Raw genomic sequence first — 56637 nt, 5'->3', positions numbered from 1 at the left:
GCGGGCCTCGCTGGCGACGATCGCCGCGACGTCCCCTCAACCGTCCGAGACCACCCCCGGGTTTTCGCCACCCTCACCGCGCCCTCGTTCGGGCCCGTGCACAACCGGCCCGACCACGGCGTCTGCCGCTGCGGTGTCCGTCACCGCGCCGATGACCCAAACCTGGGTACGGCACTGGACCCGGAGACGTACGACTACACGGGCGCCGTGCTGTTCAACAACCACGCCGGTCAGCTCTGGCAGCGCTTCACCAACCGGCTCCGCCGCGAGATCGCCGCCCGCGCCGGCATCACTCAGCGGGAGCTGAAGGAGTGCGCCCGCCTGTCCTACGGCAAGGTCGCCGAGTTCCAGAAGCGCGGCGCCGTGCACTTCCACGCGGTGATCCGCATCGATGGCCCCGACGGACCCGAGACCGCCCCGCCCTCCTGGGCCACGATTGATGTCCTCGCCGACTCCATCCGTGCAGCTGCCGCGCACTCCTACACCTCGGCTTCCGTCCCGGCCTCCGAGGACCAGCCCGCCCGTACCTTCCGCTGGGGCACCCAGCTCGACGTACGCCCCGTCAAGGCCTTCGGCGACTGCTCCCAGCTCACCGAACAGGCCGTGGCCTCCTACGTGGCCAAGTACGCCACCAAAGCCGCTGAGAACACCGGCACCCTGGACCGCCGCATCGGCGAACTCTCCGAGCTCGACCGCCACCACGTCCCGGACCACACCCGCCGCCTCATCAAGGCCTGCAAGGAACTCGACCCGCTCTACCCCGACCGGCGCCTGTGGGCCTGGGCTCACATGCTCGGCTTCCGCGGCCACTTCTCCTCCAAGTCGCGCCGCTATTCCACCACCCTCGGCGCCCTCCGCCAGGCCCGCGCCGACTACCGCGCCGCCCAGGAACACGCCGCCCTCGGTCTGGAGGAACGGGAGCCGGAAACCGTCCTGGTCCTGGCCGACTGGCAGTACGCCGGACACGGCCATACCCCAGGCGAATCCGCACTCGCCGCCACCATCGCCCGCGACCTCCAGCTCAACCGCGAAACCGCCCGCGAAGCCCTACGCGACCAACTCACCGAAGGGGAGTACTGACCATGGCCTCAGAGCTGCCAACCCGGTTCCTGACGCCTGAGGACCTGGTCGAGATGTTCGAGCTGCCCAGCGTCGAGACGGTCTACCAGTGGCGCCGCAAGCGCACCGGTCCCCGCGGCTTCCGAGTCGGCCGACATCTCCGCTTCGACCCGGACGACGTACGGGCCTGGGTGGACTCCCAGCTTGGGGAGGCTGCCTGATGGCGGGGCACATCCAAGACCGCTGGTATCGGAACGAGGTCGGCCCGGACGGCAAGACACGCAAGGTCAAGACCGACCGCCACGGCACAGGCATGCGTTACCGCGCCCGCTACATCGGCCCGGACGGCACGGAGAAGTCGAAGAGCTTCCCGGACAAACAGAAGCGCTTGGCTGATGCCTGGCTGACCAACGTAGAGGCCGATATGGCCCGTGGGCAGTACATCGACCCAAGAGCCGCCCGCATCACCTTCCGTGAGTACACCGACCGTTGGCTGGCAGCCCTCACGACCGATCTCACCAGCCGGGCCGCCGTCGAAGGCAGGCTCCGCTTTCATGCCCTGCCCTACCTCGGAACGCGCCCCATCGGCTCCTTCCAGCCCGAGCACATCCGCGACTGGAACCGCCAGCTCGAAGACGCCGTGGCATCCGCCCAGTATCGACGCCTCATTTTCGACGCGGTCTCCTCGGTGCTCAACGCGGCCGTGGATGACCGTCTCCTGGCCTCGAACCCCTGCCGGGCCCGATCGGTCAAGGCACCTCGCCCCGTGCCGTCACGCGTGCATCCGTGGTCCGCTGATCAGGTCTTCGGCGTACGCGCCGGACTGCCCGAGCGCTACCGGGCCATGGTCGACCTCGGCGCCGGGTGCGGTCTGCGACAGGGTGAGATCTTCGGCTTGGCCGTCGACAACATCGGAGATCTCGGCTGGCTCTACGTTCGCCAGCAGGTCAAGAAGGTTCGCGGCACGCTGGTCTTCGCTCCGCCCAAGCGCGGCAAGTTACGAGACGTCCCGCTCGACCCGGAGGTGTCGGTCGCGCTCCGCGAGCACATGGAGTGCTTCCCGCCCGTCGACGTGACGTTGCCCTGGCTGACCCCGACCGGCCCCAAGGTCACGCACCGGCTCGTCTTCACGAGCGGCATCGGCGCAGCCATCTGGAGCCAGGCCTTCAACGACCAGGCGTGGAAACCCGCCCTCGCATCCGCCGGTATTATCCCGGCCCCCGAAAAGGGTGAGCGCTACGCACCGGCCCGCGAGCACGGCATGCACGCGCTCCGGCACTTCTACGCCTCGGTCCTCCTGGACGCCGGGGAGAGCATCAAGGCCCTGAGTCTCTACCTCGGTCACAGCGACCCGGGCTTCACACTCCGCGTCTACACCCACCTCATGCCGTCCAGCGAGACCCGCACCCGGAAAGCCATCTCCGCGATGTACCGGGCAGCCGGTCACGCTCATGACGGCCCAGAGACGCCCGACGGCCCAGAAACGGCCCAGGCTGCCTGACACGGCCCCCATCGGCGAGAAAACCGCTGGTGAGGGGCCTTTTCGTGCCCTCTCGCGGTAAGTAACACCCCATCTTGCCGTACCGCCAGGGCTGGGCGGAAACGCGTATGGGTGGGGGGCTGTGACCTGGGGGTTCATGATTGGCGCCGGATGGGTGGCTGTCTGGAACCGCTCCCCGGCGTTCCGGGGACGCCAAGCCCACGACGCGGCGCCTGCAGCGCGCCGGGCCGTGGTGCCACCGTGACCAGCAACCTCCCCCTGCTGCCTTCGGAGGCTTCACGCTGGCCCTGCTCGCCGGCCCAAGAGGACAGCAAGGCCGCCAGGCTCCCTCGCGTGGACGGACGCCGCCCCGGGGTCACATCCAGAGCCGCGCGTGCCCGCCCCCTGGAGCCAGGGGACGGGACAGCGATGCCAGGGAAGGACCGGTTACCCGGAAGCGCCTCGCGAAGCCCGGTCAGTCCCCGGCGGTCGTCTCCCTGCGCCGCAGCACGACCAGGGTCGCCCCGCCGATCAGGACCAGGCCGATGGCGGTGCCCGCGATCAGTGGCGTCAGGCCCGAGCTGCCCGTTTCGGCCAGGTTGGTGCCCGAGGCGGAGCCCAGTACGGCCGGGCTCGGCTCGACCAGGGTCTGCGTGCTGGTGGCCGGCTCGGCGCCCTGCGTCCGGCAGTCCAGCATGCCGGTGAAGCGCTGGGTGAGGCCGCCGGGACCGTGGACGGTGAAGTCGTAGGCCTGGTCCTCCTGGAGGGGGACCGTGATCGTCCTGGTCTCGCCGGGGGCGATCGTGTGCTCCAGACCGACCAGGTCGAACGTGAACGGCTCGTCACCCTTGTTCGCCGCGATGACGTCGACGCCGCCCTCGGCGCAGTTCTTCGCCGCCGACAGGGCCGGGGCGGGGCCTTCTTCGGCCCAGGTGACCCCGGCCGTCGCCGACACGGTCGACTCGCTGGAACCGGCCAGGATCTGCGTCTGGCTGCGACTCTCGGAGGCGAACGCCCGGCCGACCGGCACGGTCGTCGAGGCCTGCACGGTCAGCTCCGCCGAACCGGCCGCAGCGTCCTCGGGCACCTCGAAGAACACCTGCCCGCCGTCGGACGCCGAGGTGACCTCCTTGCCGCGCCGGTCGACGATGCGCACCCCGGTCGTGGTGGCGTCCGCGGGCGGTGTGAGCGTCGCGCCACCGGCGTTGGTGCGCACCGTCACCGGGCCGATCCGCTCACCCGGCCGACCGGAGACGGCCGGCGGGTCGAGGGTCAGCGAGGCCTGGGGCTCGGGCAGGGCGCGGGCGCTCTTCTGCAGGTAGTCCGCGAGCTGCTCGGCCTGCGGGTCGAGCGCGTCCACGGCCACGTCGTCCGAGTAGCGCCAGATCGCCACCTGAGTGCCGGCCGCGGCGTCCTGCTCGGTCAGCGCACCGCGGACCCCCGCCTTCCGGGCGAGCGCCGCGAGGTCGTTGACCTGCGGATAGGAGTTCTGCAGGATCCAGCGGATCTTGCCGGCGTCCTTGTTCACGCCCAGGGACGTACCGCTCCAGGGCGTCTCGTGGTACTTGGCGTCCCGCTGTGTGGGGTTGTGGAGGTCGACGCAGTACGTCTGCAGGGTGCCGCCACCCTCGACGGACATCTCGAACAGGCCCGCCGACACCTGCTGCTCGCCGGTGGCGCCGCGTATGACGGCGGTGCCGTAGGTCTTGAGCCCGGCTATCGTCGCGGTCGCTCCGCCCTGGCTCCGTGTCGTCTCGGCGGCGGCCGCCCGGTCGGCACCGGTCAGCGCGCCCGCGGAGACGAGCCCGGTCACCAGCGTCGTGGCGGCGAAGCGGGCCGCCCCTCGCCTGCGTGCGAACACCGCCGACAACGAAGCAAACACCACATCTCCTTCGAGCAGGACCCGTGTCGTGGGGGGACGGTCCCACCAGCAGAATCAGAAGCCTCCCTGGCCCCAAGAGCCTCGAGAGCCATGTCCGGCATCCTAGGGAGACGGCGGAGCCCGCCCGCCGGTCAGACGGTCGGATGAGTATTCCGACTCGGAATCGTTATCGCCGGGACCCCTTGTGAGCAGGGCTTATCGACAAGTCCGCCTTGGTCGTTCCGATGCACACCCGCCGATAAGCCGCAGTCCGGACAGGAAAACGGTGATTGACGTCACGTCAAGACAACGCGGTCCGGAGCCTGTTGAGAAACGACCTCCCGCCGTTCGGCCGAACCCTCCGGCGGTGTCTCCCAGTTGGGTTCGGGTTGCGTCGGCGCCCCCGCCGTGTCCTGCCTGCTCCCCCGCCGGAAGGCGGACGTGCCCCAGGCCAGGTCGTGACCGATCGCGATCGCGTCGATGTCCGCCGAGGTCCAGCTCTGTCCCTCGCGCACATCGGTGCGCACCTTGAGCCTGCCCTGCACGATCACGGGCTCGCCCACCGTCAGGGACGCCGCCGTGTTCGTGGCGAGCTGGCGGTTGGCCCACACCGTGAAGAAGTTCGTGTGCCCGTCCGTCCACGTGTTCTTCTCACGGTCCCAGTAGCGCGCGGTGACCGCGAGCCGGAACCTCGCCGACGGCCCGGACGCCATCTCCCGGTACACCGGCTGCGTCGCCACCCTGCCGACCGCGCACACCATCGTCTCGTTCATCGCGTAGCCCTCCCTCGCCCGGACTCGGCACCCGGGCCGACACGCGTACGGGCCCGCCCCGTACGGCTGTGTCTGCCAGACTGCCGCCGCCGGGCCGGACCCGCTGAGCGCTGTGGACCACCCTCCGCCTGTGGAGAACTCCGTCACCCGTGCCGGTGACGAGTTGTTCCCAAGCTCTCCTCCGGCAAGGGAAGGCAGGGACGGGCACGTCCGCCTAAGCCCCCACCACCCGCCCGTACTGCTCCCGGACCTCCCGGTACCGCAGCAGTTCCGCCGCCACCGGATCCAGCACCCGCGCCCTGCCGCATCCGGCCGCCGCCTCGCGCAGGCGCCGCTCCGCCTCCAGGCCGTAGCGCCGGCCGGGGCCGCGGGCCGCCATCCGGCAGCTCCACTCGATGAGCGGGCCGCCGACGATGCCGATCACCATCAGCAGCACCGGCACGCCCAGGTTCGGCGCCATGAACCCGATGATCTGGCCCAGCAGCCACAGCCCGCCGAGGAACTGCAGGATCGTCATCGACGCCTGGGCCAGCACAGCCACCGGCCACCACCCCGGCCGGGGCGGCCGTCCGGCCGGCACCCCCGCGCGCACGGACAGTTCGTCCAGCGCCTCGGGCAGCCCCTGCGCGCCGCGGACGGCCGCCTCGCGCACCGCCTGGGCCCACGGCGCGGGCAGTCCGGCCGAGGCCCGGTCGGCCACCGTGCGCACCGCCTGTTCGACCCGCTGCCGCGCGGTGGCCTCCTCGTCGGCCTGGGCACGGGAGGGGATCCGGCCGGTGGTGGGCTCGCCCCGGTCCTGGTACCAGCGCCACAGCCGCAGCCAGGGCGTGCCGCAGGCGCGGTTGGCGTTGCGCAGCCAGGCGCGTTCGGCCGCCTCGCCCGCCGCCGTGGCCCCGACCGCGTCCGCGAGCCGGTCGGCGAACTCCTCCCGGGCCTGTTCGCTGAGCCCGGTCCGCCGCCGGGTGGCGTAGACGGGCCTGAGCCGGGCCGCGGCGATGTCGACGTCGGCCGAGATGCGCCGGGCCGGCGCGCCGCGCTCGGAGACGAACTGACCGAGTGCCTCGCGCAGTTCCCCGACGCCGTCGCCGGTGAGGGCGGACAGCGCCAGGACGGTCGTACCGGGCTCGCCGTACTCCCCGAGGGCGATGCCGTCCTCGTCGAGGAGTCGCCGCAGGTCGTCGAGGACCTGCTCGGCGGCCTCCCCGGGCAGCCGGTCGATCTGGTTGAGGACGACGAACATGACCTCGGCGTGGGCCGCCATCGGCCGCAGATAGCGTTCGTGGAGGAGGGCGTCGGCGTACTTCTCGGGGTCGACCACCCAGATGACCGCGTCGACGAGCGCCAGGATGCGGTCGACGTGCTCGCGGTGCTGTACGGCCGCGGAGTCGTGGTCGGGCAGGTCGACCAGGACGAGTCCGCGCAGCGGCGACTCGCCGTCCGCGCTGGGCAGCGGCCGGCGGCGCAGCCGGGGCGGGATGCCGAGCCGTTCGATGAGGCTCGCGGCCCCGTCGCTCCAACTGCAGGCGATGGGCGCGGCGGTGGTGGGGCGGCGCACCCCCGTCTCCGAGATGGTCACGCCGGCGAGCGCGTTGAACAGCTGCGACTTGCCGCTGCCGGTGGCGCCCGCGATGGCGACGACGGTGTGCCGGCCGGAGAGCCTGCGCCGTGCTGACGCCTCGTCGAGCACCCGGCCGGCCTCGGACAGGGTGCGGCTGTCGAGCCGGGTGCGGGAAAGGCCGACGAGTTCGCGCAGGGCTTCGAGCCGCGAGCGCAGCGGCCCGTCGTAGACGAGCGGGGTCACCGTCGCCGGGGCGGCGGAGCGACTGTCGAGCGCGGGGAACGCCCCAGCGGTGCCGCCGGTGGTCTCGGTGACCCGGCGCGCGATGAGTCCGTCGTCCCAGGACTCCGGGGCGTCACTACGGGCCGCGCGCCCGCTCTGCGAAGCGCCGGCCGAAGCACCCGGCGAAACACCTGCGGAAGCATTCGACGAGACACCTGCGGAAGCACCCGACGACGGGCTTCCGGCGGCGCGTGACCGGTTCGCCCCGTCGTCCGGCTGATCGGCGTGCTCGGTGGGGTCCTGGTCAGTGACGGCGGTCACCGGTCACCTCTCCTTCTGCAGTACGGACAGCGCGGCGATGAGTTCGGCCTGCGGCTCGGGGTGGACGCCCAGGGCGTCGAGGGGCGCGAGCCTGCGCTCGCGTTCGGCGTGCAGGACCCGGCCGACGTGCTCGGTGAGCAGCCGTCCGGCCCGGTCGCGCAGCCGCAGCGCGCCGTGGGCACCGATCCGCTCGGCGAGCCCCTCCCCGGCCATCCGGCCCCGGCGCCCGCCGAGCAGGGAGGTGGCGACCAGGGCGGCGACCAGCTCGGGGTCCGGCGCGACGGCGCGGTCCAGCTCGCGCACCTCGTCCTCGGCGTGTTCCTCCAGCTCGCGCCGCCAGCGCCGGACGGCGAGACCGATCCGGTGTTCGGCACTGTCCGCCACGGGTTCGCGCGGGACGAGTTCGGGAGCGGCGGAGGCCGGTTCGCGCCGCCAGGCGTCGTCCACGCGCTCGTCGGCGGCGGTGACGGCGCACAGCAGCAGCGCGCACAGGCTTTCCACGAGCGCGTCGAGGAGTTCGGCGGCGGTGCAGTCCAGGGGGAAGGCGCGCCACCGCTTGAGCGCGTCCCCGGCGAGCACGGCCCCGGACTGCAACCGGCCCCGCACGCGCGCGTGCTCGTTGTCGTACGCCCCCTCGACGGCCGAGGTGAGGCGCAGGGCGGCGGCGTACTGCGCGGCGGCGGCACCGGCCAGCTCGGGCATCCGGGACTTGAGGGAGTCGAGCACGCCGTAGGCCGTACGGGCCAGCACCTGCTGCCGGGCGGCGGGGTCCTGCGCGTGGTGGACGAGCCAGTTGCGCAACTGGGCGACGGCGGTGGCCGGCAGCAGTCCGCCGCCCCAGGCGGACTCGGGCAGTTCGGGCACGGTGAAGCGCGGCACCTCGCCGAGCCCCGCCTTGGTGAGCAGCGCCCCGTACTGCCGCGACACCTCGTTGACCACCTGGTGGGGCACCCGGTCGAGCACGGTCACGAGGGTGACGTCGTACTCCTTGGCCGTGCGCAGCATGTGCCAGGGGACGGCGTCGGCGTAACGGGCGGCCGTGGTGACCATCACCCAGATGTCGGCGGCGCAGATGAGCTCGGCGGCCAGCACGCGGTTGTCGGCGACCAGGGAGTCGATGTCGGGCGCGTCGAGCAGGGCGAGGCCGGGGGGCAGGGTCTCGGCGGTCTCGACACGGAGTACCCGCGCGGGGTTCTCGCCGGGCAGCAGCAGGTCGTCCGTGGCGTCCTGCTGGGGCACCCACACGCGGGTGAGGTCGGGCAGCACCCGCATCCCGCTGAACCAGTGGTGGTCCTCCGGATGGCAGACCAGCACGGGGGTCCGGGTCGTCGGCCGCAGCACGCCCGCCTCGCTGACGCGACGCCCCACGAGGGAGTTCACGAGGGTGGACTTCCCGGCGCCGGTGGAGCCGCCGACGACGGCCAGAAGTGGCGCTTCGGGGTCCCTGAGCCGGGGCACCAAGTAGTCGTCGAGCTGCGCGAGCAGTTCGTCGCGGTTGGCACGCGCGCGTGCGGCCCCCGCCAGGGGCAGCGGGAAGCGTGCGGCGGCGACACGGTCGCGCAGGGCGGAGAGTGCGTCGAGCAGCTGAGGCCGTACGTCCAAGGTCACCACATGTGAAGAATGCCCAATATTAGGGGAATTCTGAAGCATATGAGCATGTCTGCGCGCCGACGGAACAGAAGGGGCAGAAGGGGCGACTGGGACACGGGCACAGCCGAGGGATAACGAGTGCACAACACCCGATGCGCCAGACGCCAAAAGCGGTGCACGATTCGTACCTGCCTGCGATTATCAGGACCGCTTCACCGAACCTCCACATTGAGCCACGGAGGCGAAGCAACAGGGACAAGGATGCGGGAGCCCTATCCTTGTCCCCGGCAACGTCACGGACAGGCCCACACCCGGGCACCCAGACAGAGGCCACCACACCCGGCCCCCGTAGCTCAGTGGATAGAGCAGGCGCCTTCTAAGCGCTTGGCCGCAGGTTCGAGTCCTGCCGGGGGCGCAAGTCTCCGCCCTCCCTTCTGGGAGGGCTTTTTGCTGGTCAGTGCGGCTGCCAGTCGAACCCGTACGACGAAGCCCCGGAGTCCGCCCCCGATGATCGAAGGGTGGACCCCGGGGCTGTACGGCTGCCACCGTTGTCTCGCGGGTGCCCATCGAGCAACTCACGAGGCCCGGGCGCCGGACTGCGCGCGCCGGGCTCCGGGCGGCGCGGCGTCAGGGGGTCAGCCGCAGTCGCCCCAGTCGGAGACGTCCCCCGGTGGTGCCGACCTGCCCGCCGCAGCGCACACACGACTTGTCGGCGTACACGGTCACGGGGCCGGCGTACTGGGTGCAGTAACCGGAGTCCGAGACCTTGGTCCCCCCGTTCACCGCGACCCAGGCCTTCATCAGCAGCTTGACTCCGGGAGTGCGCGAGGTGGTGATGGCGCAGTTTCAGCCGTTGCCGCAATAGAGGTCCAGCCCGCAATGGCCCGACCGGCCTTGCGACATCGAAAAACCCACTGGTGCTGGGTCAGGTTCGATTCACCTCACCCCGGAATTCCGGCGCTCGGGAGTGATCTTGGCCTCCGCACGGCTCGTGGCGGCGCTGAGCGGTCCAGGGTGGCTCTCCCGCGTGGTGCGCGGCCGCCCGCGCTCAGCCCGCAGCAGCGGTCGGCACGTGATTCTCCAAGTGGCCTCGCTTTGCCCTTCGTTTTTCTCTCCCCAACGCATTCACAAGCGCAGAGACAAAGCAGACAGGATGTTTCAGTCGCCGCACCCGCAAGCGATACGCCGGTCGAAGGGAGGCTTCCCGCGGTCGGGTCCGGGCGCGATCATGGGAGCTCTGATCACGGCCCAGGGAAGGGGCATGCCGTGCGGTTGCGCTGTGCTGTCCTGGACGACTTCCAGAAGGTGGCGACCGAGGTCGCCGACTGGTCGGTCGTCGCGGACGACGTGGAGGTCGTCTCCTTCGACCGGCATCTCGACGGCGAGGACGCCCTGGCCGCCGCCCTGGCCGGGTTCGACATCGTCGTGACCCTGCGCGAACGCGTGCCGTTCCCCGGCTCGCTGCTGGCCCGGCTGCCCCGGCTGAAACTGCTCGTCGCGTCCGGCATGCGCAACTCCGTCATCGACTACGCGGCCGCCGAGGCGCACGGCGTCACGGTGTGCGGCACGGCCAGTTCCTCCACCCCGCCGGTCGAGCTGACCTGGGCGCTGCTGCTCAGCCTCGCCCGCGGCATCCCCGAGGAGAGCAACGCCCTGCGATTTGGCGGCCCCTGGCAGAGCACCGTCGGCGCGGACCTGCACGGCCGCCGGCTCGGGCTCCTCGGCCTGGGGAAGATCGGCAGCCGGGTCGCCCGGGTGGGTCTCGCCTTCGGCATGCGGGTCGGTGCCTGGAGCCAGAACCTCACCCGGGAGCGGGCCGAGGAGGTGGGCGTGGAACTCGCTCCCTCCAAGGAGCGGCTGCTCGCCGAGAGCGACTTCGTGTCGGTCCACCTGGCGCTGAGCGACCGCACTCGCGGCCTGCTCGGCCCCGCCGAACTCGCCCTGCTCAAGCCGACCGCCTACCTGGTCAACACCTCCCGCGCGGCGATCGTCGACCAGGAGGCGCTCCTCGACGCGCTGCGCGCCGGGCGGATCGCGGGCGCCGGCGTCGACGTGTTCGACGTCGAGCCGCTGCCCACCGACCACCCGATGCGCACGGCACCACGCCTGCTCGCCACCCCGCATTTGGGGTATGTCTCCCGCGCCAACTACGCCACGTACTACGGCCACGCCGTAGAGAACATCCGCGCCTTTCTCGACGGCGCCCCGGTGCGGCGACTTCCGTGAGCTGCCATGAACACAGCACCTTTCCACGACCTTCTCCGCCTTCAGGACGGGTGGTCCGGCCGCGATCACCGTGAATCCCGACAGCGGGCGCGTTGCTCGGTGAGACGGCGGCGCCCCTGCCGCCGTCTCACCGAGCAAGAGGAGAACGTGATGTCTCGCATCGCTCAGGCAGCCGGCGTCGCAGCTACGGCTACGGCTACGGCTACTGATGCGCTGGACAATCCTGCGCACACCCTGTGCACAGCGAGGAGGCGGGCACTTGCCGCGCCGGGCTCCTCTCGTCCCACCCGGCCGCGTCACGCGTACCGGTAGATCCGCCCGTGGTCCTCCAGCTGGTCCGGTGTCACGTCCCACGGCGGCAGCCTCTCGTGCCGCGCCACGACCCGCCGGTACTGCGCACTGCCGCGCCCGGGCGGCTTCGCCGGAAGATAGCGGTGCTCGCGGTGCCGTTGCTGCCAGCGGGACCACACCAGGTCGACGAAGGCGTGGTGCATCCAGAAGACCGGGTCGTTGACGGAGGCCCCGCCGACCATGGCTCCGCCGACCCAGCGGTGCACCCTGTTGTGGTTGAGCCAGGAGGCGCTGCCCCGCCCGCTGCCCCACCCCTCCAGCTTGTTGCGGAAGCCCTCGCGAACCGTGGAGTCCCAGGGCGAGACGTCGTAGACCGGGTCCTTGAGGGCCTGCTCCAGTTCGCTCTTCGTGGGCAGCTGGATCGGGTCGCGGGTACGGCCGAGGTCCCGGGTGAGGAACTCCTCGTCCGTCACGCCCTCCGTGATGGTCCAGTTGCCCTCCGCATAGGCGAACGGCCCGGTCATCACCTGGCGGTCGGAGCGCCGTCCGGTGCCGCCGAGGAGGTCGTCGGTCCAGGGCGTGGAGGTGGCCGACCGATCGCGCGTCCAGTCCCAGTACGGCACCGACACCGACGCGTCGACCCGCCGCAGAGCCGTCTCCAGCTCCAGCAGGAAATGCCGGTGCCAGGGCAGGAAGGAGGGCGCCATGTGGGCCGTGCGCAGTCCGTCCTCGCCGTCGGAGGCGAAGTGCTGGATGTGCGTCCGCACGAACTCGTCGTACTCACCGCGCCGCTTCACCTCCAGCAGCGCCTTCACGAACCGGCGCTTCTCGCTGGTGGTGAGCGTGCTGACGTCCTTACGCGTGTACGCCATGCGTTCCCCCCTCCGGCTGTGCCGGGCCGTGGCCGGGCAGCTCACGCAGGTGCTGCCTCGGGCCGAGTTCATCGACGGCCGCCCGGGTCGCCGCCAGGGGCGTGGGGTAGGAGCGGTAGTGATCGACCATGCTCAGCCAGGTGCCGTCGGCGCGGCGCATCAGGTGCAGCGGCCGGCCGTCCACGGTGACGTGCCACTGCTCGTCACCGAGTGCCTGCTCGGGCGCGGGGACCGGCACGCCCTGGATGCGGCGGCCCCGGTAGGTCTCCTCGAACCCGCCGTCGCCCGCCCATGTGTCCGAGTTCCTGCCGCTCGTGGAGTCGGGCTCCCCGAACCGGGTGGCCGCGACGACGGGCACGGCGGCGGCGCCCAGCGCCACGGCCATCAGCCCGCGCACGAGGCCGCGCCGCGTCCGCACAGCGGTTTCGCCTCCCGCCGCCTCACGCTCGGTTCCCACCGGTACTCCGCCGGTCCCTACGACCATCCCGTACTCCTCGTGGCTCGTTCTCGGTCTCCGTGGCGCTAACAGCCCGAAGGCCCCTGCGGTCACCACTGCAGGGGCCACACGAGCACTCCCGTCACGGGCGCAGACTTCAGGCCGGGGCCAGCTCCGGCCCGTGGACGGCTCCGGTCGGGCAGGAGCCGGCCCTCGACGTGGCAAGGGCCGTCGGGCCGGCCCGGCACGGGCACGGGGGCTGCCCAGTGACCTCGGGCAGCTCTGTCGAGCGCCTCTCGGCACCGCCCAGCGGCAGGAGGACGAGGACGCGCCGACCGCGGCGCGGGGTCGCGGCGGAGCCGCCGGCCTCGACCGCCACACAGGTCATCCCTGCGGCGAGGGTTCCTCGGCGATCGTCCGCATCCGGGGTGCCGTCCCTCTCACGGAACGGTGATCCAGGTTGCGATGCGGCTGCTGGGCGGGACGCTGGCGGGGTCGTGGGCAGCATGCGCGGGTGCGGCGGCGGCGAGGGAACCGGCAAGGACGGCGGCGGCCTTCAGTCACTTCATCGGGGCCCTTCCTGAGCGATTGTTGTCACCGTGTGGGGTGAAGGTCCGGCGCCGTGCCCAACGGGGGCCGTCCGGCGCGGACAGCCCCCGTGACCAGAACCTCGTAAGAGTGGCTGGAGCAGCAGGGAGTCGTGCCGGCCGGAGGCGGCCGGCACGATGGTCTGGAGGTCGCAGTCGGGCCTTCAGGGGGCCTTCGGCAGGGAGGTCAGGCCCGCCAGGTCGGGAGCGGGGAGCTCGCTGCCGACCAGGGTGGCGGCGACGGTGTTGACGAGCCCGGTGACGACCCGGTCGACGGCCGGGGGGACCTTGGCGGTGTCGCCGGAGGTCACGGCCGTGACCAGACCATCGGTGGCCTTCTCCAGCGCAGCCAGTGCCTCGGCCGCCAGGCCCTCCGGCAGATCGGTCCGCTCCTCAACCGGAGCGGGCAGGGTGCTGGCCTGGGGCAGGGGGATGCCCGGGGTCGCGTTGCCCGTCGCACCGGCGGCCTGCCCGGACCCGGCCGTCGCCCGGGCGATGGCGTCCTTCACTCGGGTGCTCAGCTCGGCGGCCCGCGAGGGCGGCAGTTGCCCGCCTTCCGCCTGGAGCACGGCGGTCAGCAGATCGGCGACCGGGGTGAGCACACCGCCCAGGTCGCCGAGTGTCTCGACCTGGCCCAGCAGTGCGTCCGGGTCGGGGGCGCGGGTCGCCGTGTGGGTGTACTCCCGGTCCGGGACGGTATCGGCGGCCGCGGGCCCGACGACTCCGAACAGCAGCGTGGCGCAGAGCGCAGGGGCAGCGATTCGCCGTGCGGGCAGACGCATGGGGGTTCCTTTCGGTGGTGCGTCGGATCTTGTGCCCACCCACCGTGCGAGCGGAGGCAACACTCCGCAACCGAGCGAACGCGCCAGGTCAGCGGCGCGCGGGCGAGTCGGCGGTTGTCCCGCCTGGTGAGGCGGCGTGCACCCGATCCGCCCACCGGACGCCCGGCCCGCCCCCGTTCGGGGCAACGCGCACCGGCCGCCCTCCCGAGAGGGTCCACCGGAGGGGCGCTGGCCGGAGATTTGAGGGCCGGCAGCGGTCCCCGGCAGGACTCGATCCCGCGTGGGACGCGGGCAAGGCGTGAAGGGCCGGCCTGATGAACTGATCTGGCCGCTGCCCCGAGCCGCTGAGTGCCGCTGCCGTCCGGCTGCCGGGACTCGGACCGGACATCACGAGTTTCCTTGCCAGCCGAACGGCCCCAAGGCGCACTTCGTAAGAGTGAGGTATGCACCTTTTGCTCATTATTGCCCCTTCTTCAGGGCTAGCATCGCCGCGCAAGGCCTGTCCCATTCATGGGACGACGACGCACATCCCGGAGGAAATATGATCAGGAAGTTTCTGACGTGCGCGGCTATCACTGCTGCGGCCGTCGCACTGGGAGCCGGCACCGCCGCCGCGGACGAGAGGGAGGACTACGACCGTCTCGTCGCCGCCGAGAAGATGGGGGGAAGCTTCGACATTCTCAGGACCTCCTGCGGCGCCGGCATCTACAGCGGGTCCCTGGAGCGCGGCGCGTTTGTGAGCGTCACGGACTAACAGACGGAAAAGCTCAAGTCGGGTGACACAGAAAAGCCTGAGACTCCTTGATCAAAAGACCAGGAGTCTCAGGCTTTTCAGCGTATGCGCCCGGAATTCGCCCAGGAAGTCGAACGCATTACGCCGGGACCGTCCCCGAGACGACGGCCCCGACGTCACAGCGCAGTGAGTCTCGCCTACTGCATTCAGTCGATGACAGCCCCGAGGATGGGGAGGGCCGGCGCAGCGGAGTCGTCATAGACCTTCGAGCCCTGACGGATCTCGTTGCACTGGAACGTCCGAGCCTGGTCCAGGACCTCGACGGTCAGGACGTCAATGTCCTGGATGGTGGGGCAGATGTCACGGATGATCTCGATGTTCTGCGAGTAGTGGCCGTGCACCTCTTCGTCGGCCGCGGCCGGCGAGACCGCCACGCCGGTGGCAGCCAGCGTCAGCATCGAACCGGCGAGGACCTTCTTGGCGTTCATTCGTGTTGCCTTCCTTGAGCGGGATAGCCACGGCACGTAATGGTGAGTGCCGACAGCCTACTAACCGACCCCATACCCTTTGAGTTACGTACCGCGACTTGATTCATCCAGTTGCAGCAACGCCGTCGATAGCCGGAGAGAAACCCAAAAAAACGCCCCGGACCGTGCGGTGAGCCACACGGTCCGGGGCGCGTTCCCTCGACGCGGGTATTTTCCGAAGCCCCGGACGACGAGAGAAAGTTTGCGACAGGACACCGATCGAACGGCGTCCCGAGATTTAGTTGAGAACCTGACCGAGGATCGGCAGGGCGGGGGCGGACGAGCTGTCGTGCACCTTGGACTTCTGGCGGATCTCGTTGCACTGGAACGTCCGCGCCTCGTCCAGGACCTCGACGGTCAGGACGTCAATGTCCTGGATGGTGGGGCAGATGTCACGGATGATCTCGATGTTCTGCGAGTAGTGGCCGTGCACCTCTTCGTCGGCCATGGCCGGCGAGACCGCCACGCCGGTAGCAGCCAGCGTCAGCATCGAACCGGCGAGGACCTTCTTGGCGTTCATTCGTGTTGCCTTCCTTGTGCTTGATACCGCGACACCTAGTGGTAAGTGCCGACAGCCCACTAACCGGATACGTACCTTCGGGGTTCCGTGCTCCCGCCGCCATTCATCCACTTGCAGCAATAACCGTGTCGGAAGCGCACCAATACTCCGGACCGGTGCCGCGATGCTGCCGGCCCGCCGACCACAAGGGGAGGCCCCGGTGCCGCGCGGCTGTCCGCGCGGCACCGGGGCCGGAGTCTTCTCTACGAGCGGCTGCGCCCACGGCACCGGATGAACGGCGCCCGGGGCTCAGTCAACGACACGTCCGAGGATGGGGAGGGCGGGGGCGGCCGAGTCGTCGGTGACCTTGGAGCCCTGGCGGATGTGGTTGCACTGGAACGTCCGAGCCTGGTCCAGGACCTCGACGGTCAGGACGTCGATGTCCTGGATGGTGGGGCAGATGTCACGGATGATCTGGATGCTCTGCGAGTAGTGGCCGTGCACCTCTTCGTCGGCCATGGCCGGCGTGGCGGCGAGTCCGGTGGCGGTCAAGGTCAGCATCGACCCCGCGACAATCTTCTTCACATCCATGATGTTTACCTTCCTCACGTATGGCGACGTCTTCCGACGAAGACCGCAGCACCACCGCTAACCGTGGTTCCGGAACGGACGTTTCTCTAGGATTCCGTCCATCACCCGAACACCGGATTCATGCGATTTGGCGAAGAACGGTGGCGAGTGAGGCGGCCCGTCGGTCGGGTACGGACGGAGATCTCCGGTTCAACGACGGGCGGGCCGCCCGCGCCGGTGTCATCGTGAGCACCGGCGAGGGCAGCCCGTCCGAGCACGGTCGGTCAGAGCAGCCGCGCCAGCTTTCCCGCTTCCGGGAGTACAGTCCGGGCTCCTTCACCACCGGCGTCCGCCACCAGGCCCGCCGGTTGCCTGGCCGTTCCGTCGACAGCGTCGCTCAGGCCGTCGGGAGAAACGGCCGGCACGCTTCGCAGGGTGGAGGCGTCGGCCACGTCCACCGCTTGGGCGGTTCCCGTTCCTCCCCACGCCAGAGCCGCCATCGCCATCACGCCCACCTTCAGGGATCGCCCCATGAGAATTCCTTAGAGAAGTACCTTCACGGCCGGTCGCGCCCCGGGGCGCAGACCACGCATTCACGCCCTGGGGAAACGCTGTTTCAGCGCCGCAGACGGGTGACGGGGACGAGGCAGTAGGCACTGGAGGACCGGAGTTCTTCATCGGTGAGAAAACTCCGCAACTGTTCGGGACTCACATCTTGCCCCGGAGCGGCATGCGGCCACGGGCGAGTCAGGCAGATGAGACGGACGTTCCGGTTCCTGTGCGCGGCTTCCTGCCACGACGACGGCACGGGGCATTGCACACGAAGAAACGGCATGGTCAATACGGCCTGTTCCGCTTCTACCAGCAGAGAAATGGCGGTCCTGGCCTCGCCGGTCAGTTCGACCAACTGGCCGGAGACCGGCAGGCCGATTTCCTCCAGGTGCGCGCGAATGGCCGCCTCACCGGCCTCCGGGCCCTCGATCCCGTCACCGAGCGAGTACACCGTGAGAAACGGCAGTCGGGGAGTGTCGGTGGAAGGCTCGCCGGACCAGGGCACGACCGTAAGAGTCCCCAGACGAGAGCCGCTCGCCTTTGCGGGAGCGGTAGTCGAGAAAGTCATGGTGTCGGATGCTAGTGACCCGTCCCGGGTCCTTCCGGCACCATTCCACCCATTTGGCCCGCAAGCGCGCTTGTCATTCACCTCTCCGTGTCAGACGCAGCCCGCCTGGCTCGCACGCACGGTCGAGCCCGCGCATCGTCGTCCCGGCCCCGGCCGTACGTCACGCCGTACCGATAGGCCGGGCTGCGATCCTCCAGTTCGTCCGGTGTCACGTCGTCCTGCGTGGCGGTCCGTCCGTGCCGGGCAGCGCTGCCTCGGCTGCCAGCGGGACCATCGCAGAGCTGAGGACGGCGTGCGCCAGCCGGGCACCGGACGCCGACGGACGCGCCGCCCTCCATGACGCCGTCGCCCCAGCGGCGCACCTGGTTGTGGTTGCGTCAGGAGACGCTGCCGTGCTCGGGCCCACCAACGGGTCCCCCGGCGCAGCGTACGCGGCGCCGCTCGGCGCGGGTGAGGGTGCGGGCGATCGCGCGCGCGTACGCCATGACGTCCCCCGGGTGCCCGCGCCCGCCGGGGTCGTGTTCGCCATCAGTACTGGTCGCGGCCGGTTCACCGACGAGCGGGCCGACCGCTTCGAGCGGGCGGGGATACGACCGGTAGTGCGCGGCCGCACTCAGCCAGGTGCCGTCGGCGCAGCGCGTCAGGTGCAGCGGTAGGCCGTCGGCAGTGACGCGCCGGCCTTTCGAAGGGGGCCGCGGCTCCCGTACGCGGTGCCCGCGGTAGCGCTCGCTCCCGGCGGAGACGCGGCGGCCCGGGCGGGGACAAGCAGTACGCGCATCGCGTCCCGCCGGATGGCGAGGTGGTCCCCGTGGCCGTCACCGCCCGGGACTGCGGCACCTGCCGCGGTGGTTCGGGGCAGGACAGTCCACCACCGGCTCGCCGAGGCCGCGGACGTCAGCCCTGCAGGGGGAGGCCGCCGAGCAGCCCGTTGCCCGACTTCGACTGAGTGGCGGCGCCCGTCACGGTGTCCAGCACGGAGTCCTTGCTGCCCGGCTTCACGGCACCGAGGACGTTGGGCTGGTGGTGGAGCGGCACCACGTGGACCGGGCCCTTGGAGAACGTGTCGACGGCGTCGGCCAAACCGGGGGACGTGCGGGCGCCGGTGGGGTACTGGGCGGCGAACGCGGGCGCGGCTGCGCCGGCGAGGACTACAGACCCGGCGATGAGGACGGCGGCCTTCTTGTTCATCGTGTCTCCTTTCTCGGCGACTAATGTCGCGAGGGACATCTGTTGCCGTGCCTAACGACATCGGTGCCAAGCGGAAACTCCGCGTCCGGGAAAATCTCGCCCTTTTCCTCCTTACAGGAGATGGCAGCAAGGGGGCGTGAAATCGGGCCGTCGCGCCTGCCGGGGCAGGGCGCGACGGCCACGGGAGACGGGACCGGTGTCAGGAGTCACCGCGCGCCGGGGCATACGGTGCGCCCACGCCCAGGATGGCGGCGACAGCATCGCCGAGGCTGTCCACCACGTCGGCGATGGCCGAGCCCAACTGCCCCACCGGGTTCGAGGCGCCGGTCTTCCCCAGAGCATCCATCTTCGCCTGCAACTCGGCTGTCGCGGCGGTCGCCTGGGCCTGCGCCGGAGACAACCACGCGGGCAAGGCGGTGACGGGCGTTGTGGCGTTCGGCGCCGTGACGGCCGGGGGCTGTGACCAGACGCCCGCGTTCGCCCAGTCCCAGTCGTCGATCGCGTCCTCCGCGTCCTCCGCGTCCTCCGCGTCCTCCGCGTCCTCCGCGTCCTCCCTGTCCTCGTCGTCTTCGTCGTCCGGGTCGGTGGCGACGTACCCCCCGGACGCCCCGGCCTTGGCGAGCGCTTGCTCGATGGCCACGGTGAGCTGGTCCGTCTCCCGGGGCGTGAGCCGCCCGCCGTCCGTCTCCAGCAGGGTGCCGAGCAGCTCGGTCACGGGCTTCACGAAGCCGCCCACCCCCGCAGCCTGCGCCTGGGCGTCGAGTTCGTCGAGATCGGATGCGAGCCCGTGCGCCGCCGTGTGGGCGCGCTCGTCGGCCGGGGCACCGTCGGCCGCCGTCGCCACCGGTCCGGTGACCCCGAGCAGGAAGGTGGCACAGAGTGCGGAAGCGGCGGTTCGCCGTGCGGACAGAAGCATGGGGAGGTCCTTTCGGTGGCGCGGGGGCTCCTGCGTTCACCGTGGGACCCGCCTTCGCTCCCTGCAACCGTTCCGTCACGCCGTGTGGCGGGGACTCCCCGCGCGGCCATCACATCGCCGCAGGTGGGAGCGGTGTGTCAGGGGTTGCTCGTCGGATCGTCGCCCACACCCCTTCGGGGGGCGCAGGGCCGCAGCGCGCCGGCCGCCCCGCGGGAACCGCGAGGCGGCCGGCCGGGTCGGCGTCGTGGCCGGGGTCAGCCGGCCTTGCACTTGTTGCCGAACGCCGGGTTCAGCAGACCGACGACGTTGATGGTGTTGCCACAGACCTGGACCGGGACGCTGACCGGGGCCTGCAGGATGTTGCCCGACAGCGTGCCGCCGGAGTCGGCGGTGACCGCCTGAGTGTTGGCGCCGCCGCCGTGGGCAACGGCGGCGCCGGCGGAGCCCGTCACCGCGGCGGCGGCGACGGAGGTCAGGACGAGGCCCTTGGCGATACGCGACATGAAGAGGTGCTCCTCGGGGGTTGACACGAACACCCGGGCGGAATGCCCGGCGCAGTGTGAACGCGAGCGAAGCACAGGGGTTGTGCGCCAATGGAGTGATCGGCCGGATCCATCGCCTTGACCCATCCGACACACTTATCCGGATTCACGCCATTGGTCACGTTTGTGATTAGAGTTCAGGCCGATCGACGCACCCCTGGTGCCACCGCAGTGAGGCGCGTTCCCGCCTGTTTCCAGCGCCGACCGTGAGCGAGGAAGTCGCGCGATGCATGTGCCAGCAACCGCCCCTCCCCCACGCATCCTGCACATCACCCAACCGGTCGACGGCGGAGTCGCCCGGGTGGTGACCGACTTGACGCGAGCGCAGCTCGCCGCCGGACTGGACGTCGCCGTCGCCTGCCCGGACAGCGCACTGGCGGTCGCGCTTCGTGCGCTCGGCGCCGACGTACGGCTGTGGCCGGCCACGCGCTCACCGGGGCCGTCGCTCGCCGTGGAGGTGGTGCGGCTCGCGCGCGTCGTCGCCGCGGTACAGCCCGATCTGGTGCACGCGCACAGCGCCAAGGCCGGGCTCGTCGGGCGCCTGACGGTCCGGGGGCGCATCCCCACGGTGTTCCAGCCGCACGCCTGGTCGTTCGAGGCGGTGGGCGGCACCACCGCGGCGTTCGTGCGGGCCTGGGAGCGGTGGGGCGCCCGGTGGGCGGCACGGGTGGTGTGCGTGAGCGAGGCGGAGCGTCGCACCGGCGTACGGGCCGGAATCCGCGGCCGGTGGACGGTGATCCCGAACGGCATCGACCCCGACCGCTTCCGTCCCCCCGCGTCTCCCGCAACCTCGGCCGGCCTTCGGACACCGCTCGTGGTCTGCGTCGGACGACTGTGCCGGCAGAAGGGCCAGGACGTCCTGCTGGCGGCCTGGGAACGGGTCCTCGGGCGAGTGCCCGGGGCGCGGCTGGTGCTGGTCGGCGACGGGCCGGACCATGCCCGGCTGCGGTCCCTCGCGCCCCGGTCCGTACGGTTCGCTGGAGCCGTCGCGGACCCCGCTCCCTGGTACCGGGCCGCCGACCTGGTCGTCCTGCCCTCGCGCTGGGAGGGCATGGCCCTGGCCCCGCTGGAGGCGATGGCCTGCGGCCGGCCGGTGGTGGTGACGGACGTGGCCGGGGCCCGTGAGGCCCTGCCGACGACACTCGTGGCGCACTGTGTGGTGCCGGCGCAGGATCCGGCGGCGCTGGCCGAAGCCGTCACCGCTCTGCTGCTCGACCCGCCGCTGCGGTCGTCGCTGGGCCGTCAGGGGCTGGCACACGTCCGGGCCGCACGGGACGTGCGGCTGACGGCCGGGGCCGTCGCGGCGGTGTACAGGGACCTCCTCGGCGGCGGATCCGACGCCTCGGGGCACTCCGCCACGCCCATCGAGTACAGGGAGGCCATCCACTCGTGACCGCGGAAAGCACCGTCTCCAGCACCACCGGGCAGGCACGCGACCTCGGGCACCCCCCGGTCTCGGTCCTGCCGCCGCGCGCCGCGTCCGGGCCGGCGTTCCCCGCCGGACGTCCGGCCGCCCATTCCGCCTCCGCGGTGCCGCTGCTCGTCGTGGACGCCGCTGCCGCCCTGCCGGCCGCCCTGGTGGTGCCCGGCGTGCCCCACCCGCCGCTGTTCGCGGCTGTTCTGGTGGCCGCCACGCTGTTGTTGTCGCCGCACCGGACGGGGTGGGTGCCCGGTGTGCTGGAGGAACTGCCCGTGGTGTGCGGCCGGATCGCGGTGGTCTGGCTGGCGCTGGCCGCGCTGGCGGCGGCCTGTGGTACGCGGTACGCGCTTCCGGCGACGGCCCTGGTGACCGGCTTCGCGGCGCAGGCCGCGATGGCCTGCACGGGCCGCGGTGCCGTGCACCGGCGACGCCGTACGGCCCTGCTGAACCGTCCGCACGCCGCCCTCGTCGTCGGACCGGCCGCGACCGCGCGGCGCGTGGCCGCCGCCCTGCTGCGCCACCCGCAGTGCGGGGTGCGGCCGGTGGGGATCGTCGCCGGCGACGCGGACGGCACCCAGCCGTTGCCCGTACTGGTCACGGACCAGGAGGTGCAGCGGGCCGTCGTGCAGAACGGGGTCCGCCACGTGCTGGCCGTGCACCCTTCGGCGCGGGTGCACAGGGCGCCGCTGCTGCGGGCGCTGGCCGAGTCGGGGTGCGCGGTCTGGGAGGTGGACGGCGACTTCCCGTCGGGTGCGAACCAGGAACGGCTGGCCGGCTTCCCCTGCCGGCGGCTGGCACCGGCAGGGCCAGTGCCGGGCCGGGGCAAGCGCATGCTGGACCTGGTGGTGTCGGGTCTGTTGCTGCTGCTGGTCAGCCCGCTGCTGCTGGCCTGCGCAGTGGTACTGCGGGTCAGCGACGGCCCCGGGGTGGTCTTCCGCCAGGAGCGGATCGGGCAGGGCGGGAAACCGTTCACACTGCTGAAGTTCCGCACCCACCGCCCGGCCGACGCCCACGAGTCGGCGACCCGGTGGAGCGTGGCGGACGAGCACCACATGTCCTGGTTCTGCCGTTTCCTGCGCCGCACCTCGCTGGACGAGCTGCTCCAGCTGTGGAACGTCTTCCGGGGGGACATGAGTCTGGTCGGACCGCGCCCCGAACGTCCTTACTTCGTGGACAAGTTCAACCAGAGCCACCCCGGTTACGCCGCCCGCCACCGGATGCCGGCCGGGATCACCGGGCTGGCGCAGATCCACGGACTGCGCGGGGACACCTCCATCGAGGACCGGGCCCGGTTCGACAACGCCTACATCGACACCTGGTCGCTGTGGCAGGACGTGTGCATCCTGCTGCGGACGGCCGCCACGCTCGTGCACCCCACGGGGAGCTGACCGTGGCGGGCCACGCCTTGATCCTGTCGCCGCCGCGCGCCCCGGCGCTGTCGGCCGTCGTGCCGGTGATCGGTGTGGTGATCGTGCTCGCCCTGCCAAGTACGCCGGGCGAGGGTGGCGGCGCGCACCCGGCGGACGCGGTGTCGGCGGTGCTGGTGCTGTGGTGTGCGGTGCGTCTGGTGCGGGAGCGGCGGCGCCTGTCGGCCCGGCGGGCGGCGCTGCTGCTGGGGCTGCCGGTGGTGGGGCTTGCGATCGCCGCCATGGGGGCGCCGTCCGCGGAAGCCGCGCTCACCGGGTTCGGCCGCTACCTGCAGGTCTTCGTGCTCGTCCCGGCCGCTGTGCTGCTGCTGGTCCGCGACCGGCGCGACGTACGGCTGCTGGCCTGGTCGCTGGTCGGGCTGGCGCTGTGGCAGGGGGCGATCGGCGTGCACCAGTACGTCACCGGGACCGGGGCGTCCTACCAGGGTGAACCGGTGCGGGCCGTGGGCACGTTCGGCCCGCAGGACGTGATGGGGATGGCGACCGTCACCTCCCTCGGGCTGGTGTGTGCCGCCGGACTCGCCCTGGGGAGGGACTCGCTGCGGGAGCGGGTCGTCGCGGCCGGGTGCGCGCTGGTGCTCTCGGTGCCCCTCGCCCTGTCCTTCAGCCGGGGAGCGTGGATCGCGACGGCTGTGACATGCGCGGCGCTGCTGCTGCTCACGGGGGTGCGGCGGGCGCTGGCGGTGGGGGCGGCCGTGGTAGCGGCGGGTGTGGTCCTGGTGGGCGGGCTGGGGCTGGGCACGGCGATGCTGCAGGAGCGTGTCGACAGCATCGCGCGGGTCGCTGACGCGCCCGACCAGTCCGTGACGGACCGTTACGCGTTGTGGGCGGCGGCGGTCGCCATGTGGCGCGAGCGTCCGTTGACCGGCGTCGGCCTCAAGGGTTTCCCTGAGCACCGGGACGCGCACGCGTCGCCGGCGCTGTCCTCGGGCAGCGACACGGCCGGAGCGGGTGCGGCGTTCCGCCGGCAGCCGCTGCTGTCACCGCACAACATGTATCTGCTCGTCCTCGCCGAACAGGGCCTGCTCGGGCTGCTCACCCTCGCGGGGGGCTGGCTGGCGCTGCTGGTGTGCGGGGTCCGCCGGCTGCTGCGCCGCGCGGCCCGGCCCGACAGCGGCCTGATCGCGTGCGGACTGCTGACGTGGCAGCTCACGAACTTCGCGTACGCCGACATCGGCGGTCCCTCGACGGTGCTGACGGCCGTGTCCTTGGGGCTCGCCGCCCGGTGGGCGACCGGTGACGACGAGGAGGAGGTCGCGGCACGATGGCGGTGACACCTCTCCCGGCCGAGGGCGCGGGCGCGCCGGTGGTGACGGGCGGCGGGCCGGGCATCGGCACCGCGCCGCGCGTCGAGTGCGCCGGGGCCACCGAGGACGGTGTACCGGCGGCCGGGCCCGTCTCGCCGGACGAGGCGGGCGCGCGGCCCGGGCCGTCGCCGGGGCTGGCGTGGGCGGCCCTGCTCACCGCCGCGCTGTCGGTGGCCGCCTCGGTACTGGGGCTCGTGCGGGACCAGGCGCTGGCCCGGCTGTTCGGGGCGGGCAGCGGGACGGACGCGTTCCTGGTGGCCTGGACCGTGCCGGAGTTCGCGGCGACTCTCCTCATCGAGGACGGCCTGGCGTTCGCGCTGGTCCCGATGTTCAGCCTGGCCCTGGCGCGCCACGCGCGGGGCGCCCCCGGCGATCCGGTCCGCACCCTGGTCACCGTAACCCTGCCCCGGCTGGCGCTGGCGTTCGCCGCGGTCGCCGCGGTCACCGCGCTCACGGCCCCCTTCCTGGTCCGGGTGCTGGCGCCCGGGCTGCCCGACCATGCGCTCGCCGTGGACTGTACGCGGCTCACCGCGACGTGCGTGCTGACCTTCGGGCTCGCCGGGTACGCCAGCGCGGTGCTGCGCGCCCACCGTCGCTTCCTGGCTCCGGCGGCGATCTACGTCGCGTACAACACCGGCATCATCACCACGATGTTCCTGTTCGGCGGGGACTGGGGGGTGCGCTCGGCGGCGGCCGGGGTCGCGGTGGGCGGCTGCCTGATGGTGGCGGCCCAGCTTCCGTCCCTGCTCGGGCAACTGCGACGGCGGGGAACGACGCGAGCGGCGACGAAGGGCACCGGGGGAGGCGGCGACGCGCGGCCCCTCACCCTCGCCCTGTTCGGCACCGTCCTGCTGTTCGCGCTGTGCCGGCAGTCCCAGGTCCTCATCGAACGGTTCCTCGCCTCCGCCCTGCCCGCCGGCGCCATCTCGCACCTGAACTACGCGCAGAAGGTCGCCCAGATCCCGATGACCCTGTCGCTGATGCTGTGCACGGTCACCTTCCCGGTGGTGGCGCGGGCCCTGGCCGACGGTGACACCGAGCGGGCCCGCACCAGGGTGGAGCGAGACCTGGCGCTGGCCGCTTGGCTGGTGCTGCTGGGCGCGGCCACGGTCGTCGCCTGTGCGCCGCAGCTCGTCGGGCTCCTCTTCCAGCGCGGTGCGTTCACCGCCGCGGACACGGCCGCGACCGCGGGTGTCATGCGTGTCTACGCCGTGGGGCTGCTCGCCCAGACCGTCGTCGGTGCGCTGGCCCGCTGCTACTTCTCGGCGGGCCGCGCCAGTTGGTACCCGCTGGGCGCGATGGCCGTCGGCGTCACCGCCACCGCCGTCATCGGCGCCTGCGCCGTGGACGCCTGGGGCGTGCGTGGCATCGCCGCCGCCAACGCCGCCGGCATCACCGTCACGGCGGCGCTGCTGCTCGCCGGGATGGGGCCGCGGAGCGTCCCGGTGCGCACCGGCCGTGTCCTGGCCGGACTGGGCCGGACGGTGGCCGTGGCGACAGTGGCGACGGCGGCGGGCGCCGCGGTCGCCGCCCGGTGCACCGACCCCCGCGTCGGTCTGGCCGCAGGCGCCGCGACGGTCACCGCCGTCCTCGCCCTGGCCGGTCCTGCCCCGGGCGTCCACGGGGCCGCGGTGGCCCCGTGTTTCCTCCGTTCCGTCTCACGAAGGCTCCCGTATGGCCGTTTCCGCAGGTGCAGCGAATCCCCCCGGTCTCGCAGGCCCCGTTGACGGGCGGGCCGACACCGGCGTCCGCCCGCCCCGCGTCCCGTGGATCGCGATGTACCACTCCGTGGGTGACCGCTCCGACGACCCCTATCGCGTCACGGTCACGCCCGGCCGCCTGAGCGCGCAGCTGGGCTGGCTGCACCGGCGCGGGTTGCGCGGAGTGTCCGTGGCCGAGTTGCTGGCCGCGCGGGCGCGCGGTGAGGGCCGCGGTCTCGTCGGCCTGACGTTCGATGACGGGTACGCCGACTTCGTCACGCACGCCCTGCCACTGCTGAACAAGTGGGGCTGCACAGCGACCCTGTTCGTGCTGCCGGGCCGGCTGGGCGGTGACAACGTCTGGGACCGGCCGGGCCCCAGCAAGCCGCTCCTGACCGCGGACGGCATCCGGCACGCCGCCGCCGAGGGCGTGGAAATCGGCTCTCACGGCCTGACCCACGTCGACCTGACCGAGGCGGACGACTCCGTGCTGCGGGCAGAGGTCGCCGGGAGCAGGGCTCGGCTCGCTGAGCTGACGGGCACTGCGGTCACCGGGTTCTGCTACCCGTACGGCACCGTCGACCGGCGCGTCGCCGATGCCGTACGGCAGGCCGGGTACGGCTACGGCTGTGCCATCGACCCCGGTGAGCTTTCGGGGCCGTACGCGCTGCCCAGAGTGCACGTCGGGGAGGCCGACACGGCCGTGCGGCTGTGGCTGAAACGAGGGCTGCACCGGTGGCGGCGGCATGCGGCCGAGGGGGTGTGAGATGCGGGTCCTGCACGTCATCACCGGGCTCGGCACCGGCGGAGCCGAGCAGCAACTGCGGTTGCTGCTGCGGTCTCTGCCGGTCGACTGCGACGTCGTCACGCTCACCGAGCCAGGGGCGGTCGCCGCAGGACTGACGAGCGACGGGGTGCGCGTGGTCCATCTCGGCATGACCGGCAACCGGGACCTGTCCGCCCTGCCCCGTCTGGTGCGCCTGATCCGCGACGGCGGCTACGACCTGGTCCATACCCACCTGTACCGGGCTTGCTTGTACGGCCGGGTCGCCGCACGGCTGGCCGGCGTCCGCGCGGTCGTCGCCACCGAGCACTCCCTCGGCGACACCCGGATGGAGGGACGCCCGCTGACCGCGGGCGTACGCGCCCTCTACCTGGCCGGGGAGCGCCTGGGCAGCATCACCGTGGCCGTCTCCCCCACCGTCGCCGGCCGGCTGCGGCGCTGGGGCGTGCCCGCGCCGCGCATCGAGGTCGTCCCCAACGGCATCGACCTGGACCGCTTCCGCTTCGACCCGGTACGGCGGCGGCGCACCCGGCACCGGCTGGGGCTGCCCGACGAGGCGTACGTCGTCGGCGGCATCGGCCGGCTCGTGCCCGGCAAGCGGTTCGACGTGCTGGTCCGCGCCCTGGCCCGGCTTCCCCAGGACTACTGGCTGCTGTTGGTCGGTGGAGGCCCCGAGGAACATTCCCTTCGAGGCATCGCCCGTGAGGCGGGGGTCGCCGACCGGGTGCTGCTCACCGGGGAACGCCCCTACCTCCCGGGCGGCACCCCCGGTCCCGACCTGCCGTCACTGACGTCCGCGATGGACGTGCTCGCCTCCCCGTCGCCCGAGGAGGCGTTCGGGCTGGCGGCCGTGGAAGGGCTCGCGTCCGGGCTGCCCGTGCTGTACGCCTCCTGCCCGGCGATCGAGGACCTGCCCCCGCACACCGCGCCGTCCGCCCGGCGCGTCCAGGGAGAAGAGGGGGAGTTCGCGCGTGCCCTGGCCGAGGTCCGTGCCGCCGGCCCCGCCCCGCGCGACCACCCGCCGGACGCCGCCCGCCACTACTGCATCACCCGCAGCGCCGCGCAGCTGATGGACGTGTACGCCGCCGTCCTCACCCCCCGTGCCGGCCCCGTCATCCGTACCCCAGGGAGTCAGTTCCGCATGACAGAGAGCAGGACACAGCACAGGTCCGGCAGCCGGACCGAGACAGTGACCGGTGACCGGGCCGACGGACGGGCGCCCGCTCTCCGCGGCCCGGCCGCGGCGCTGGCCCGGGCCGGAGCCCGCGTCAGGGACCGGGCCCGGTCCCGTCCGGCCTCGTCGGTGCTGGTCGTGGGCGTCCTCGCCGGTGCCCTGGCCGGGGGTGGCTACGGCTTGGTCCGCACGCCGCAGTACACGGCCACGAGCTACGTCGTCGCCGTACCGGCCAAGGGCAGTGACCCGGCGTCCGCGCTGGGTTTCGCCCAGGCCTACGGCCGGGTCGCCTCACAGCTCGCGGTGCTCGGTGATGCCCAGGTGTGGGCCGGGGTGCCGGCCGCGACACTGAAGGAGAGCGTGCGAACGGCCACCTCGCCGGACGCGCCGATGGTTGCGGTCACCGCCACCTCCGCCCGCCCGGACGTCGCCGCCGACATGGCCAACGCCGTCTCCCGGGCACTGACCCGGCACGCCGCCGACACGACGGACGCCACCCGGGTCGGGCTCCGGCAGTTCGCCCGCGCCACCGAGCCCGCAGAGCCGTCATCACTGTCCGCCGGGCTGACCGGCCTGATCGGGGCGAGCGCCGGCGGTCTGCTGGGCGCGCTCGGCCTGCTGGTCCGGCCGCGCCGGGCCGCGGACGGCTCCGGCCGCCCGGCCGCCGTACCCGGCCCGTCCTCCGCCCCGCCTACCGCCCCGCCCTCTCCTTCCGTGCCCGCCGCCGACGTCCGCGGACAGCTATGACGTACCAGGCCGAACTCGTCACCGACGAGCGGGACTTCGCCGCGCTGGGTACCGAGTGGGGACGGCTGCACCGTCGGTGCGGGGCGGCGACCCCGTTCCAGAGCCACGCCTGGCTGCACTCGTGGTGGCTGTCGTACGGCAGGCCCGGCCGGTTGCGGTTGCTCGTGGTCCGCGACGGGCCCGCCCTGGTCGCCGCTGCCCCGCTGATGCGGGTACGGCGGCCGGTGCCGGCGCTGGTACCGCTCGGCGGGACGATCTCCGACTACGGGGACGTCCTGGTGGACGACGAGCGCGGCGAGGCCGCGGTGACCGCGCTCACCGACGCGCTGTCCGCCGCCGCCCGCACCGCCCTCATCGACCTGCGTGAGGTACGGCCGGGCGGCGCCGCCGAGCGCGTGTACGTCCGCTGGCGCGGCCCCCGGTGCCGGGTGGAGGACTCCCCGTGCCTGGAGCTGCCCGCCGTCCCCATGGACGACCTGGTCGCCCGGCTGCCCGCCGCCAAGTCCCAGCAGCGGGCCCGCGCCAAGCTGCGCCGGCTGCACGCGCTCGGCATCAAGAGCCGCCCTGTCCTGCCCGGCGAGGCCGAGGCGGCGGTGAGGCGGTTGCTGGAGCTGCACCGGTTGCAGTGGCAGGGACGGAAGGTGACCGGTGAGCACCTCCGGACGCCGTTCCGTGAGCACCTGATCCGGTCGGCGAGTGCGATGGTGTGCTCCGGGGAGGCGGTCGTCACCGAGTTCCGGCTGGACGACGAGGTGCTGGCCGTCGATCTGACGCTGCTGTCGCCGCTGCTGGCGGGCGGTTACCTGTACGGCGTCCATCCCCGGCTGCGCGACCACAAGGCGGATGTCGCGGCGATGGTGCTCGAAGCCTGCACCGGGCACAGCCTGGCACCCGGGCGCGACACGCTGAGCCTGCTGCGCGGTGACGAACCGTACAAACACCACTGGCGGCCCCGCAGGGTGGTCAACCAGCGTCTGCTGCTGGCCCGGCGGCGCACCCTCCCGCTGCTGGCGACGGCGATCGGTGACGTCACCGCGCGCCGCCGGGGCAAGGAGCTGCTGCGGCGGCTGAAGGAGCGCGACGGTGACGGCGGGACCTGAGCGGGCCGGCCACCACCGTGCGCCACTAGCGGATACCCGGCAGCCGGCCCAGGCGCAGACACAGCCTGTCGCCCAGCCACTGCTCGATCCAGTCGCCGAGGTCCAGCCGCCTGCAGCCGACCGGCGGCTCGGGCACGGTCGGATGCGGCGTCGGCACCGGTACGGGCGGGGTGCCGGGCTGGTCGGTGCGGCCGAAGAGCACGGACCGGTACACCTGGGACGAGCGGGGATTGTCGGAACACTGCCACACTCCGTGCGGGCAGTAGTCGGTCAACGTGTTGTACAGCGGCTTGTGCTCGTCCATCCACGCGAGCATGCGCCGCATGTACTCGGCGTTGTCACCATTGCGGAACAGTCCCCATTCGGGGTAGGCGAGGGGCTTGCCGTGTGCCCGGGCGAAGTCGACGTGCGCCTGAAGTCCGTAGGGCTCCGTCACCTGCTCGTCGAAGGGCATGCCGCGCGGCTGGTCGTAGGAGTCCATTCCGATGATGTCGACCGTGTCGTCGCCCGGATAGCACTCCGTCCAGGGAACGGCGTCCCGGCCGCGGCTGGGTGTGAAGTCGAACCTGAACCTCTGCCCCGGCACCGCGCGCATGGTGGTGACGATCCGGTTCCAGTATGCCTTCCACGCCCCCGGGTCGGGGGCGCAGCGGTGGGTGTACGTGGTGCCGTTCATCTCCCAGCCCAGCACCAGCACGGTGTCCGGCACTCCCAGCCCGACCAGCCGCTCGGCCAGGGCCCGGAAGTGGTGGTCGAACCGTCCGGTCGCGCCCGCCCGCAGCAGCTCGCGCACCTCGTGGTCCGGGACGCCCTCCTCGTTGCGTTCCAGCATGGGCACGTTGAGGACGAACAGCCGGTCGGCCTCGCGGGTCCGCCAGCGGGCCCACGCCTCGAGGAATCCAGGCGCGCCCGCGATGTTGCTCCAGCGGTCGCCGGGCAGGTAGGTGTGGCCGACGCGCAGCTCGGCCCCGCCCAGCCATCGGCTCAGCTCGGCCATCCGGGTCACGCCGCGGGGGCCGTAGTCCAGGTAGGCACCGAAAGCCGGTGCTTCGGGGAGAGACGGCCGGGTCGAATCGGCCGGTGCTTCCGAGGCCGGCGGTGACGTCGGAGCTGACGGCGCTTCAGGGGCGGCCGGCGATGAGGAGACTGAGGGTACTGGTGGGGGTAGCGGTGCTGGTGGGTCGACCGGCCCGGCGGCTCGTACGGGGCCCGCCGCCAGCGCGACCGACACCGCGACCGCCGTCGTCACGAGCCCCGGCCGCCGCATCCGCGCCCACGGCTGCTGTGGTGACATGCGGACTCTCTTCCTGTTGTCCGTTTGTTTGTTTTTCTCACTTCTTCGCACTCCCTTTTGACAGTCAGTCACATGGAAATCCGGTACGCCACCGGTGCTACGGCTTCCGAGTATTCCGCCGAACTGAAAGAAGCAATTCCGTGCCGTCTTTCGACACCCGCGTCCCCGCCGTCGTCCTGCGGATCGACCCCAACCCCTTCCACCACGGCACCCTGGGCGCCGTGCGCTCCCTCGGCCGGGCGGGTGTGGAGGTGCACGTCGTCGCCGACTGCGCGAACAGCCCGGTCGGTGCCTCCCGCTACATCCGTCTGCTGCACACCCCGCCGCAGCCCGGCGCATCCCCACGAGACATCGCGAGGGTGCTCCGCCGCGTCGCGGACCGGATCGCGCGGCCCGCCGTCCTGGTGCCGATGGACGACGCGAGCGCGATCGCGGTGAGCCGGACCCGTGCGGAGCTGTCCTCGCGTTACCTCCTGCCGGAGCTGCCCGGTCCGCTGCCCGAGAGCGTGGCCGACAAGGCCGGACTGGCCGCGGTGTGCGCGGCCCTCGGCGTGCCGCATCCGGTGACGGTGGTCCCGGACAGCGCGGCCGAGGCCGTACGCGCCGTGGAAGTGCTGGGATCGCCGGTGGTCGCGAAGTGGAGCCGCCCCTGGCTGCTGCCTCCCGGCAGCGGACTGCGCAGCACCCGGCTCGTGCGCTCCGCGCAGCAGGCCCGGGAACTGTACGCGCGGACCGGGGAGGCGGGGGGCCGACTGCTGTTGCAGGCGTTCCTGCCCCCGGGGCCGGACGGGGACTGGTTCTTCCACGCGTACGCCGACCGCCACGGCGTTCTGCGCGCGGGCGGCACCGGCCGGAAGACGCACGCCCGGCCGCGCGGTGCCGGCCTGACCGCGGTCGGCCGCTGGGCACCGGACCCGGGGGTGCGGGCACTCGCCGAACGGGTCGTGGACGAGCTGGGCTACCGCGGTGTCCTCGACCTCGACTTCCGCCGCTGCGGCAGCACCGGCCGTTATCACCTGCTCGACTTCAACCCGCGCCCCGGCGCCCAGTTCCGGCTGTTCACCGACACCGCCGGGCTGGACGTCGTACGGGCTCTGCACCTCGATCTGACCCGCCGTCCCGTGCCGACGGGGGCGGCCGTGCCGGGGCGGATGTTCGTGGTGGAGAACTACGCCCCGCTGACCGCGCTGCGCCCGGCACCCGCAGGCCGGGAGAGGGCCTGGCACGCCCGGGACGACCGGGGCCCCGGCCAGGTGCTGTGGGGACTGTGGGGCCGCCATGCGACCGGACGGCTGGTGCAACGGCTACGGCGACAGGGCACGGCGGGAAACGACACGGAGGACGCCCATGCGGTGCGGCGGGCGGCGGCCGGGCGGCTGCCGCACCAGGCCGACCCGGCGGACCCGGTCGGCCTCGGCAACGGTGAACACGCGGTCAGTCGTTGAGCAGCGGCGCCGGAACACGGCTCCGCCCCCGGTCGGGCTGACATCGCCGGTCGGGGGCGGGGGAAGGTGGTGACGCTACCGGTGGGCGGCGCGGCTGCGGCGGTACAGCAGCGCGCCACCGCCGATCAGCGTGGCACCCGCGGCGGCGGCGGCCAGCATGCCGTCACTGCCGGTCCGCGGCAGGGACGGCTGGTTCCCGGCCTCAGCGGGCGGTGCGCTCCTGTCATCGGCGGGCGGCGAGGTCTCCTTCTCGCCCGCCGGCGCGGGCTTGGTCTCGTCCGCCGGCGCAGGCTTGGTCTCGTCCGCCGGCGCAGGCTTCTTCCCGCCCGCCGGCGCAGGCTTCTCCCCGCCCTTCGGCGGCGGTGTGTGGCCGGGCGCCCCGTCGTCACCATAGCCGCCCTGCTCGCAGCGGTTGCCGGCCACCGGGTTGAGCGCGCCGACGACGTTGACGGTGTTGCCGCAGGCCTGCACCGGTGCGTTGACCGGCATCTGGACGACGTTGCCGGAGCCGATCCCGTACGAGCCCTCGGTCCGGCCGTCCGATGCGGAGCCGGAGCGGTCGTCCTCGCCGTACCCGGAGTCGTCCTGCGCGCCGTATCCCCCGTCCTCGTCCGCGCCGTATCCGCCACCGTACGAGTCCCGGTCGTGCCCGTGCTCATCCGAGTCGGGCCCGCACTTGTTACCGAAGGACGGGTTGAGCGCGGCGCCCACGTCGACGGTGTTGCCGCAGGCCTGCACCGGTGCGTTGACCGGCACCTGGACTACGTTGCCTGACACGGCACCCGCGGAGCTCTTGGTGACTGCGTCCGCCTGCGTGCCGGCCAGAGCCGGGTTGCCGCACAAGGACAGGACACCCGTCGCGGCGGCTGCCGCGACCATTCCCCTGCTCAAGGTCTGTCGCAATTCCGTGATCTTCCTGTGGGTAGATGGGGAAAGCCGGCCTTGGCGCCAACCGGGTCGCCCAAGACCGGCTGTGACACAGCCGGACGGCGTCAGCCGTTCTCGCACTCGTTGCCGGACGCCGGGTTCGCAGCGCCGATGATGTCCACGGTGTTGCCACACACGCTGACCGGAACGGACACCGGAATCTGGACGACGTTGCCGGAGAAGTCACCCTCCGCGTCGACGGCCGCCGCCTTGGTGCCCGCGTCGGCGAAGGCCGGCGTGCCCATGCCCAGGGCCATGATCGCGCCCGTGACGAGAGCAGCACTCTTCTTCATGTGGTGTCCCTTCTGCGGTCATGCCCGGGTGACGGCCGAAGCCGAGCGAGCACAGTTCGACGGCTCGCACCATGACCCGCGGCCTGCAAACGAGAAGATGACGGCCCGGGAAACTACGGGACGGGCGACTTCGGGTAATTCACCCGAATGCACCGTCTGTTTCACCGGAAGGGAATTCCGAGTTACCGGCCGGTGCCGTACAGCGCCTCGATCTCCTTCGCGTACGCGGCCGTCGCCGCCTGCCGTTTTACCTTCAGGGACGGAGTGAGCAGTCCGTTCTCCTCGGTGAAGTCCCCCTCGACGAGGGCGAAGGCGCGGATCGACTCGGCGCGTGAGACGGCCTCGTTGGCGTGGTCCACGGCCTTCTGGACGTCGGCGCGCAGGTCCTCGTCGTGGACGAGCTCGGACAGCGGGGTGCCGGCGGGCCGTTTGCGGACCGCGAGCCAGTGGGCGAGGGCGTCGGGGTCGAGGGTGATCAGGGCGGCGACGTAGGGGCGGTTGTCGCCGACGACGAGGCACTGGCCGACGGGCGGGCGGCTGCGCAGGCGGTCCTCCAGGACGGCCGGGGAGACGTTCTTGCCGCCGGTGGTGACGAGGATGTCCTTCTTGCGGCCGGTGATGGTGAGGTAGCCGTCCTCGTCGAGGGAGCCGAGGTCGCCGGTGGCGAACCAGCCGTCGTCCAGGACCTCGCCGGTCGCGGCCGGGTTGTTCCAGTAGGCGGTGAAGACGATGCCGCCCCTGATGAGGACCTCGCCGTCGTCGGCGATGCGGACGGCGGTGCCCGGGACCGGCAGGCCGACCGTGCCGGGGCGGGGCGCCAGGGGCGGGACGATGGTGGCGGCGGCGGTCGTCTCGGTGAGGCCGTACCCCTCGTAGATCAGGATGCCGGCCGCGTAGAAGAAGAGGTTGAGTTCGCGGTCCAGGGGGCTGCCGCCGCTGATGGCGTAGCGCAGGCGGCCGCCGAGTTCCTTGCGGATGCGGCGGTAGACCAGCAGGTCGTACAGGGCGTGGGCGGCGCGCAGGCCCGGGCCCGGTCCCTTGCCGCGGCCCAGGAACTCGTTCATGTGGGCCTCGCCGAAGCGGACGGCGACGCGGTGCGCGCGGTCGAAGGAGGCACCGCGCCCGAGCTTCTCGGCGGTGGCGCGGCCGGTGTCGTGGATCTTCTCGAAGAGGTACGGCACGCCGACCAGGAAGGTCGGGCGGAACGCGCGCAGGGCCGGGCGGAGTTCGTCCGGCTTGATGCTCGGGCAGTGGCCCACCTCGATGCGGCCCATCAGGCAGGCGATCTGCAGGGTCCGGCCGAGGATGTGGGCGAGCGGCAGGAAGAGGAGCGTCGAGGCCGTCTCGCCGGTGACCTCCTTGAACATGGGGTGCAGCAACTCGACGGTGCTGGCGGCCTCGGCGTGCAGGTTGGCGTGGGTGAGGACGCAGCCCTTGGGGCGGCCGGTGGTGCCGGAGGTGTAGCACAGGGTCGCGGTCGTGTCGGGGGTCAGGGCGGCGCGGCGCTTGGTGACCTCTTCGTCCGACACGTCCCGGCCGAGGGCGGTGAGGTCGTCGAGGGCGCCGCCGTCGAGCTGCCAGACGCGCGGGGGCTCGGGGTGGGCGGCCGTGGCGGTCAGGACCGTCCCGGCGTTGGCGGCGGTCTCGGTGACCACGTGGCGGGCGCCCGAGTCGCGGACGATCCACTCGGCCTGGTCGGCCGAGGACGTGGGGTAGACCGGGACGCTCTGGCCGCCGGCGGACCAGATCGCGAAGTCCAGGACCGTCCACTCGTAGCGGGTGCGGGACATCACCGCGACACGGCCGCCCGGTTCGACGCCGGCCGCGATCAGGCCCTTGGCCACGGCGGTGACCTCCCGGGCGAAGGCCGCCGCCGTGACGGGCTGCCAGCTGCCGTGGCGTTCGCGGCGCAGCACCACGGCCTCGGGGGCCTCGGCCGCGTTGGTGTACGGGATGTCGGCGATGCTGCCGGTCGCCGGGCTGGGGACGAGGGGCGCCACACGGGCCTCGCGGACGACGCCGCGTTCGTCCCGCACGGTCTCGGCCCTCGTGCGGAGCGCCAGGTCGGTGCGCTGCTTCGCCCGTTTCAGATCCTTGCGTACGCCCATGACGGCTCCCGGTCGCGGATGGGGCTGACGTGCTGCCGTACTTACTTACTGCGTAGTAAACTTACTCGCGCGTAAGGATAGGTCAATGGGCCGGGGTCAGGTCAGGCGGCGTGCGGTGTCGATCGCCTCGGCCAGACGGCGGAGCTCCTCGTCCTCCGTGCGGTCCGCCAAGTCGTCGGCGCGCTCGGCCAGTTCGCCGAGACGTGGGGCACCCGGCACGGAGGGCCCGTCGTAGCCGAGGGCGCCGGCGAAGTAGGCGGCCGTGGCGGCGGTCCTCAGACCCCGGTTCGCGCTCCAGACGGAGTCGTCCAGGGCGCCGGTCTCCAGGTCGCCGGTCTCCTCGTGCGGGGCGCGGGTGGCGGGGTCGAGCCAGCGGACCGTGGCGGTGGCGAGGTGGCCCTCGGCGCCGGGTCCGGTGCGCACGGCGTACAGCGCGGTGACGGTGTGGCCGGGGCCGACCTCGCCGCCGTCGACGCGGTCGTCGCGGAAGTCCTCGTCGGCGACCCGGCGGTTGTCGTAGCCGATCAGCCGGAACTCCTCGACCGTCTCCGGGTCGAAGGCCACCTGGGCCTTGGCGTCGCGGGCGGTGAGGTCGACGTGGCGCGGGAGTTCCTCGCAGAAGACCTCGCGGGCCTCGTCCTCGTCGGACACGTAGACGGTGTGTCCGTCGCCCTGGTCGGCGAGGCGTTCCATGAGGGCGTCGCCGTAGTCGCTGCCGACGCCGACGCCGAAGAGGGTGATGCCGTGCTCGCGGCGTTCGCCCTCGATCTTCTCCAGGATCGTGCCGGCGTCGGTGTCGCCGGTGTTGGCGAGGGCGTCGGAGACCAGCACGACCCGGTTGGTGGCGCCCTCGCGCAGGCCCTCCACGGCCGTCTCGTAGCCGGTCTCGACGCCGGCGCCGAGGTTGGTGGAGTTCTGGACGTCCAGGTCGTCGATGGCGTCCTTCACCTCGTCGCGGTCGCCGCCCAGGCGGGTCATGGGCAGGACGGTCTCGGCCTCGTCGCTGAAGGTGACCAGCGCGACCGAGTCGTCGTCGCGCAGCCGGTCCGTCATCACGGACAGGGACTTCTTCGCGAGGTCCAGGCGGCCCGGTTCGGCCATGGAGCCGGAGACGTCGAGCACGAAGGTGAGGGCGGCGGGCGGGCGTTCGCCGGTGCGTCCGGTGGCACGGGTGGCGAGGCCGACGCGGACCAGGGACCAGTCCCCGTCGTCGGTGCGGGCGCCGTCGACGGTCACCGAGAAGCCGTCGCCGCCGGGCCGTTCGTAGTCCTGGCGGAAGCTGTTGACGAACTCCTCGGGGCGGACGGTCGAGGGGTCGGGCAGCCGGCCGTCGGCGAGGGCGCGGCGGGCGTAGTCGTAGGAGGCGGTGTCCACGTCGAGGGCGAAGGTGGAGAGGTGGCCGGGGTCTTCGCGGACGTCGTCCCGCTCGCTCGTGCCGTCCTCGTCGCCGTGGGCGGGTGCCGGTTCGCCCGCGCCGTACCCGGGGCGGTCGGCTGCCTTGCCGACGTCGCCGGCGTCTCCGCTCCCGCTGCACGCGGTGAGCAGCAGTCCGCTCGCCGCCGTGAGGGCGAGCAGCAGTCGTCGTGTCCGGAAACGGTCCATCGTCCTTACCCCCTGCGTCCGTTGACGTCGGCTTCTTGCGACTGTGACGGGGCAGGGGGCCCGAACGTGCGGCACGGGGCGTTGCGGAAGCGTCTCGAAGCGGCCACGGGGACGGCCCGCCGAGACCGGTGGGTGATCCTCCGGTGACCTAGGAGACGATGTCCTTGCGGGCGAAACCCCGGAAGGCCAGGGCGAACAGCACCAGCGCGTACGTTACCGAGATGGAGGCGCCCTGGATCATGTCCGACCACTCCAGTTGCGGCCGGACGGCGTCGAGCCAGGCGTACTGCCAGTGCGCGGGCAGGAAGTCGCGCCAGTCGCCGAGGGCCGTCACCTCGTCCAGGACGCTGCCGATGATGGTGAGGAACACCGCGCCCCCGACCGCGCCGAGCGGGGCGTCCGTGCGGGTGGACAGCCAGAACGCGAGGGCGGCGGTGACCAGTTGGGACACCATGATGTACGCGATGACGATCAGGATGCGCTGGGCCGCCGTGCCGGTGGACAGGCTGCCGCCGGTGGGGAGCTGGAGCGGGCCCCAGCCGTAGGCGGCCGTGCCGACGGCGAGGGCGACGACCGGGAGCAGGACCATCGCGGCGAAGCTCAGGGTGAGTCCGACGGCGAGCTTGGACCACAGCAGCCGGGCCCGGGGCACGGGGGCCGCGAGCAGGTAGCGCAGGGACGACCAGCCGGCCTCCGAGGCGACCGTGTCGCCGCAGAACAGGGCGACGGGGATGACGAGCAGGAAGCCGGCGGCGGAGAAGAGGTTGACCGCGGCGAAGTTCGCCCCGGACGCGGTCGCCGTGTCCATGAGGTTGACGCGGGTGTTGCCGCCGCCCGGGTCGCCGCCGACCTGGAAGGCGATCAGCAGGATGACCGGCAGGGCGAACAGGACGCCGCCCATGACCATCGTGCGGCGCCGCTTCAGCTGCCGGGCCAGCTCGACGCGGAAGGGCAGGGTGCGGCCCGCGCGGTAGCCGTCGGCGACCTCGGCGGGCGGCTCGGCGAGCGTGCTCATGCTTCGGCTCCGATCAGGGTGAGGAAGGCGTCCTCCAGGCGGCGGTGCGGGCCGACCGACGTGACGGCCACGTCCAGCCGCACGAGGTCGGCGACCAGGCGCTGCGGGGTGCCGTCGGCGTCGAGCCGGACCAGCAGGCCCTCGTCGGCGCGCACGGCCGAGGCGACGCCCGGCAGGGCGGCGACCTTCTCCGCGACCGGCTCGTCCACGGGCGCGGCCGTGCCCACCAGGAGCGTGTCGCCCGAGCCGACGATCTCGGCGACCGGGCCCGCCTGGACGAGCTGCCCGTGGTCCATCACGACCAGGTGGGTGCAGGTCTGCTCCACCTCGGACAGGAGGTGGCTGGAGACGATGACCGTGCGGCCGGCGGCGGCGTAGCGGATCATCACCTCGCGCATCTCGCGGATCTGGGGCGGGTCGAGGCCGTTGGTCGGTTCGTCGAGGATGAGCAGGTCCGGCAGGCCGAGCATGGCCTGGGCGATGGCGAGGCGCTGGCGCATGCCCTGGGAGTAGGTGCGCACGGCGCGGGCGAGGGCGTCGCCCAGGCCCGCGATCTCCAGGGCCTCCGCCAGGTGCGCGTCCTCGGCGGGGCGGCCGGTGGCGCGCCAGTACAGCTCCAGGTTCTCGCGGCCGGACAGGTGCGGCAGGAATCCGGCGCCCTCGACGAAGGCGCCGACGCGGGAGAGCACCGGGGCGCCGGGGGCGATGGCGTGGCCGAAGACGCGGATCTCGCCGCCGTCGGGCGTGATGAGGCCCATCAGCATGCGCAGGGTGGTGGTCTTGCCGGCGCCGTTGGGGCCGAGCAGGCCGAGCACCTGGCCCTTCTCCACGCGGAAGGAGAGGTCCTTGACCGCGTACCGGTCCGATGCCTTCGCGTAGCGCTTGGTCAGGCCGGTGATCTGGAGGGGGACCTCGGCGAGGGCCGGGTCCGGCGGGGCGGGGGCGGCCGTGCGGCGGCGTCCCGTGACGATCAGGGCCAGGGCGGTCGCGGCGCCGGCCAGGGGCAGCCACCACACCCACGCGGGCAGCGCGCCCCGGCTGTCGCGCTGTCCGAGGGCGGAGGGCACCTTGAGGTCGCCCTTGAGGGAGACGGTGTAGGTCGCCGGGGCGGCCGGGGAGGCGTAGCCGAGGTCGGTGGAGGCGAGGACCAGGCGCAGGCGGTGGCCGTCGTCGATCTCGTGGTCGATCGCCGGGAGGGTGATGCGGACGTCCTTGCCCGCCTTGGCGCCCTCGACGCGGACGGGTGTGACGAGCTGGGAGGGCAGCACCTGCCGGGCGCCGCCGCCGGGTCCGACGTCGTAGAGCTTCGCGAAGAGCACGGCGTCGTCGCTGGTGGACTTCACGTGGACGGTCGCGGTGGGCGAGCCGGTGATCTGGAGGTCCTCGCGCCGCGGCGCCGACTCGAACGCGGCGAACTGGCCGGGGAAGTCGAGGGAGACGCCGATGCCGAGGCTGGAGAGCTGGCTCAGGCCGCCCGCGCCGCCGAGGCCGGGCAGGGCGGAGACGCCGGGCGGGCTGGCGCCGGGCGGGTTGGCGAAGCTCTGCTCGCGGCCGGTCAGGGGGAGGGAGGTCTGCTTGCTCCCCAGGCCCGGGTAGCGGTCCGAGGTGACGCCGGCCAGGCGGGGTTCGCCGTCGCCGGAGCCCGTGCCGAGGGTGCGGGTGACGCGGAAGGCGGGGCCGGTGTCGACGCCCTCGTCGTCCTTCAGGTAGCGGTCGAACCAGGTCTTCACGCGGTCCTGGACCCGGCCGGTCTCCAGGTCACCGCCGTCGTGGCCGCCGGCTATCCAGTCGACGTCGACGGGGGCGCCGTTGGCACTGATGGTCCTCGCCGCCTGGTCGGCCTGGCCGAGCGGGAAGAGCGAGTCGGACTGGCCCTGCAGCAACAGCGTCGGCACCTTGATGTCCTTGCCGACCGCGGACGGCGAGCGCTGCTCCAGCAGCGCGCGGGCCTCGGCGTCGGGCGTGCCCGACTCGGCGACCCGCTTGTACATCCGGCACAGCGCGGGCTCGAACTTCTCGCAGCCGCCGCCGGAGTTGACGAAGATGCCCGCCCACAGCTTCTTGAACACGCCGTTCGGGAAGAGGGCGTCGGCGAGGTTCCAGTACGTGATCGCCGGGGCTATCGCGTCCACGCGCCGGTCGTGGCCCGCGGTGAGCAGGGCGATGGCGCCGCCGTAGGAGCCGCCGGCCATGCCGACGCGGGGGTCGCCCTTCTCGTCGAGCTCGACCTGGGGCTGCGTGGCGAGCCAGTCGATCAGCTTCGAGACGTCGGCGACCTCGCCCTCGGGGTCGTTCAGGCCGATCTTCCCGGTCGACCTGCCGAACCCGCGCGCGGACCAGGTCAGGACCGCGTAGCCGTCCCGGGCGAGGTCCTCGGCCTGCTGCCGGACGTCCTTCTTGCTGCCGCCGAAGCCGTGCCCGAGCAGGACCGCGGGGCGGCGGCCGTCCCCTGTGGAGGTGAAGAAGGAGGTGTCGACGCGGACGCCGTCCCGGGTGTCCAGGAGGCGGTCCGTGCGGTGCACCGGGGGCGCTTCGTCGCCGGCGACGGCCGTGTACGTGCCCGCGCCCGCGAGCACGACGACGGCGGCCCCGGCGGCCAGGAGCCTCCGGGGCCTCCGAAGCAGCCCGTTCAGTCCGGGCAGTCGAAGATCCATGCGTCAACGGTACGGGGTGAACCTGTCGATGAGTTGTCGACCGGAGACCGAAGTGCGGGGCCTTCCAGGGGTGTACACGGGGTGTTCGGCGTACTGCGGGTGGTGTACGGGGGCGGGCTCGGGGGGTGCGGTGATCCGCCGGGTGCGGGTGCGTGGGGGTGTTCGCACAGTTCCCCGCGCCCCTTGGGGGCGTCTCCTCACTCCTCCGGTACCGACACCAGCCAGCGGGTCTCCGGGCGCGGGCGGAGGTACAGGGCCCAGTACAGGGTGGCCGCCGCCGTCATGCCGCCGGTCCAGAGCAGGTACGCCGGCTCCTGCTGCGTCAGGATGTAGACCAGGACCACGATCAGCAGGAGCGGGGCCGCGGGCCACAGGGGCATGCGCCAGGCCGGGGTGTGGCGGTGTGCTCCGCGGCGGGAGAGCAGGGCGGCGACGGCGACCAGCAGGTACATGCCGGTCACCGAGACGCCCGTGACGCCGTACAGGGTGTCCAGGTTCACGAAGCACAGGGCCGCGCCGGGGACGCCGACCGCGAGGGTGGAGACCCAGGGCGAGCCGAAGCGGCCGAGGCGGGAGAAGAGGGTGTTGACCGGGGTGGGCCAGGCCTTGTCGCGGGCCGAGGCGAACAGGACGCGGGAGTTCTGGATGACCATGACGATCCCGGCGTTGATGATCGCCAGGGCCACGCAGAGGCTGACGAACGTGCCCACGGCCGAGTTGGACCAGGCGGTGACCATGGTGGAGATGTCCCCGCCGGTGAGGGCGGCCAGGTCGGGGGCGCCGAGGGTGATGGCCGCCACCGGGACCAGGATGATCACGGCCGAGATGGCGAGGGTGGCCAGGACGGTTCGGGCCACCGAGCGGCGGGGGTTCTCCAGTTCCTCGGAGAGGTAGACCGCCGTCGAGAAGCCCTGCGTGACGAACAGGGCGATCGCGAGGCCGGAGACGACCAGGAGGGCCGTCACCGTGTCGGGGCCGCCGTCCGGGCCCGCCACCCGCATCGAGACCAGGCTGCCGGCGCCGCGCTCGGCGTGCGCGAAGCCCAGGACCGCCACGACCGCCGCCGCGATGACCTCCAGGACCAGGAAGACGCCGGTGATCCAGGCGTTGGCCCGCAGGTCGAGCAGGCCGGCGAGGGTCGCGAGGAGCATCACCGAGGCGCCGGTCCAGGACGGGTCGAGGTGGACCAACGGGGCGAGGTAGTCGGCCGTGCCCATCGCGATGACCGGCGGGACGATCATCACGACCAGCAGGGACAGCACGAAGACCAGCCAGCCGGCGAGGCGTCCGGCCAGGGTCGAGACCATGGCGTACTCGCCGCCGGCGCTGGGGACGAGGGTGCCCAGCTCCGAGTAGCAGAACGCCACGGCGACGCAGAGCAGGGAGCCGATGGCGATCGTCAGGGCGGTGGCCGTGCCGAGCGAGCCGAACAGGTCGGGGACGACCACGAACAGCGTGGAGGCCGGGGTCACGCAGGAGAGGGTGAGGAGGGTGCCGCCGACGACTCCGATGGAGCGCTTCAGCTTCTTGGGGCCGCCCGCCGCCTGCGCGACGGCGGCCTCGACAGGGGTGAGGGTGTCGGTCACGTGAGGGATGCAACATCGACGGAAACCATCACGTCAATGGCTGTTCACCTACGAAATCCGCAGCACATGAGAGTTCATTCGCGCGTTAGCGTTGCATCAGGGCTTCTGCGCCACGGGCCTGGCGGGTGCGGGAACCGCAGGGCGGCCGCGCAAAAAAATGGGGCCGTCCGCGATGCGGACGGCCCCGGGTGCCGGGTGTCAGTGGTTGCGCGGGAAGCCCAGGTCCACGCCCGCCGGGGCGTCGGCCGGGTCCGGCCAGCGGGTGGTGACGACCTTGCCGCGGGTGTAGAAGTGCGTGCCGTCGTTGCCGTAGATGTGGTGGTCGCCGAAGAGCGAGTCCTTCCAGCCGCCGAAGGAGTGGTAGCCCACGGGGACCGGGATCGGCACGTTCACGCCGACCATGCCTGCCTCGACCTCCAGCTGGAAGCGGCGGGCCGCGCCGCCGTCCCGCGTGAAGATCGCGGTGCCGTTGCCGAACGGCGAGGCGTTGATCAGGTCCAGGGCCTCCTCGTAGGTCTCCGTGCGCAGCACGCACAGGACCGGGCCGAAGATCTCGTCCTGGTAGGCCTTGGCGGACGTGGGCACCTTGTCCAGCAGCGAGATGCCGATCCAGTGGCCGTCCTCGAAGCCGTCGACGGTGTAGCCGGTGCCGTCCAGGACGACCTCGCAGCCCTCGGCGGCCGCGCCCTCGACGTAGGAGGCGACCTTGTCGCGGTGGACCTTGGTGATGAGCGGGCCCATCTCGGAGGCCGGGTCGTCGCCGGGGCCGATCTTGATCTTCTCGGCGCGCTCGCGGATCTTCTCCACCAGTTCGTCGCCGATGGCGCCGACCGCGACGACCGCGGAGATGGCCATGCAGCGCTCGCCGGCGGAGCCGTAGGCGGCCGAGACGGCGGCGTCGGCGGCCGCGTCGAGGTCGGCGTCCGGCAGGACCAGCATGTGGTTCTTGGCGCCGCCGAGCGCCTGGACGCGCTTGCCGTTGGCGGAGGCGGTGGTGTGGATGTAGCGGGCGATGGGGGTCGAGCCGACGAAGGAGACGGCCTTGACGTCCGGGTGCTCCAGCAGGCGGTCCACGGCCACCTTGTCGCCGTGGACGACGTTGAAGACGCCGTCGGGCAGACCGGCTTCCGCCAGCAGTTCGGCCAGGCGGACCGAGGCCGACGGGTCCTTCTCGGACGGCTTCAGCACGAACGTGTTGCCGCAGGCGATGGCGATGGGGAACATCCACATCGGCACCATCGCCGGGAAGTTGAACGGCGTGATGCCCGCGACCACGCCGAGCGGCTGGCGGATCGAGGAGACGTCGACACGGCTCGCCACCTGCGTGGACAGCTCGCCCTTCAGCTGCACGCTGATGCCGCAGGCCAGGTCCACGATCTCCAGGCCGCGGGCGACCTCGCCGAGGGCGTCGGAGTGGACCTTGCCGTGCTCGGCGGTGATCAGCCCGGCGATCTCGTCGCGGTGGGCGTCGAGCAGCGCCCGGAACCTGAAGAGGATGGACGTGCGCTGGGCCAGGGAGGACTGGCCCCAGGTGGCGAAGGCCTCCTTCGCGGCCGCGACCGCCGCGTCCACCTCGTCGACCGAGGCGAACGCGACCTTCGTCGTGACCTCGCCGGTCGCCGGGTTGGTCACCGGCCCGTGCGTGCCCGAGGCGCCTTCGACGGTCTTGCCGCCGATCCAGTGGTTGACGATCTTCGTCATGGCCGGGAACTCCTTCACAGATGGCGGCGTCGGGTGGAGACGTGCCGTTCGTACAGCTCGCGTGCCTTGACCGCGGACGGCCGTGTCGCGGTCTCGGCCACGGGTACATCCCACCAGGCCTGGGCGGGAGGCGCGCCCGACACTGTGTCTGCCGTTTGGGTCTCCACGTAGACACATGTGGGAGTGTCGGCGGCCCGGGCCTCGGCGAGGGCCTCGCGCAGGTCCCGCACGGTCTTGGCGCGCAGCACGCGCATGCCGAGGCTGGCCGCGTTGGCGGCGAGGTCGACGGGCAGCGGCGGGCCGGTGTACGAGCCGTCCTCGGCCGGGTAGCGGTAGGCGGTGCCGAAGCGCTCGCCGCCCACGGACTCGGACAGGCCGCCGATGGAGGCGTAGCCGTGGTTCTGGATGATCAGGACCTTGATCGCGACGCCCTCCTGGACGGCCGTGACGATCTCCGTCGGCATCATCAGGTACGTGCCGTCGCCCACCAGCGCCCACACCGGCCGGTCCGGCGCGGCCAGCTTCACGCCGATGGCGGCCGGGATCTCGTAGCCCATGCAGGAGTAGCCGTACTCCAGGTGGTACTGGTCGCGGGACCGGGTCCGCCAGAGCTTGTGCAGGTCGCCGGGGAGGGAGCCGGCCGCGTTGATCAGGATGTCCGACCCGTCGACGAGGGCGTCCAGGGCGCCGAGGACCTGGGGCTGGGTGGGGCGGGTGTCCGGTTCGTCCACCTCGTAGCAGGCGTCGACGCGCTGCTCCCAGCGCTCCTTGTCCTCGGTGTACTCGGTGGCGTAGGCGCCGGCGACCCGGTACGCGTGCAGGCGCAGGGCTTCGGTGAGCTCCTGAAGGCCGCTGCGGGCGTCCGCGACCAGGGGCTGCCCGGCGAGCTTGTGGCCGTCGAAGGGGGCGATGTTGAGGTTCAGGAACCGCACGTCCGGGTTCGCGAAGAGGGTGCCGGAGGCGGTGGTGAAGTCGGTGTAGCGGGTGCCGACGCCGATCACCAGATCGGCGGTGCGGGCCAGTTCGTCCGCCGTGGCCGTGCCGGTGTGGCCGATGCCGCCGACGTCCTGGGGGTGGTCGTGGCGCAGCGAGCCCTTGCCGGCCTGCGTGGAGGCGACCGGGATGCCGGTGGTCTCGGCGAACTCGGCGAGCGCCTCCTCGGCGCGGCTGTGGTGGACACCGCCGCCCGCGACGACCAGGGGCCGCTTGGCCGCCCGGACGGTGCGCACGGCGTCCACGAGCTCCGTCGGGTCGGCGCCGGGGCGCCGGACGGTCCAGACGCGCTCGGCGAAGAAGTCCTCCGGCCAGTCGTACGCCTCGGCCTGCACGTCCTGCGGCAGGGCGAGCGTGACGGCGCCGGTCTCGACGGGGTCGGTCAGCACGCGCATCGCGTGCAGCGCCGAGGGGACCAGGGCCTCGGGGCGGGTGATCCGGTCGAAGTACCTCGACACCGGGCGCAGGCAGTCGTTGACCGACACGTCACCGGCGTACGGCACTTCGAGCTGCTGCAGGACCGGGTCGGCGGGGCGGGTGGCGAAGACGTCGCCGGGCAGGAGCAGCACCGGCAGGTGGTTGATGGTGGCGAGGGCGGCGCCGGTGACCAGGTTGGTGGCGCCCGGGCCGATGGAGGTCGTCACCGCGTGGGTGGAGAGGCGGTTCGACTGGCGGGCGTAGCCGACCGCCGCGTGCACCATGGCCTGTTCGTTGCGGCCCTGGTGGAACGGCATCCGCTCGGCGTGCTCCAGCAGCGCCTGGCCGAGTCCGGCGACGTTGCCGTGGCCGAAGATGCCCCAGGTGGCGCCGATGAGCCGCTGCCGTACGCCGTCGCGTTCGGTGTGCTGCGCGGCGAGGAAGCGGACCAGCGCTTGCGCGACGGTCAGGCGGACGGTCATCGGTACCCCTCCGTTACGTGGTCCGGGTGGAAGCAGATCCGCCACTCCCGCGTCTCCCCCGGACCGGCCATGACGTTCAGGTAGTACATGTCGTGGCCGGGCTGGGCGATCGACGGGCCGTGCCAGCCGTCGGGGACGAGGACGGCGTCGCCGGAGCGGACCTCGGTGAGGACGTCGGATCCGCCCTCACGCGAGGGGAATACGCGCTGGTAGCCGAAACCGTTCGGGCCGTCGATCTCGAAGTAGTAGATCTCCTCCAGCTCCGACTCCTCGCCGGGCCGGTGCTCGTCGTGCTTGTGCGGCGGGTAGGAGGACCAGTTGCCGCCGGGCGTGATCACCTCGACGGCGATGAGCTTGTCGCACTCGAAGGCGTCGGCGGAGGCGAAGTTGCGGACGCGGCGCAGGCAGGTGCCGCTGCCGCGTTCCTCGACGGGGACCTCCGGCGCGGGGCCGTAGCGGGCGGGGAGTTGTCGCTCGCACTTCGCTCCTGCCAAAGCAAAGCGGCCTCCCGCGCCGGAGGCGATCTGGACCCGGGCGTCCCGGGGCGCGTACGCGAAGTCGGTGACCGACGCGAACACGTCCCGGCGGCCCGAGAGGGGGAACTCCTCGTCTTCCACGCGCACCGTGCAACCGCCCCGCAACGGCAGGACGATCCACTCGCTGTCGCCGGTGGTGAAGGTGTGCGTGCCGTCCGGTGGGAGCTCCACGATCCGCAGGCTGCTGTGCGTCCAGCCGGCCCGCTTGGGGTCGATGTCCAGGACGTAGTTCACGTCGGTGGTGGTGCCCTTGGGGACGTACAGCTCACTGGTCATCAAGCGGCCCTCACAGCAGTCCTACGGCGGTGTCCACGGCGGCGGCCACGTCGCCGTCCGCCGGGTACAGCAACGAGCGGCCCACCACCAACCCGCACACGGTGGGCAGTTGGAGGGCGCCGCGCCACTTCTCGTACGCCCCGGCCTGCTCCTCGGCGGAGCCCCCGACCTCGCCGCCGAGCAGTACGGCGGGCAGCGTGGAGGTCGCCATGACCTCGGCCATGTCGTCGGGGTTGTCGGTGACCGGAACCTTCAGCCAGGTGTAGGCGGAGCTGCCGCCCAGGCCCGAGGCGATGGCGATCGACCGGGTGACGGCCTCGGCGGACAGGTCGTTGCGCAGCCGGCCCGACGCGTCGCGGCGGCTGATGAACGGCTCGACGAACACGGGCAGCCCGCGGGCGGCCATGGCGTCCACGGCCCGGGCGGCGGACTCCAGTGTGGTGAGTGAGCCCGGGTCGTCGTAGTCGATGCGCAGCAGCAGCTTGCCCGCGTCGAAGCCGAGGCGCTCGATGTCCTCGGGCCGGTGGCCGGTGAAGCGGTCGTCGAGTTCGAAGCGGGCGCCCTGCAGGCCGCCGCGGTTCATCGAGCCCATGACGACCTTGCCGTCCAGCGCGCCGAGCAGCAGCAGGTCGTCGAGGATGTCGGCGGTGGCGAGGACGCCGTCCACGCCCGGGCGCGAGAGGGCCAGGCACAGGCGTGCGAGGAGGTCGGCGCGGTTGGCCATGGCGAGGCCGCGGCCGCCGGCGCCGAGGGCGCCGCGGGCCGGGTGGTCGGCGGCGACGATCATCAGCCGGCCGGTGTCGTTCAGCAGCGGCCGGCGGGTGCGGCGGGCGGCGGCCTCGGCGATCGCCTCCGGGTGGCGGCTGCGCAGGCGGACGAGTTCGGAGACGTCGACGCTCACGTGACGGCCCCCGCGGTGACGGCCGCCTCGATCTCGTCCGGGGTGGGCATCGCGGAGGAGCACTCCAGGCGGGAGGCCACGATGGCTCCGGCGGCGTTGGCGTGCCGCATGGTCTTCTCCAGGTCCCAGCCGGCCAGCAGGCCGTGGACCAGGGACCCGCCGAAGGCGTCGCCGGCGCCCAGGCCGTTGAGGACGTCCACGGGCAGCGGCGGGACCTCGGCGCTCTCCCCGGCGCGGTTCACCGCCAGGACACCCTTGGGGCCCTGCTTGACCACGGCCAGTTCGACACCGGCGTCCAGCAGGGCGCGGGCGGCGGCGTGCGGTTCGCGCACGCCGGTGGCGACCTCCACCTCGTCGAGGTTGCCGACCGCGACGGTGGTGTGGCGCAGGGCCTCCTCGTAGAAGGGGCGGGCGGCCTCCGGGGCGGTCCAGAACATGGGGCGCCAGTCGAGGTCGAAGACCGTCGGGCCGGCCTTGGCGCGGTGGGCGAGGGCGGCGAGGGTCGCCGTGCGGCTGGGCTCCTCGCTCAGGCCGGTGCCGGTGATCCAGAAGACGCGGGCGTCGCGGATGGCGTCGAGATCCAGCTCGTGGGCGTCGATCTCCAGGTCGGGGGCCTTGGGCTGCCGGTAGAAGTACAGGGGGAAGTCGTCCGGCGGGAAGATCTCGCAGAAGGTGACCGGGGTGGGCGGGCCGGGGACGGCGGTGACCCACCGGTCGTCCACGCCGAAGCCCTTCAGGGCCTCGTGCAGGTAGGTGCCGAAGGGGTCGTCGCCGGTGCGGGTGATCACCGCGGTCCGCCGTCCGAGGCGGGCCGCGGCGACCGCGACGTTGGCGGCCGAGCCGCCGAGGAACTTGCCGAAGGAGGTGACCTGCGGCAGCGGGACGCCCGTCTGCAGCGGATACAGATCCACTCCGATCCGCCCCATGGTGATCAGGTCGTACGCCATCGGTGTCCCCTCGGTACTCGGCTCTCCCGGCTTTGTAGCCCCCTTCCCGAAGCCCTGTCAATGTTTTGTCCGGACATACTGACCAGAACTACGCCTCCGTCCGCCTCTCCAGGCGGCTGCCGCGGGGCAGGGTGATGGACATGATGTCGCTGGGCGCGTCCAGCGCGATGCGGTGCCAGCGGCCGCGCGGCACGACCACGGCGGTCCCCGGGGCCAGGCCGGCCTCCTCCTCCTTCTCCCCCGGCCGCTCGGGGCGCAGGCAGAGGCGGATGCCGCCGGTGAGGCAGGAGACGACCTCGTCGGCCTCGGTGTGGATCTCCCAGTGGTCGCCGTGGACGTCTTCGTCGGTCTCCACGTGGAAGGTCATCACCTGCCAGGAGTCCTGCTCGGGGTCGAACGCGGGTTCCTCCACGCGCACCTCGCCGCCGTCGCCGAGGCGGAGGAACGAGGTGAAGAGGCCGAAGGGCGCGAGCGTCATGGTCGTGAGGTCCTTTCCGGTGTTCCGGGACACGGGTACGGCCGCGTTCACTCGGCCAGGGCGCGGCGCAGGGCCGCGGCGAGTTCGGCGATCTGCCGCTGTGAGACCTCGGCGGAGAGGATCGCCTGGGAGCCGTGGAAGGTGCCGGGCCACTGGTGCAGCTCCACCGGCACGCCGGCCTGGAGCAGCCGCACGCCGTAGGCGATGTCCTCGTCGCGGTTCGGGCACAGCTCCGCGGTGGCCACGTAGGCGGGCGGCAGTCCGGCGAGGTCGGCGGCCCGGGCCGGGGCCGCTTCGGCGGTGGCGGGCGACCCGCCCAGGTAGTGCCGCCAGGACGCGGCGACCTTGTCGCGGTTCATCCAGGGCGTGTCGGTGAAGTTCCGCTGCGACCAGGTCTCCTGCCGGTCGTCGAGCTGGGGCTGGTTGAGCAGCTGGAGGCGGATCGGCGGCCCCTGCCGGTCGCGCGCCCGCAGTGCCAGGGCCGCCGCCAGGCCGCCGCCGGCGCTGTGCCCGCCGACGGCGATCCGCCCGGGGCCGGCCCCGAGTCGGTCCGCGTGGCCGGCGGCCCAGGCCAGCACGGTGTACGCGTCGTCGAGCGCGGCCGGGAAGGGGTGCTCGGGAGCCACGCGGTAGCCCACCGAGATCACCACCGCGTCCGAGGCGGCGGCGAGCCGGGCGGCCCAGGGGTGTTCGGTGTCCAAATCGCCCATCACGAATCCCCCGCCGTGCAGCCAGACGACGGCGCCCGTTGCCCGGTGCGGGCGGTAGACGCGGACCGGCACGTCCGGCTCGCCGGGCACGGTGTGGTCCTCGACCTCCATGGAGGAGGTGTCCGGTGCCGGCACCGCGGCGGCCAGCGCGGCGAAGTTCTCGCGCTCGACGACCGGATCGGTCAGATCGGCACGGGGGAACAGCGGTACGAATGCCTCGAGTTCAGGGTCCATGCGGCCATCCTCACCGTCGGCCGATCCCCGCAGCATCCGCCAACCGTCGGGCATACAGGCTCCGTTGAGCACCGAACGGCGCATATCCTCGCGCCATGGAGGCACTGGCCGTACGACTGTCGCAGCTGGACGCCCAGGTCGAGGGCGCGATCCGCGTCGTGATGTTCTACGACACGCTGATGCGCCGCCGGGTCGACCTGCCGGCCCTGGCCCGGGCGTCGGCGGGTCTGGCGGAGTGCGTGTCCGGGATCCGCCTGCACGGCACGGGGCGGTCGATCCGCTGCTCCCCCGGCGGCGGGCAGCCGCCCGCACCGCCCGCGCCCGCCTCCAGCACCGTGACGATCACCCTCGACGACGAGGAGATCGGCACGGTCTGGCTGGAGCGGCCCGGCCCGCCCCTCCCGCTCGACGAGGTGCTGCTGGACCGGTTCGCCATCGCCGCCGCGGCGGTGGTCGAACGGTACGGCCCGGCCCGCACCACCATGGCCGACCCCGCCCTCGTCGAACTCGTCGTCAGCCGCGGCACCGAGGAGGCGGCCAGGGCCCGGGCGCTGCGGCTGCTGGGCTTCGCCCCGGAGCTGCCGGTCCGGGTCGTCGCCGTACGGTCGCGGATGCCGCTCGACCGGCTCGGTGGCCTGCTCTGCCCGGCCCGGCCGGTGAAGGCCGCGCCGCTCGGCGACGTGGGTGTCGTCCTGGCCGCGGCCGTCGACCGGACCGCGCTCCCGGACGGCGTGCGCGCGGGCATCGGCACCGCGGAGAGCCCCGAGGTCTCCTGGCGGCAGGCCCGCACCGCCCTGCGCTTCACCACCGCACGCCGGCCGGTGGTCTCCCACACCGACCTGGGGGCGCTGGCCCTGCTCGCCGAGGTCCCCCGGGACACCGTGCGGGCCAACGCCGACGTGGCCGCCCTCGACCGGCTCGCCGACGCCCCCGACGATCTCCGCACCCTGGAGGCCTACTGCGCCACCGGCTCCCTGCGCCGGGCCGCCGAAGAGCTCCATCTGCACCACAGCAGCGTGGCCCGGCGGCTGGAGCTGATCGGCAGGGCCCTGGGCTTCGAGCTCACCGAGCCCGCCGGTTCGCTGCGCGCCGGTCTCGCGCTGACGGCCTGGCGACTGCTGGACGACTGAACCCCCGGTCCCCGGGTGCCGCGTCAAGGCGCCCCGCCGACGCCCCGGCGTACGCCTTTGCCCCGGCTGTGTCACAAACACCCCCTTCCTGTCACACATGTCGCGCGTACGCGGGTCTTCCGTCACACCCGCGCACAGGGTCTGCCCGGTGTCACGGAACGTCGTTGACCGGACACAGGCTTGTTGATCGCCAGCGCAGCGCCCGGCTCCCCCGGACGGCCGTCCCCGGCCGCCGCCGTGGTGCGCGCGGGGAGGTGCACGTCATGACCGACCGAAGGCTCTGGTCCTACAAGGAGATCGCGGCACACATCCGGGTGCAGCCGGACACCGTGCGGTCCTACCGCAAACACGGCCTGCTGCCCCCGCCCGACCACGTCGAGGGCGGCAAACCCTACTGGTACGCCGACACCGTCCGGACCTGGGTCGCCTCCCGGCCCGGCAACCGCAACCGCAGAGCCGACTGAGCCCCCACCCCCCGACGCCGTGCCCCACCGTCGCGTGGGGCACGGTCGTCCGCCCGGTCCACGAGCGGGCCGGCGGGACTTCAGCTCCACGGCTCGACGACCGTCGCCCCCGCTCCCGGCGCCGCCCCCATCGCCGCCAGCGCGGCCGGGGCCTCGTCGAGCCGGATCGTGGACGTCACCAGCAGGTCCGGCCGCAGCACGCCGCTGCGGACCAGCTCCAGCATCGGCGGGTAGCTGTGCGCGGCCATGCCGTGACTGCCGAGCAGTTCGAGCTCCAGGGCGATCGCCCGGGCCATCGGCACCGGTGTCGTGCCGTCCGGCGAGGGCAGCAGCCCGACCTGGACGTGCCGGCCGCGGCGGCGCAGGCCGTTGACGGAGGCGGCGCAGGTGGCGGGTGCGCCGAGGGCGTCGAGGGAGAGGTGCGCGCCGCCGCCGGTGACGTCACGGACCGCCGCCGCGCTGTCGCCGACGGCTGTCGCGTCGACGCAGTGCGCCGCCCCGAACGTCCGCGCCAGGTCCAGGGCCCGGGGTGACACGTCCACCGCCACGACCCGGGCGCCCGCGGCGGCCGCGATCATCACCGCCGACAGGCCCACCCCTCCGCAGCCGTGCACCGCGGCCCACTCCCCCGCGGCGACCCGGCCCCGCTGCACCACCGCCCGGTACGCCGTCGCGAAGCGGCAGCCGAGGGAGGCCGCCGTGGCGAAGGACATCCCCTCGGGCAGCGCCACGAGATTCACGTCGGCGTGGTCGAGGGCGACGTACTGGGCGAAGGAGCCCCAGTGGGTGAAGCCGGGCTGCGTCTGGCGCTCGCACACCTGGTGGTCGCCGGCCGCGCAGGACGGGCAGCTGCCGCAGGCGCAGACGAACGGCACGGTGACCCGGTCACCGGGCCGCCACCGGCCGACCCGGGCACCGACCGCCTCGACGACACCGGCCAGTTCGTGCCCGGGCACGTGCGGAAGTGTGATGTCCGGGTCGTGCCCCTGCCAGCCGTGCCAGTCGCTGCGGCACAGGCCGGTGGCCTCGACCCGGACGACCACGCCGTGCTCCGCGGGCCCCGGGTCGGCGACCTCCCGGACCTCGGCCGCCTCCCCGTACCGCTCGAACACCACGGCCCGCATGGCCCACCCGCCTTCCGTTCGTGTCGTGTCCCGGGGCACGGGGCGTCGGCCCGGCCCGGGAGTCAGACGCTAACCGGCCCGGCCGGCCCGCCTGGTGGGCGCGGCGTGAAACAGATACCCCCTAGGGGTACAGTGGGGTGAGGTGGGGAGCCTCCAGGGCCCCCACGGCCCCACACGCCTCGACGAGGAGTAACGACATGACCGCCCAGACCGACACCACGGGCCCCGTCACCACCGTCTACAAGGTGAGCGGCATGAGCTGCGGACACTGCGAGGGCGCCGTCTCCGGCGAGCTCTCCCAGCTCCCCGGCGTCAGTTCGGTGACGGCCGTCGCCTCCACGGGTGAGGTCACCGTCGTCTCCGCGGCCCCGCTCGACGAGGAGGCCGTCCGCGCCGCCGTCGACGAGGCCGGTTTCGAACTGGCCGGCCGGGCCTGAGCGACAGGGCCGACCGGCCCGGCCGAGCGCGCCCGCACCGCCGACCCACCCCGGTCGCACTGTCGGTACACCGGCCCACCCGGCCGGGCGAACCGTCGACACGCCCAGCACGTCGGTCAGCCGGCCCACCGGCCCGCCGGCCCACCGGCCCGCCGGCCCACCGGCCCGCCGGCCCACCGGCCCGCCGGCCCACCGGCCCGGCCGGCCCACCGGCCCGGTGTCGCATCAGGTCTGAGACACGCCGATCCCGGCACTCGTACCCGTGTACAGGCCGTACGGCCGCCGCCCGGCCCGAGCGGCCCATGCGGCCCGAGCGGCACATTCCGCTTCCCGGGCGCCCCGCATCTCCTGGAGTGAGGACATGACCAGCACCACCGCCCAGGCGCCGACCGGCACCGAGTCCGCGGTCGCCGAGGTCGAGTTGCTCATCGGCGGGATGACCTGCGCCTCCTGCGCGGCCCGCGTCGAGAAGAAGCTCAACCGCATGGACGGCGTCACCGCCACGGTCAACTACGCGACGGCGAAGGCACGGATCACCTACCCCGAGGGCGTCGAGGTCGCCGACCTGATCGCCACCGTGGTGAAGACCGGCTACACCGCCGAGCAGCCCGCGCCCCCGCGCGAGGAGGAGTCCGCGCAGGGCCCGGCGGAGCCGGACCCCGAGCTGTCGGCCCTGCGCCGCCGCCTGCTGGTCTGCGCCGCCCTCGCCGTCCCGGTCGTCCTGCTGGCCATGGTCCCGGCCCTGCAGTTCGACCACTGGCAGTGGCTCTCCCTCACGCTGGCCGCGCCGGTCGTCGTCTGGGGCGGCGCCCCGTTCCACCGTGCGGCCTGGACGAACGCCCGGCACGGCACCGCCACCATGGACACGCTGGTCTCCCTCGGCACACTGGCCGCGTTCGGCTGGTCCCTGTGGGCGCTGTTCCTCGGGGACGCGGGCATGCCCGGCATGCGGCACCCCTTCGAACTCACGGTCTCGCGCGGCGACGGCGCCTCCTCGATCTACCTGGAGGTCGCCTCCGGCGTCACGGCGTTCATCCTGCTGGGCCGCTATCTCGAGGCCCGCTCCAAGCGCCGCGCCGGAGCGGCCCTGCGCGCCCTGATGGAACTGGGCGCCAAGGACGTCACCGTCCTGCGGGACGGGCGCGAGACGCGGATCCCGGCGCGGCGGCTGGCCGTCGGCGACCGGTTCGTCGTACGGCCCGGCGAGAAGATCGCCACCGACGGCAGGGTCGTCGAGGGCGCCTCCGCCGTGGACGTGTCGATGCTGACCGGCGAGTCCGTGCCGGTGGACGTGGCGGCCGGGGACACGGTCACCGGCGCGACGGTCAACGCGGGCGGCCGGCTCGTCGTCGAGGCGACCCGGGTCGGCGCCGACACGCAGCTCGCCCGGATGGCGAAGCTCGTGGAGGACGCGCAGAACGGCAAGGCCGAGGTGCAGCGGCTCGCCGACCGGGTCGCGGGGATCTTCGTGCCGGCCGTGCTGCTCGTCGCGGCCGCCACGGCCGGGACGTGGCTGGGGCTGACCGGGGACGGTGTCGCCGCGTTCACGGCGGCCGTCGCGGTGCTGATCATCGCCTGCCCGTGCGCGCTGGGCCTGGCCACCCCGACCGCGCTGATGGTCGGCACGGGCCGGGGCGCCCAGCTCGGCATCCTCATCAAGGGCCCGGAGGTGCTGGAGTCCACCCGCCGGATCGACACGGTCGTCCTGGACAAGACGGGCACCGTCACCACCGGCCGGATGACCCTCCAGGAGGTCCACCTGGCCGAGGGCGCCGACGAGAAGGAGGTGCTGCGGCTCGCGGGGGCCGTCGAGCACGCCTCCGAGCACCCCGTCGCCCGCGCGATCGCCCTGGGCGCCGAGGAGCGGGCCGGACGGCTCCCGGAGGTCGCGGACTTCCACAACGTCCCCGGGCGGGGCGTACGCGGCCGCGTGGAGGGCCGTGCGGTCGCCGTGGGACGGCTCTTCGACGACGTGCCGCCGGAGCTGGCCCGCGCGCGGGAGGAGGCCGAGCGGGCCGGGCACACGGCCGTACTGGCGGGCTGGGACGGGACGGCCCGGGCCGTGCTGGCCGTGGCGGACGCGGTCAAGGACACCAGCGCGCAGGCGGTGCGGGACCTGCGGGCGCTGGGGCTGACGCCGGTGCTGCTGACCGGGGACAACCGGGTGGTGGCCGAAGCCGTCGCCGAGCGCGTGGGGATCGACCGCGTGGTCGCCGAGGTCCTGCCGGAGGACAAGGTCGCGGCCGTGCGGGAGCTGCAGGCCGAGGGGCGGGTGGTGGCCATGGTCGGCGACGGCGTGAACGACGCCGCCGCCCTCGCCACCGCCGACCTGGGCCTGGCCCTGGGCACCGGCACGGACGCGGCGATCGAGGCGGGCGATCTGACGCTGGTCCGCGGCGACCTGCGGGTGGCCGCGGACGCGATCCGGCTCTCCCGCCGGACGCTCGCCACCATCAAGGGCAACCTCGTGTGGGCCTTCGGCTACAACGTCGCCGCGCTGCCGCTGGCCGCCGCCGGACTGCTGAACCCCATGATCGCGGGGGCCGCTATGGCCTTCTCGTCCGTCTTCGTCGTGACGAACAGCCTCCGACTGCGGACATTCCGGTGAAGTCACCCGAATTCGCACCAAGTTCACGGCGAACGTGATATGAGCCCCTCTGGAGTCCTGAGCCCGGCTCACATAAGCTCTTCACAAGGCTCGCGCATCATCCTTACGCTGAGCCCCGAGAGGCATATTCGGGCTCTTGCGTACCTAACGGACATACGCAAGAGACGCAGATCACAGTGATGTGAACGTAACCATCGAAGGGGTTCGAAGGTCTAAGTTGACGGTGTCAGGGAGCGTCTTGGGGGGCGCGAACTGGCATCTGGGGATGTCTTGGGGGACTTCTCCAGAGATGCGTTGCCGGGGCACGCACACCGGGAAGCTTTGAGCGGCCCTTCCGGACGTGCGCTGTCCCGGCAGATCGCACCACCGGCAGCACGGCGATTTTTGCTCGTTCTGCTCAACAGCGGTTCAGGCGCTGTCCTCACAGACGCCCGGCCGGATCCCGTGGGGGGAATCCGAACCG

General features: G+C 72.7%; 49 protein-coding genes, 1 tRNA gene and 1 pseudogene (1 of these 51 running past the window's edge). 18 read left to right on the top strand and 33 right to left on the bottom strand.

The window, feature by feature from the left end:
• The 3 genes in view from repSA to AC07DA_RS31065 are tightly spaced (at most 2 nt apart) and all read left to right on the top strand, a layout consistent with a single transcriptional unit that may run on beyond the window.
• Nucleotides 1-1080, top strand: the 3' portion of a protein-coding gene (repSA, locus tag AC07DA_RS31075) for a replication initiator protein RepSA (RefSeq protein ID WP_479131575.1). It extends 291 nt beyond the left edge of the window; only the last 1080 of its 1371 coding nucleotides appear in the window; the start codon falls outside the window, past its left edge; its stop codon occupies nt 1078-1080.
• Nucleotides 1081-1082: 2 nt separating this feature from the next.
• The gene (locus AC07DA_RS31070) at nt 1083-1280 is read left to right on the top strand and encodes a helix-turn-helix transcriptional regulator (RefSeq protein ID WP_358281599.1); all 198 of its coding nucleotides are present in this window, start codon (nt 1083-1085) and stop codon (nt 1278-1280) included.
• Nucleotides 1280-2560, top strand: coding sequence for a tyrosine-type recombinase/integrase (locus AC07DA_RS31065; protein ID WP_479131574.1), 1281 nt, complete (start codon nt 1280-1282; stop codon nt 2558-2560). Before AC07DA_RS31070 ends, AC07DA_RS31065 begins: the two co-directional genes overlap by 1 nt.
• Before the next feature lie 454 nt (nt 2561-3014).
• Here AC07DA_RS31065 and AC07DA_RS31060 read toward each other — a convergent pair whose 3' ends face one another.
• From AC07DA_RS31060 to AC07DA_RS31045, 4 genes are all read right to left on the bottom strand, one after another.
• Nucleotides 3015-4421, bottom strand: coding sequence for a Cys-Gln thioester bond-forming surface protein (locus tag AC07DA_RS31060; RefSeq protein ID WP_479131573.1), 1407 nt, complete (start codon nt 4419-4421; stop codon nt 3015-3017).
• Nucleotides 4422-4696: 275 nt separating this feature from the next.
• Nucleotides 4697-5173, bottom strand: a complete 477-nt coding sequence (locus tag AC07DA_RS31055) for a single-stranded DNA-binding protein (RefSeq protein ID WP_479131572.1) — start codon at nt 5171-5173, stop codon at nt 4697-4699.
• A gap of 214 nt (nt 5174-5387) precedes the next feature.
• Nucleotides 5388-7274, bottom strand: a complete 1887-nt coding sequence (locus AC07DA_RS31050; protein WP_479131571.1) for a YfjP family GTPase — start codon at nt 7272-7274, stop codon at nt 5388-5390.
• A gap of 3 nt (nt 7275-7277) precedes the next feature.
• A complete protein-coding gene (locus tag AC07DA_RS31045) occupies nt 7278-8885 on the bottom strand; it encodes a dynamin family protein (RefSeq protein ID WP_479131570.1) in 1608 nt (535 codons plus the stop codon).
• Between the two features lie 321 nt (nt 8886-9206).
• On the opposite strand from AC07DA_RS31045, the gene AC07DA_RS31040 reads away from it, so the two are divergent.
• Nucleotides 9207-9279, top strand: a tRNA-Arg gene (locus tag AC07DA_RS31040).
• A gap of 212 nt (nt 9280-9491) precedes the next feature.
• On the opposite strand, the gene AC07DA_RS31035 is transcribed toward AC07DA_RS31040, so the two are convergent.
• Nucleotides 9492-9665 (bottom strand): hypothetical protein, encoded by a 174-nt coding sequence (locus AC07DA_RS31035; protein ID WP_479131569.1) that lies wholly within the window; start codon nt 9663-9665, stop codon nt 9492-9494.
• A gap of 465 nt (nt 9666-10130) precedes the next feature.
• On the opposite strand from AC07DA_RS31035, the gene AC07DA_RS31030 reads away from it, so the two are divergent.
• A complete protein-coding gene (locus AC07DA_RS31030; protein WP_479131568.1) occupies nt 10131-11090 on the top strand; it encodes a D-2-hydroxyacid dehydrogenase family protein in 960 nt (319 codons plus the stop codon).
• Between the two features lie 296 nt (nt 11091-11386).
• On the opposite strand, the gene AC07DA_RS31025 is transcribed toward AC07DA_RS31030, so the two are convergent.
• From AC07DA_RS31025 to AC07DA_RS31015, 3 genes are all read right to left on the bottom strand, one after another.
• Nucleotides 11387-12253, bottom strand: coding sequence for a tyrosinase family protein (locus AC07DA_RS31025; RefSeq protein WP_479131567.1), 867 nt, complete (start codon nt 12251-12253; stop codon nt 11387-11389).
• The gene (locus tag AC07DA_RS31020) at nt 12237-12737 is read right to left on the bottom strand and encodes a tyrosinase family oxidase copper chaperone (RefSeq protein ID WP_479131566.1); all 501 of its coding nucleotides are present in this window, start codon (nt 12735-12737) and stop codon (nt 12237-12239) included. The genes AC07DA_RS31025 and AC07DA_RS31020 overlap by 17 nt, the downstream gene beginning before the upstream one ends.
• A gap of 703 nt (nt 12738-13440) precedes the next feature.
• Nucleotides 13441-14058: a hypothetical protein gene (locus AC07DA_RS31015; RefSeq protein ID WP_479131565.1), complete on the bottom strand. Its 618-nt coding sequence runs from the start codon at nt 14056-14058 to the stop codon at nt 13441-13443.
• Between the two features lie 541 nt (nt 14059-14599).
• Here AC07DA_RS31015 and AC07DA_RS31010 point away from each other — a divergent pair.
• Entirely contained in the window at nt 14600-14812 is a 213-nt protein-coding gene (locus tag AC07DA_RS31010; RefSeq protein WP_479131564.1) for a hypothetical protein, read from the top strand.
• A gap of 185 nt (nt 14813-14997) precedes the next feature.
• Here AC07DA_RS31010 and AC07DA_RS31005 read toward each other — a convergent pair whose 3' ends face one another.
• The 9 genes and pseudogenes from AC07DA_RS31005 to AC07DA_RS30965 form a co-directional block, all read right to left on the bottom strand.
• Nucleotides 14998-15279, bottom strand: a complete 282-nt coding sequence (locus AC07DA_RS31005; RefSeq protein ID WP_479131563.1) for a hypothetical protein — start codon at nt 15277-15279, stop codon at nt 14998-15000.
• Between the two features lie 277 nt (nt 15280-15556).
• A complete protein-coding gene (locus AC07DA_RS31000) occupies nt 15557-15838 on the bottom strand; it encodes a hypothetical protein (RefSeq protein ID WP_479131562.1) in 282 nt (93 codons plus the stop codon).
• Between the two features lie 288 nt (nt 15839-16126).
• Nucleotides 16127-16408 (bottom strand): hypothetical protein, encoded by a 282-nt coding sequence (locus tag AC07DA_RS30995; RefSeq protein ID WP_479131561.1) that lies wholly within the window; start codon nt 16406-16408, stop codon nt 16127-16129.
• Between the two features lie 263 nt (nt 16409-16671).
• Nucleotides 16672-16920 (bottom strand): hypothetical protein, encoded by a 249-nt coding sequence (locus AC07DA_RS30990; RefSeq protein ID WP_479131560.1) that lies wholly within the window; start codon nt 16918-16920, stop codon nt 16672-16674.
• An 83-nt stretch (nt 16921-17003) separates the two neighbouring features.
• Nucleotides 17004-17507 (bottom strand): DUF5949 family protein, encoded by a 504-nt coding sequence (locus AC07DA_RS30985; RefSeq protein ID WP_479131559.1) that lies wholly within the window; start codon nt 17505-17507, stop codon nt 17004-17006.
• 377 nt (nt 17508-17884) lie between these two features.
• Nucleotides 17885-18247: pseudogene (locus tag AC07DA_RS30980) on the bottom strand (tyrosinase family oxidase copper chaperone); the annotation flags it as partial.
• Between the two features lie 154 nt (nt 18248-18401).
• Nucleotides 18402-18695, bottom strand: a complete 294-nt coding sequence (locus AC07DA_RS30975) for a hypothetical protein (protein WP_479131558.1) — start codon at nt 18693-18695, stop codon at nt 18402-18404.
• Nucleotides 18696-18894: 199 nt separating this feature from the next.
• Nucleotides 18895-19611: a hypothetical protein gene (locus AC07DA_RS30970; protein ID WP_479131557.1), complete on the bottom strand. Its 717-nt coding sequence runs from the start codon at nt 19609-19611 to the stop codon at nt 18895-18897.
• Nucleotides 19612-19865: 254 nt separating this feature from the next.
• Nucleotides 19866-20114 carry a chaplin gene (locus AC07DA_RS30965; protein ID WP_479131556.1) on the bottom strand — a complete coding sequence of 83 codons (249 nt, stop codon included), beginning with the start codon at nt 20112-20114 and terminating at the stop codon, nt 19866-19868.
• 265 nt (nt 20115-20379) lie between these two features.
• Between AC07DA_RS30965 and AC07DA_RS30960 the strand changes: the two genes are divergently transcribed.
• From AC07DA_RS30960 to AC07DA_RS30930, 7 genes are read left to right on the top strand one after another with little or no spacing between them, the layout of a single operon-like run.
• Nucleotides 20380-21546 (top strand): glycosyltransferase, encoded by a 1167-nt coding sequence (locus tag AC07DA_RS30960; RefSeq protein ID WP_479131555.1) that lies wholly within the window; start codon nt 20380-20382, stop codon nt 21544-21546.
• Complete coding sequence (locus AC07DA_RS30955) at nt 21543-22961, top strand: exopolysaccharide biosynthesis polyprenyl glycosylphosphotransferase (RefSeq protein WP_479131554.1); 1419 nt, start codon at nt 21543-21545, stop codon at nt 22959-22961. The genes AC07DA_RS30960 and AC07DA_RS30955 overlap by 4 nt, the downstream gene beginning before the upstream one ends.
• Complete coding sequence (locus tag AC07DA_RS30950; protein WP_479131587.1) at nt 22958-24274, top strand: O-antigen ligase family protein; 1317 nt, start codon at nt 22958-22960, stop codon at nt 24272-24274. The genes AC07DA_RS30955 and AC07DA_RS30950 overlap by 4 nt, the downstream gene beginning before the upstream one ends.
• Entirely contained in the window at nt 24265-26034 is a 1770-nt protein-coding gene (locus AC07DA_RS30945; RefSeq protein WP_479131553.1) for a lipid II flippase MurJ, read from the top strand. Before AC07DA_RS30950 ends, AC07DA_RS30945 begins: the two co-directional genes overlap by 10 nt.
• Before the next feature lie 49 nt (nt 26035-26083).
• Nucleotides 26084-26773 carry a polysaccharide deacetylase family protein gene (locus AC07DA_RS30940; RefSeq protein ID WP_479131552.1) on the top strand — a complete coding sequence of 230 codons (690 nt, stop codon included), beginning with the start codon at nt 26084-26086 and terminating at the stop codon, nt 26771-26773.
• 1 nt (nt 26774) lies between these two features.
• Nucleotides 26775-28712 carry a glycosyltransferase gene (locus AC07DA_RS30935; protein WP_479131551.1) on the top strand — a complete coding sequence of 646 codons (1938 nt, stop codon included), beginning with the start codon at nt 26775-26777 and terminating at the stop codon, nt 28710-28712.
• Complete coding sequence (locus tag AC07DA_RS30930) at nt 28709-29812, top strand: GNAT family N-acetyltransferase (protein WP_479131550.1); 1104 nt, start codon at nt 28709-28711, stop codon at nt 29810-29812. Before AC07DA_RS30935 ends, AC07DA_RS30930 begins: the two co-directional genes overlap by 4 nt.
• A gap of 25 nt (nt 29813-29837) precedes the next feature.
• Here the strand turns inward: AC07DA_RS30930 and AC07DA_RS30925 are convergent, their stop codons facing one another.
• Nucleotides 29838-31106 (bottom strand): glycoside hydrolase family 26 protein, encoded by a 1269-nt coding sequence (locus AC07DA_RS30925; protein WP_479131548.1) that lies wholly within the window; start codon nt 31104-31106, stop codon nt 29838-29840.
• A 140-nt stretch (nt 31107-31246) separates the two neighbouring features.
• On the opposite strand from AC07DA_RS30925, the gene AC07DA_RS30920 reads away from it, so the two are divergent.
• Nucleotides 31247-32551, top strand: a complete 1305-nt coding sequence (locus tag AC07DA_RS30920; RefSeq protein WP_479131547.1) for a carboxylate--amine ligase — start codon at nt 31247-31249, stop codon at nt 32549-32551.
• Between the two features lie 75 nt (nt 32552-32626).
• Here AC07DA_RS30920 and AC07DA_RS30915 read toward each other — a convergent pair whose 3' ends face one another.
• From AC07DA_RS30915 to AC07DA_RS30850, 14 genes are all read right to left on the bottom strand, one after another.
• A complete protein-coding gene (locus tag AC07DA_RS30915) occupies nt 32627-33430 on the bottom strand; it encodes a chaplin (protein ID WP_479131586.1) in 804 nt (267 codons plus the stop codon).
• A 113-nt stretch (nt 33431-33543) separates the two neighbouring features.
• Nucleotides 33544-33771: a chaplin gene (locus tag AC07DA_RS30910; protein ID WP_479131546.1), complete on the bottom strand. Its 228-nt coding sequence runs from the start codon at nt 33769-33771 to the stop codon at nt 33544-33546.
• A 182-nt stretch (nt 33772-33953) separates the two neighbouring features.
• Complete coding sequence (locus tag AC07DA_RS30905) at nt 33954-35879, bottom strand: AMP-dependent synthetase/ligase (RefSeq protein WP_479131545.1); 1926 nt, start codon at nt 35877-35879, stop codon at nt 33954-33956.
• Between the two features lie 96 nt (nt 35880-35975).
• Nucleotides 35976-37481: a vWA domain-containing protein gene (locus AC07DA_RS30900; RefSeq protein WP_479131544.1), complete on the bottom strand. Its 1506-nt coding sequence runs from the start codon at nt 37479-37481 to the stop codon at nt 35976-35978.
• Nucleotides 37482-37629: 148 nt separating this feature from the next.
• Nucleotides 37630-38496, bottom strand: a complete 867-nt coding sequence (locus AC07DA_RS30895) for an ABC transporter permease (protein WP_479131543.1) — start codon at nt 38494-38496, stop codon at nt 37630-37632.
• Entirely contained in the window at nt 38493-41150 is a 2658-nt protein-coding gene (locus tag AC07DA_RS30890) for a CocE/NonD family hydrolase (protein ID WP_479131542.1), read from the bottom strand. The genes AC07DA_RS30895 and AC07DA_RS30890 overlap by 4 nt, the downstream gene beginning before the upstream one ends.
• Nucleotides 41151-41347: 197 nt before the next feature.
• Entirely contained in the window at nt 41348-42736 is a 1389-nt protein-coding gene (locus tag AC07DA_RS30885) for an APC family permease (protein ID WP_479131541.1), read from the bottom strand.
• A 198-nt stretch (nt 42737-42934) separates the two neighbouring features.
• Nucleotides 42935-44437, bottom strand: coding sequence for a CoA-acylating methylmalonate-semialdehyde dehydrogenase (mmsA, locus tag AC07DA_RS30880; RefSeq protein ID WP_479131540.1), 1503 nt, complete (start codon nt 44435-44437; stop codon nt 42935-42937).
• A 14-nt stretch (nt 44438-44451) separates the two neighbouring features.
• Nucleotides 44452-46329 carry a 3D-(3,5/4)-trihydroxycyclohexane-1,2-dione acylhydrolase (decyclizing) gene (gene iolD / locus AC07DA_RS30875; protein ID WP_479131539.1) on the bottom strand — a complete coding sequence of 626 codons (1878 nt, stop codon included), beginning with the start codon at nt 46327-46329 and terminating at the stop codon, nt 44452-44454.
• Nucleotides 46326-47141, bottom strand: coding sequence for a 5-deoxy-glucuronate isomerase (iolB, locus tag AC07DA_RS30870; protein WP_479131538.1), 816 nt, complete (start codon nt 47139-47141; stop codon nt 46326-46328). The genes iolD and iolB overlap by 4 nt, the downstream gene beginning before the upstream one ends.
• 10 nt (nt 47142-47151) lie before the next feature.
• Complete coding sequence (locus AC07DA_RS30865) at nt 47152-48042, bottom strand: Cgl0159 family (beta/alpha)8-fold protein (RefSeq protein WP_479131537.1); 891 nt, start codon at nt 48040-48042, stop codon at nt 47152-47154.
• Nucleotides 48039-48989 carry a 5-dehydro-2-deoxygluconokinase gene (gene iolC / locus AC07DA_RS30860; RefSeq protein ID WP_479131536.1) on the bottom strand — a complete coding sequence of 317 codons (951 nt, stop codon included), beginning with the start codon at nt 48987-48989 and terminating at the stop codon, nt 48039-48041. The genes AC07DA_RS30865 and iolC overlap by 4 nt, the downstream gene beginning before the upstream one ends.
• A gap of 88 nt (nt 48990-49077) precedes the next feature.
• Nucleotides 49078-49467, bottom strand: a complete 390-nt coding sequence (locus AC07DA_RS30855; protein WP_479131535.1) for a cupin domain-containing protein — start codon at nt 49465-49467, stop codon at nt 49078-49080.
• A gap of 47 nt (nt 49468-49514) precedes the next feature.
• Entirely contained in the window at nt 49515-50411 is an 897-nt protein-coding gene (locus tag AC07DA_RS30850) for an alpha/beta hydrolase (RefSeq protein WP_479131534.1), read from the bottom strand.
• Nucleotides 50412-50506: 95 nt separating this feature from the next.
• On the opposite strand from AC07DA_RS30850, the gene AC07DA_RS30845 reads away from it, so the two are divergent.
• On the top strand, nt 50507-51541 hold the full coding sequence (locus AC07DA_RS30845) for a helix-turn-helix domain-containing protein (protein ID WP_479131533.1): 1035 nt from the start codon (nt 50507-50509) through the stop codon (nt 51539-51541).
• A 263-nt stretch (nt 51542-51804) separates the two neighbouring features.
• Nucleotides 51805-52005, top strand: a complete 201-nt coding sequence (locus AC07DA_RS30840; RefSeq protein WP_479131532.1) for a helix-turn-helix transcriptional regulator — start codon at nt 51805-51807, stop codon at nt 52003-52005.
• A gap of 80 nt (nt 52006-52085) precedes the next feature.
• On the opposite strand, the gene AC07DA_RS30835 is transcribed toward AC07DA_RS30840, so the two are convergent.
• Entirely contained in the window at nt 52086-53129 is a 1044-nt protein-coding gene (locus tag AC07DA_RS30835) for a zinc-dependent alcohol dehydrogenase family protein (protein ID WP_479131531.1), read from the bottom strand.
• Nucleotides 53130-53326: 197 nt separating this feature from the next.
• On the opposite strand from AC07DA_RS30835, the gene AC07DA_RS30830 reads away from it, so the two are divergent.
• Nucleotides 53327-53566, top strand: a complete 240-nt coding sequence (locus AC07DA_RS30830; RefSeq protein ID WP_479131529.1) for a heavy-metal-associated domain-containing protein — start codon at nt 53327-53329, stop codon at nt 53564-53566.
• A 361-nt stretch (nt 53567-53927) separates the two neighbouring features.
• Nucleotides 53928-56174, top strand: coding sequence for a heavy metal translocating P-type ATPase (locus AC07DA_RS30825; RefSeq protein WP_479131528.1), 2247 nt, complete (start codon nt 53928-53930; stop codon nt 56172-56174).
• Nucleotides 56175-56637: the final 463 nt, after the last annotated feature.

This window comes from Streptomyces sp. NPDC044921 (genome assembly GCF_056432865.1).
Note: the sequence above shows the minus strand (reverse complement) of the source record. Positions and strands in the feature narration are given on the sequence as shown.

Bases quoted from the DNA above. Each gene is read 5' to 3' on its own strand.
- AC07DA_RS31070 (WP_358281599.1), top strand. From the start codon at position 1,083: ATGGCCTCAGAGCTGCCAACCCGGTTCCTGACGCCTGAGGACCTGGTC.
- AC07DA_RS31065 (WP_479131574.1), top strand. From the start codon at position 1,280: ATGGCGGGGCACATCCAAGACCGCTGGTATCGGAACGAGGTCGGCCCG.
- AC07DA_RS31055 (WP_479131572.1), bottom strand. From the start codon at position 5,173: ATGAACGAGACGATGGTGTGCGCGGTCGGCAGGGTGGCGACGCAGCCG.
- AC07DA_RS31035 (WP_479131569.1), bottom strand. From the start codon at position 9,665: ATGAAGGCCTGGGTCGCGGTGAACGGGGGGACCAAGGTCTCGGACTCC.
- AC07DA_RS31025 (WP_479131567.1), bottom strand. From the start codon at position 12,253: ATGGCGTACACGCGTAAGGACGTCAGCACGCTCACCACCAGCGAGAAG.
- AC07DA_RS31020 (WP_479131566.1), bottom strand. From the start codon at position 12,737: ATGGTCGTAGGGACCGGCGGAGTACCGGTGGGAACCGAGCGTGAGGCG.
- AC07DA_RS31015 (WP_479131565.1), bottom strand. From the start codon at position 14,058: ATGCGTCTGCCCGCACGGCGAATCGCTGCCCCTGCGCTCTGCGCCACG.
- AC07DA_RS31010 (WP_479131564.1), top strand. From the start codon at position 14,600: ATGATCAGGAAGTTTCTGACGTGCGCGGCTATCACTGCTGCGGCCGTC.
- AC07DA_RS31005 (WP_479131563.1), bottom strand. From the start codon at position 15,279: ATGAACGCCAAGAAGGTCCTCGCCGGTTCGATGCTGACGCTGGCTGCC.
- AC07DA_RS31000 (WP_479131562.1), bottom strand. From the start codon at position 15,838: ATGAACGCCAAGAAGGTCCTCGCCGGTTCGATGCTGACGCTGGCTGCT.
- AC07DA_RS30995 (WP_479131561.1), bottom strand. From the start codon at position 16,408: ATGGATGTGAAGAAGATTGTCGCGGGGTCGATGCTGACCTTGACCGCC.
- AC07DA_RS30990 (WP_479131560.1), bottom strand. From the start codon at position 16,920: ATGGGGCGATCCCTGAAGGTGGGCGTGATGGCGATGGCGGCTCTGGCG.
- AC07DA_RS30985 (WP_479131559.1), bottom strand. From the start codon at position 17,507: ATGACTTTCTCGACTACCGCTCCCGCAAAGGCGAGCGGCTCTCGTCTG.
- AC07DA_RS30975 (WP_479131558.1), bottom strand. From the start codon at position 18,695: ATGAACAAGAAGGCCGCCGTCCTCATCGCCGGGTCTGTAGTCCTCGCC.
- AC07DA_RS30970 (WP_479131557.1), bottom strand. From the start codon at position 19,611: ATGCTTCTGTCCGCACGGCGAACCGCCGCTTCCGCACTCTGTGCCACC.
- AC07DA_RS30965 (WP_479131556.1), bottom strand. From the start codon at position 20,114: ATGTCGCGTATCGCCAAGGGCCTCGTCCTGACCTCCGTCGCCGCCGCC.
- AC07DA_RS30960 (WP_479131555.1), top strand. From the start codon at position 20,380: ATGCATGTGCCAGCAACCGCCCCTCCCCCACGCATCCTGCACATCACC.
- AC07DA_RS30945 (WP_479131553.1), top strand. From the start codon at position 24,265: ATGGCGGTGACACCTCTCCCGGCCGAGGGCGCGGGCGCGCCGGTGGTG.
- AC07DA_RS30940 (WP_479131552.1), top strand. From the start codon at position 26,084: ATGTACCACTCCGTGGGTGACCGCTCCGACGACCCCTATCGCGTCACG.
- AC07DA_RS30935 (WP_479131551.1), top strand. From the start codon at position 26,775: ATGCGGGTCCTGCACGTCATCACCGGGCTCGGCACCGGCGGAGCCGAG.
- AC07DA_RS30930 (WP_479131550.1), top strand. From the start codon at position 28,709: ATGACGTACCAGGCCGAACTCGTCACCGACGAGCGGGACTTCGCCGCG.
- AC07DA_RS30925 (WP_479131548.1), bottom strand. From the start codon at position 31,106: ATGTCACCACAGCAGCCGTGGGCGCGGATGCGGCGGCCGGGGCTCGTG.
- AC07DA_RS30915 (WP_479131586.1), bottom strand. From the start codon at position 33,430: ATGGTCGCGGCAGCCGCCGCGACGGGTGTCCTGTCCTTGTGCGGCAAC.
- AC07DA_RS30910 (WP_479131546.1), bottom strand. From the start codon at position 33,771: ATGAAGAAGAGTGCTGCTCTCGTCACGGGCGCGATCATGGCCCTGGGC.
- AC07DA_RS30905 (WP_479131545.1), bottom strand. From the start codon at position 35,879: ATGGGCGTACGCAAGGATCTGAAACGGGCGAAGCAGCGCACCGACCTG.
- AC07DA_RS30900 (WP_479131544.1), bottom strand. From the start codon at position 37,481: ATGGACCGTTTCCGGACACGACGACTGCTGCTCGCCCTCACGGCGGCG.
- AC07DA_RS30895 (WP_479131543.1), bottom strand. From the start codon at position 38,496: ATGAGCACGCTCGCCGAGCCGCCCGCCGAGGTCGCCGACGGCTACCGC.
- AC07DA_RS30890 (WP_479131542.1), bottom strand. From the start codon at position 41,150: ATGGATCTTCGACTGCCCGGACTGAACGGGCTGCTTCGGAGGCCCCGG.
- mmsA (WP_479131540.1), bottom strand. From the start codon at position 44,437: ATGACGAAGATCGTCAACCACTGGATCGGCGGCAAGACCGTCGAAGGC.
- iolD (WP_479131539.1), bottom strand. From the start codon at position 46,329: ATGACCGTCCGCCTGACCGTCGCGCAAGCGCTGGTCCGCTTCCTCGCC.
- iolB (WP_479131538.1), bottom strand. From the start codon at position 47,141: ATGACCAGTGAGCTGTACGTCCCCAAGGGCACCACCACCGACGTGAAC.
- iolC (WP_479131536.1), bottom strand. From the start codon at position 48,989: ATGGCGTACGACCTGATCACCATGGGGCGGATCGGAGTGGATCTGTAT.
- AC07DA_RS30855 (WP_479131535.1), bottom strand. From the start codon at position 49,467: ATGACGCTCGCGCCCTTCGGCCTCTTCACCTCGTTCCTCCGCCTCGGC.
- AC07DA_RS30850 (WP_479131534.1), bottom strand. From the start codon at position 50,411: ATGGACCCTGAACTCGAGGCATTCGTACCGCTGTTCCCCCGTGCCGAT.
- AC07DA_RS30845 (WP_479131533.1), top strand. From the start codon at position 50,507: ATGGAGGCACTGGCCGTACGACTGTCGCAGCTGGACGCCCAGGTCGAG.
- AC07DA_RS30840 (WP_479131532.1), top strand. From the start codon at position 51,805: ATGACCGACCGAAGGCTCTGGTCCTACAAGGAGATCGCGGCACACATC.
- AC07DA_RS30835 (WP_479131531.1), bottom strand. From the start codon at position 53,129: ATGCGGGCCGTGGTGTTCGAGCGGTACGGGGAGGCGGCCGAGGTCCGG.
- AC07DA_RS30830 (WP_479131529.1), top strand. From the start codon at position 53,327: ATGACCGCCCAGACCGACACCACGGGCCCCGTCACCACCGTCTACAAG.
- AC07DA_RS30825 (WP_479131528.1), top strand. From the start codon at position 53,928: ATGACCAGCACCACCGCCCAGGCGCCGACCGGCACCGAGTCCGCGGTC.